This window comes from uncultured Aquitalea sp., from assembly GCF_945957525.1.
Taxonomy (GTDB): Bacteria; Pseudomonadota; Gammaproteobacteria; order Burkholderiales; family Chromobacteriaceae; genus Aquitalea.
Window position 1 is genome coordinate 1 of sequence record NZ_CAMFLA010000016.1, and the last position, 56,128, is coordinate 56,128.

The window sequence follows — 56,128 nt, forward strand, 5'->3', positions numbered from 1 at the left end:
ACCATTACCTTGCGCAGCTTGCCACATTCGGAATGAACACCAAACTTAGTCATGACCAACACTCCTTAGAACTTTTAGGGGGAGGTAGTGGGAGCGCCGTCTTGGGGCGCCCCTCGGAAGCGGTACAGATGAGTCTTACAGGGTCAGTTGGCCGGTGATCAGCTCGTAAGCCGCGATCACGCCCAACACTACGATGATGGCTGCCAGAGCGGCTTCAGCACCCTTGAACGGCTTCTCGCCCTTCTCTTTCTTGGCCCACAGGTAGAACAGCAGACCCGGGGCGTACAGCACCATCGACAGGAACAGATACTTCACACCAGCGGCGTAGATCAGCCAGACACCGTATACCGAGGCGATGGTGGCAACGCTCAGATCCTTGCCGGCCGATTCGCTCTGACCGTAACCTTCGCCGCGCTTGGCAACCAGGAAGGAGTACAGCGCGCACAGCAGGTACGGAATCAGGATCATCGAGGTGGCCAGCGACAGCAGTGCCAGGTAACCGGCGGAGCTAAACAGAGTGATGACCAGGAACAATTGGATCAGACCGTTGGTCAGCCACAGCGAGGCAGCCGGGGAACCGTTGGCGTTGGTAGTACCGAACACCTTGGGCATCACGCTGTCCTTGCCTGCCAGGTAAGGCGCTTCAGCAGCCAGCAGTGTCCAGGCCAGCAACGCACCACCTACAGAGATCACCAGACCGGCATTCATCAGGCTGGCGCCCCAGGGGCCAACAGCCTTTTCCAGCACATAAGCGGTGGACGGGTTCTTCAGCGCAGCCAGTTCAGCCTGACTCATCACACCCAGCGACAGCACGGACACGGCAACCAGCAGGGCAATAGTCAGCAGGAAGCCCACCACAGTAGCCTTGCCCACATCGCTCATCTTCTCGGCACGGCCAGAGAACATGGAAGCGCCCTCGATACCGATGAACACCCACACAGTCACCAGCATGGTGCTCTTCACCTGGTCAACAATGGAACCCAGCTTCGCAGTGCCCCAGAAGTCCAGATGGAAGGTATCCACCTTGAATGCGAACACGACCAGCAGGATGAACATCGCCAGCGGCACCAACTTCGCGATCGTGGTGATGGTGTTGATGAACGCCGCGCCATGCACACCGCGCAGCACCAGGAAATGCAGGCCCCACAACAGTACCGAAGCACAGATGATGGCAGCCGGCGTATTGCCGTCGCCAAAGATCGGGAACCAGAAACCCAGCGCCGAGAACATCACAACGAAATAGGATACGTTGCCGATCCAGGCCGAGATCCAGTAACCCCAGGCCGAGTTGAAGCCCATGTAGTCGCCGAAACCGGCGCGGGCATAACCGTAAACACCACCTTCCACCTCAGGCTTGCGCGTCGCCAGCATCTGGAATGCGAACGCCAGCGTGAGCATGCCGAGGAAAGTAATGACCCAACCGATGATGATGGCACCAGCCCCCGCGCCGGCAGCCATGTTCTGCGGCAGCGAGAAGATGCCGCCGCCAATCATCGAACCCACGACGAGAGCGGTCAGGGCGCCAAGCTTTAGCTTGGGGGCACCTCCGCCTTGTGTTTCAGTTTCCGTGGACATTTTCGTTCTCCGTATGATTTACGTTAATCTGAAAACTATATGTATATTATTAAATTCTTATTCGTTGAAGTAATGATAATACTGCGAGTGGCCATGTACCAGATGGCACAAACAGAAATTTGACTCAGATCAAAAGAAAAAACGAGAACAGAACTGGACGATGCCGACTACGGTCAGCACGTTATAGATGGTAGTTACGCGATGTAGAAATTGATATTTTAAATTCCAAAGCAATACTTTTTTGTTGATTTTTATTTAAATAAAATTTACATATCCACTTCGGGCAAAAAAAATGGATACGGCCCACCACCGTATCCACCAACACACACATCAAGAGGAAATCGTTACACCACGGCGAGTAGCCCTGGCGCGTTTATTCGTTCGGGCCGGCCTTCTTTACCTTGTTGTTCACAATGTATATGGCGCCGCACACCACCACGGTGGTCAGGCAAATCACAATCAGGCTCATTACGCCCACATCGTCCGAAAGAAGTTGTCCCAACAGTGCCATCATCCACTCCTTTGCCGCGGTCAGCGCCGCCTTGCTTGTTTAATTGATAGTCATAATAACCACACAACTGGCAGTGACTTTGACCTGAATCAAATTCCCAAGCGCATATGAAATTTCCTGCACAAACAGGACATTGCATTTGATCTAGCTCAGAAGAATCGGAACATCAGCCTCTTGGCTATCATGCGCGGCAATAAAAAAAGCCCTGCTCTGCAGGGCTTTTTCAGCAACTGGCGTCAGCTTATTTGCTGCCGCCCATATCCTTGGACAGGAAGAACGCATCTGAGAAGAACTCGTCCTCCGGCAGGGCGCGCTCCTTGGTGAAAGCGCCGTGAGCGGCTTCCACCATCACCGGCGCGCCGCAGGCGTACACCTGATAACCGGAGAGGTCGGCAAAGTCATCCATCACCGCCTGATGGACAAAGCCCGTACGGCCCGGCCAGTTGTCTTCCGGCAAACTGTCGGACAGTACCGGAATGAAAGTGATGTTGGGATGCGCGGCTTGCCAGCCGGCCGCCATTTCGGCCATGTACAGGTCAGCCTGAGTGCGAGCGCCCCAGTACAGCACCATCTCGCGCTGAATGCCCTGATGGATGGCATGCTCGATGATACCTTTCACAGGTGCGAAACCGGTGCCGCTGGCCACGAAGATGATGGGCTTGTCGGAATCTTCACGCAGGAAGAAGGAACCCAACGGGCCCTTGAAGCGCATGATCTCGCGCTCCTTCATCTGATTGAAGACGTACTCCGAGAAAGAACCGCCCGGCTGATGACGAATGTGCAGTTCGATGAAAGCGTCGTCGTGCGGGGCGTTGGCGATGGAGAAGCTGCGCTTCTTGCCGTCTTTCATCAGGATGTCGATGTACTGCCCAGCACGGAACTGCAAGCGCTCGGATACCGGCAACTTGAGCTTCAGCACCGCCACATCATGCACTTTACTGATGTTTTCCACCCGGCAAGGCAGGGTTTTTACCTGGATGTCGCCTGCGCCGGTCACTTCTCGCACTTCGATGGTCAGATCGCTTCGTGGACGAGCGCAACAGAACAGGGCTATGCCCTGGATGCGTTCGCTTTCAGGCAAGGCCTTTTCCTGAAAGCCATCCTGGCTGACATCGCCTTCGGTCACTTTGCCCTTGCACGCGCCGCAAGCGCCGTCGCGGCAGCCGTACGGCAGGCCGATATTCTGGCGCAAGGCCGCTTCCAGCACGGTTTCCTGCGCTTCAACACCAAACGTGTGCCCACTGGGGAGCACCTTCACCTGGAACGTCATGTCGTACCTTTTAATCCGAATCTAGCTAGAATGCCGTCATGCGAAACTTGCTTATCGTCGGCCTGGGCGATGTCGCCCGCCGAGCCCTGCCCTATCTTGTCCGCCACTGGCGCGTACTGGCCGTGACGCGCAGCCCCCAGGCAGCGCGCATCGCCAGAGCCGGCGGTGCCCTGCCCGTTTCGGCCAACCTTGACGACTGGAAAAGCCTGCAGAGAGTGGCCGGACTGGCCATCGACGACGTGTTGATCACCGCGCCGCCGCCGGAAAACGGCAGGACAGACCCGCGCATGCGCAAGTTGTTGTCCGCAATGACAAAAGCGGACAGCATACCACAGAGGCTCTGCTATATCAGCACCACTGGCGTCTATGGCGATGGCGGCGGCGAATGGCTGGATGAAACCTCCCCGTTGCGCCCGCAATCCGACCGCGCCCAACGACGCGCCGACGCCGAGGCCGCGTTGCGGGCCTTCTCGCGCCGTCATGGCGTGCAACTCACTATCCTGCGCACGCCGGGGATTTACGCGGCGGATCGCCTGCCCTTGCGCCGCTTGCTGGACGGCCTGCCGCTGATCCGGCCGGAAGAGGACAGCTTTTCCAATCACATCCACGCCGATGATCTGGCGCGCTTGTGCGTGGCGGGCCTCTTGCGCGTGAACGGTGGTTTGCGCTGCTACAACGCCTGCGACGACGAACCGCTCTCGGTTACCGATTGGTACAGCCAGTTGGCCGACTGTTTCTTGCTGCCGCTGCCGGAGATGCTGCCGCGCGAGGAAGTAAAACAACGGGTCAGCCCGGGCTTGTGGTCTTTCCTCGCCGAATCGCGTCGCGTGGACAACACCAGACTCCGGAGGGAATTAAAGGCTGTGCTGCGCTACCCGACCGTCCGCGTTTTACTTGAAGAGCTGTCTGCGGACGCCGGCCTGCGCGCCGAGATACTCGCTAAGGCGGGCAAGATTCGGTAACATGCCCGTCTTTCGCACTTTATCTGTTTGAATCACATGGAAAATCCGGCATTCCAGCGCACCATCCGCAGCTTTGTGCTGCGCCAGGGCCACCTCTCCGCAGGCCAGAAACGCGCCATGGACGAGGGCATGCCCAAGTGGGGCATCGAATTCCGTCCAGAACCCGTTGATCTGAACGCCGCCTTCGGTCGCGAAGCGCCGAAAATTCTGGAAATCGGTTTCGGCATGGGCGGGGCTACGGCGGAGATCGCCGCCGCCAATCCGGACAAGGACTACCTGGGCGTTGAAGTTCACTCTCCGGGCGTTGGCAATCTTTGCAAGTTGATCGAAGAACAGCAACTGAGTAATCTGCGCATCATCCGCCATGATGCGGTTGAAGTGCTGGATTTGATGCTGGCGGACGCCAGCCTGGACGGTGCGCATATTTTCTTCCCCGACCCCTGGCACAAGAAACGCCATCACAAGCGCCGGCTGATCCAGCTGCCCTTGGTGGAAAAGCTGGTGAAAAAACTGAAGCCGGGCGGCTACCTGCACGCCGCTACCGACTGGGAAGACTACGCGCTCCAGATCATGGAAGTTTTCAGCCAGCACGCAGGTCTTGAGAACACCGCCGACGGCTATGCGCCGCGCCCGGACTATCGCCCGCTGACCAAGTTTGAAGCCCGAGGCATCCGCCTTGGCCATGGCGTGTGGGACATCATCTTCCGCCGCAAGGCCTGATGGCTCCTGCCTCTTTCTCTCTTCGGCCAACCTTAGGGTTGGCCGAAGTCGTTTCTACCCTGTCGTACCCAGCAAACTGCGAATATCCCCAATCAGCTCATGCGGCTCCACCGCCGGCTCGTAGCGCTTCACCACCCGACCGCGCCGGTCAACCAAGAACTTGGTGAAATTCCACTTCACCGGATGTGGATGCGCGGAATCCGCCTGCGTCAGCCAGCGCCATAGCGGCGACGCCTCTTTGCCATTGACGGCCTGCTTGGCATAAAGCGGAAAATCCACACCAAAACGCGAGACGCAAAAATCCGCGACCTCCGCGTCACTGCCCGGCTCCTGCCCGCCAAACTGGTCGCACGGAAAAGCCAGCACAACAAGACCATCGTCGCGGAACATCGCCGCCAGCTCCTGCAGCCCGGCGTATTGCCGCGTGTAACCGCACTCGCTGGCAGTGTTCACCAGCAAAACCACCTTGCCTTGCCATAGCGACAGGGCTTCCTCATGGCCGTTATTGCGACGTGCGGTGAATTCGTAAAGCGTGGTCATGGTGGTCTCCGTTATAATCCGGCATTTCCGAGCTACACACTCAGGTATTGCCATGCTGTTCTCGCCAAGCCGTCAGGACGCCCGCGCCTTCTTTTTCGACACCTGGAAAAAGCATAGGGGCAACCAGCCGCTGACTGATCTGGAAAAAATCGTACTTTCCATTCTTATAGACCACCCGGAATACCATCCCATCCTTAATGATCCGGCCACCTACATGGAAAAAGAGTGGACGCCAGACATGGGGGAGACCAATCCCTTCCTGCATCTGGGCCTACATGTGGCCATCGAGGAGCAGCGCTCCATCGACCAGCCCTTCGGCATACGCTCGCTGTACGCGCAACTGGCCCTGCGCCATGGCAATGAGCACAAGGCGCAACACGACATGATGGAGTGTCTGGGGGAAATGATCTGGCATGCGCAGCGCTACGGCGGCGGGCCGGATGTCAATCGCTACATCAGCTGTGTGCGGGGCAAACTGGGTATGGGAGAAGAAGACGCGCCGCGCCTGAATCCCAATGAAATACCGGACTGAGGCCTGAACGGCAGACAAAAAAAGAGCCGTGGAAGACTAGCAACCACGGCGGATCAAGCGGGGCAGTCCGAACCTGAAAGGCTCGAACGAACCCATACTAACGCTTAAATCAAACGTTAACAACTCTTTAAAGCATGCTTTTCGCATAAAATGATATTAAAGCTGATGGTGATCAAAAATTTCATAAAATATTACAAATAAAAACACTATCCGCTTCAAAAGGCATGCATTTCAGATCACTTCAGCCCGTTTCACACCAAGCGATTCTGCTCGCCGCCCGCCACAAAAGCAGTGATATTACCGACCAATTGGGCCGCCAGGCGCTCCATGGCCTGCCGGCTGGCCCACCCCACATGCGGCGTGACAATCAGGTTCGGCAAACGGGCCTTCAACAGCGGGTTGCCGTCAACCGGCGGCTCTTGCGTCAATACGTCAAAACCGGCTCCGCCAAGCTGGCCATACTTCAGCGCGGCAATCAGCGCCTCTTCGTCCACCAGCCCGCCGCGCGCGGTATTGATCAGGATCGCCCCCGGCTTCATCGCCATCAATTCCGGCTGACTGATCATATGACGCGTCTGCTCATTCAACGGGCAATGCAAAGACAGCACATCTGACTCCGCCAGCAACTGGTCAAAAGCCACGTAACCCGGCCTTGCCGCTGTCACGCCCTTGCGCTCGCCCAGCAATACCCGCATGCCAAAGGCGCGCGCGCGTTGTGCCAGGGCGCTGCCTATGCCTCCGGCGCCCAGAATACCCAGCGTAGCGCCCTGCAGATCGCGAATGGGCGAGCCGAAATGGCAAAACTGATCAGACTGCTCCCAAACGCCCGCCGCCACATCGCGCTGATAGGCCGGCAGGTTTTTCATCAGCGCCATCATCAGCATGAAAGCGTGTTCGGCTACGGTTTCGTCGCCGTAATGCCGGATATTGGCCACGGCGATGCCGAGCTCGCGGCAGGCATCGGTATCTATATGGTTGTAACCCGTTGCCGCCACCGCCAGCATTTTCAGTCGGGGCAGCGCTTGCAAGGTTTGCCGATCGAAAGGCACTTTGTTGGTGATGACAATATCGGCTTCGCTCGCATGCGCAATGCGCTGCTCCACCGAGGTAGCGTTAAATTCGCGATAGTGATGGGGAAAGTCAAAAGCAGGCACCGGGACAGGCAGGCTGTCCCGGTCGAGAAATACGATGTGATGTGTCATCGGGCGGGCGTCAGGTCTCGTAGGTGATCATGGCGCGGTAGGCATGCCAGCTTGCCAGACCCACCACCGGCATGATCACGATCAACCCGATGAAATAGGTGGCGAAGCCCACCGCAGTCAACGCCACAATCATAGCGGCCCATACTGCCATCGTCAGCAAGTTCTTGTACACCGCCTGCACGCTAGTCACCATGGCGGTAACGGTGTCCACTTCCTTGTCCAGCATCATCGGAATGGACACGACGCTGATGGCGAATACCGCCAGCGCAAAGAAGAAGCCCACGCCAAAGTAAGCGATGAGGAATGAGAGATTCTCCGGTTTGAACGCATTCATGACGATGCCGTCCAGCGTGGGCAGCGTGGCCATGTCGAAGAACAAGGCGAACATCAATAGAGACACGCGGAACCAGGCGAACACCAGTACCGCCAGCAAGGCCGCGTAGAGGGTGAAGCCGGGCAGATTTACCCGCCACGCCGTCATGCTGTGCAGCAGGTTGACACGACTACCGCCCTGAAACATTTCTTTCTGTCGCGCCAGATCATACAGTCCGATGGCGAGAAACGGCCCCGCCAACAAGAACAAGGTCGCCAGCGTGATGACAAACTGCGGCGCCGCCTCGAAATAAGACACCAGCAAATACCCCATCAAGACGAAAACCGCGCCGTAAAACATCGCATCGGCGGGCGCTGCGCGCAGGTCTTGCACACCCTGTCGCAACCATTGCAGGGACTGAGAAGCGTCTACATGATGAACCACCGGGTGTTCCCGGGACGAACCGTGGGTAATGTCCATGACAAAATCTCCCTTTGTTTCAGGTGAGCGGGTGGGTGAACCTGATTGGGAATGATTAATGATTGTGTTATAAGCCACTGATCGGAAAACAAAAAGCGCATCTTGTGACGCACTGCGACAAGCCCTTGCCAGGCTGCTACAATCGCCCATCCACCACAGGCTGCAGATTCAAGGAGCACACATGAGCCAACTGATCATCGAAGACCTGCACGTCGGCGAAGGCGCTGAAGCCGTCGCCGGCCAGGAAGTCACCGTGCATTACACCGGCTGGCTGACCAACGGCAGCAAGTTCGACTCCAGCAAAGACCGGTTTCAACCGTTCAGCTTTCCGCTGGGCGCCGGGCATGTCATCAAAGGTTGGGATCAAGGCGTGGCCGGCATGAAAGTGGGCGGCAAGCGCAAGCTGACCATCCCGCCGGAGCTGGGCTACGGCGCGCGCGGCGCTGGCGGCGTGATCCCGCCCAATGCCACGCTGGTATTCGAAGTGGAATTGCTGCAAGTGGGCTGATCGCCCTTCGGCAAACACAAAAAAAGGCCGCATCCGCGGCCTTTTTTATCTGCGCAAACGCGCTCAGCGCTGGACGCCGTGATTGCGCCGGCGTCGCCACACCACCACGGTCAGCACCACGGCCAGCACGCCGATGACAGTGAGAATGCCAGCCTGGCCCCGATGCACGACGTGCATCAGCCATTCCCGCTGCGTAGCACCGTAATGACCCAGATAGACCCACACCGGCACGGAAATCAGTGCGGCAAAACCGTCCATCAAGAGAAAGCGCCAGTAAGGCACGCGCCGGGTCATGCCGGCGGTAATGAAGATAGGCGAGCGCAAGCCAGGTAAAAAACGGGCGACAAACAGCACCCAGGTGCCGTACTTCTCGAATTTTTCCTGCACCGCTTCAAAGCGTTCGGGGGTCAGTATCCGCGCGATAGGGCGAAACTGCTGCACCTTGTGGCCATAAAAACGGCCTGCAGCAAACATGATGCCGTCTCCGGCCAGCACGCCCGCCATGCCCACCGCAAACATCACATGCACATTGGCGTAGCCCAAGCCGGAAATGATCCCGCCGGCCACCAAGGTAATGTCCTCCGGAATCGGGACCCCGAATCCACACACCAGCAGCACCGTGAACACAGCCACATAGCCGTAACCGGTAAAGAAATCGAGAAGGATCTGCAGTATGTCCATAGTACTCCGCCGCTCGGAACAGTCTTGTCCTGAAGCAAGATAAGGCCGAGGGCTGGTTGTCCGGGTTCATGATCGGGGGCTTATAATACCACACCTACTCCCGACACTTTCTTGACATGACACGCCCCATCCGGGTGGAAATTCACCCCTCAGCCCTGTTACACAATTACCGCCGTTGCAAACAACTCAGCCGCTCAAACACCGCTCTGGCCGTCATCAAGGCCGACGCCTATGGCCATGGTTCACTGTTGACCGCTCGCGCGCTAGCGGATGAAGCCGACGGCTTCGCCCTGCTCAACATCGAAGACGCCATTCGCCTGCGCGCCGCCGGCATCCGCCAGCCCATCACTCTGCTTGAGGGGCCGTTTGACCGGCGGGAGGTGGAAGCCATGGCGGAATACGGCATCGCCGGCGCCATTCACTCCCCTCACCAGATGGCATGGTTGGCCGAAGGTTCCCTGCCACGCCCGGTTGAAGTCTGGCTCAAGGTGAACAGCGGCATGAACCGGCTTGGCTTTACCCCAAAGCAAGCGCCAAGCGCAATCGAACAACTGCGCGGACTGCCGCACGCCCGTCTCACCACTATCATGACCCACTTCGCCACCGCCGATGACGAGCGCGGCGTTGAGGCGCAGTGGCAGCGTTTTGCCCCGGTCGCCGAGGCAAGCGGGCTTGCCGTCAGCGCCGCCAACTCGGCCGCGGTATTTCGCCACCCGCAAACGCATGGCCAGACAAGCCGACCCGGCATCACGCTTTATGGTTGCTCGCCCTTTGACGATGCCACGGGGCAGGAACTGGGCTTGCTGCCCGCCATGACCTTGTCGGCCGACATCATCGCCACTCAGGAGCTGCGGCCCGGCGACGCGGTAGGCTATGGTTTGCGTTTTACCGCCGAGTCCCCGATGCGCATCGGCATCGTCGCTTGCGGCTACGCCGACGGCTACCCGCGCATCGCCGGCAACGGCACCCCTGTCGCGGTTGATGGCCAGCTGAGCGGTACCGTGGGTCGCGTCTCCATGGACATGATGGTGGTGGATCTTACCCACTTGCCGCAAGCAGGCGTGGGCAGCAGGGTGGAATTATGGGGACAAGAGATTCCCATTGAGAAGGTGGCCGCAGCCTCCGGCACCATCGGTTACGAGCTGATGTGCGCGGTAGCGCCGCGCGTACCGCGACTCGCTCGCTGAGCCCATGACGCCATGCCGTGGCCCTTCATCGCTTGCCGCGCGTGGCCGCTGTGCATAGGTCGCCTGTTGACGCCCCAATGAAAAAGGCCGCACACCGTGCGGCCTTTTTCATTACCCGTCAGTACGACAATCAGACGGCTGCCTGTTCGATGGCGGCGGCGATGGTTTTTGCCCATCTATCGGTCAGCGCGCGATCGCTGGCTTCCACCATCACCCGCACCACCGGCTCAGTGCCGGAAGGACGCAGCACCACGCGTCCCACGCCGGCCAACGCCTGCTCGGCTTCGGCTAACAGAGCGGCAGACGCGGACTTCCAGTCGCAACCGTTGTGGCGGACATTGATCATGGTCTGCGGGAACGGTGTCCAGTCGTTGCAGGCCTCTTCCAGACTGATGCCCATTTCCGCCAGTCCGGCCAGCACCTGCAGGCTGGAGATGATGCCGTCGCCGGTGGAGTGCTTGTCCAGGCACAGAATGTGGCCGGAGGCTTCGCCGCCCACTTGCCAGCCATTGGCATGCAGCATTTCCAGCACGTAACGGTCGCCCACCTTGGCCCGGCCAAACGCCACGCCCTGCTTTTGCAGCGCCAGCTCCATGGCCATATTGGTCATCACCGTACCTACCACGCCGCCGCGCAACTCGCCCTTCGCAGCGCGGGCCTTGGCCACCACGTAAATCAGTTGATCGCCGTCGTACACCTTGCCATGACGATCCACCATGATCAGCCGGTCGCCATCGCCATCGAGCGAAATGCCGTAGTCGGCGTGATGCTCCAACACGGCCACCTGCAGGGTCTTGGGATAGGTGGCACCCACCTTGTCGTTGATGTTGTAGCCATTGGGCTCGCCGCCGATGACCACGACCTCGGCGCCCAGTTCATGAAACACCTTGGGCGCGATGTGATAAGTAGCGCCATTGGCGCAATCGATCACCAGCTTGAGCTGTTTGAGGTTGCGCTCGCCAGGGAAAGTGCTCTTGCAGAATTCAATGTAACGCTCGGCGGCCCCTTCAATGCGACGCGCGCGCCCCAGTTCAGCCGATACATTGGTGTTCATCGGCTGCTCGAGCATGGCTTCGATTTCCAGCTCCAGCCCGTCATCCAGCTTCTTGCCGCCCTCGGCAAAAAATTTGATGCCGTTATCCTGATAAGGGTTGTGCGACGCGGAGATCATCACACCAGCCTCCAGCCGCAGGGCACGGGTAAGGTAGGCGATGCCCGGCGTAGGCAGGGGGCCGGTCAGCAGCACATTAACGCCCGCAGCGGTGAAGCCCGCTTGCAAGGCGGCTTCTAGCATGTAGCCGGAAATGCGCGTGTCCTTGCCGATCAGCACGGTAGGACGATGGCCTTTGTCATGATCCACCAGCACGCGGCCAGCAGCGTAACCCAGCTTCAACACAAACTCCGGCGTAATGGGAAACTGCCCTACTTCACCGCGCACGCCATCAGTACCAAAATATTTGCGACTCATCCCACATCATCCCAGTTGGGCCTCCGGCGGAGACCACCCGATTGTTCGATACAAAAGCGTATTGTGGCACTGTCCAGCCCTTCGCCGCCACAGTGTCAGATCAAGCGCGCAGCTGGCGCAGGGCCTGCCATACCTTCATCGCCTGCCAGTTGGCTTTCACGTCGTGCACGCGCACGATCACCGCGCCGCGATCCAGCGAGGCCATGGTGGTGGCAACGGTAGCGCCCAAGCGCTCCGCCGGAGCCTCTTCACCAGTAATTGCGCCCAGCATGGATTTGCGCGACAGGCCCACCAGTACCGGCACACCCGCCGTCGTTTCCAGCTCCGCCAGGCGATCCAATAGCATGAGGTTGTGCTGCAAGGTTTTGCCGAAGCCGAAACCGGGGTCTACCAGCAGACGGTTGGCGGCGATGCCGGCATCGCGACAAAGCGCCACGCGTCGGGACAGATAGCCCGCCACCTCGTCAACCACGCTGTCGTACCGAGGCGCCAGCTGCATGGTGTCCGGATTGCCCTGCTTGTGCATCAGGCACAGGGCAACGTTGGCCGAAGCCACCGTCTCCAGCGCCCCCTCGTCCTCCAAGGCGGAGACATCATTGATGAGATCCACCGCCCCGATGCGCAGCGCCTCGCGCATGACAACAGCGCGCCGGGTATCCAGCGACAATGGCGCCCCCAGCTGCTTGAGCTTTTCCAGTACCGGCAACACACGGTCCATTTCCTCTGTAGCGCTGACATCAGGCGCTCCCGGTCGGGTGGACTCCCCGCCGATGTCGAGGATGGCCGCGCCTTCGGCCAACATGGCGTCTGCGCGACGCAAGGCATCATCAAGAGTGCTGTAGCGGCCGCCGTCGGAGAAAGAATCAGGGGTGACATTCAGAATGCCCATGATGTGCGGGCTGGAGAGGTCGAGTTGGAAACGACCACATTGCAGATGGGACATGAGGCAATCCAGAACAAAAAGCCGGAACGAAAAACAGGGCGACAGCCTGGCTGTCACCCTGTGATGGCAAAACGCGGAATCAGGCGTCCTGAGCTGGTGCGGAACCCGCCGGCTCGGACGGTTCGCTGGCAGGCGCAGCCGGCTTGTCCTCGCTGCGCGGCGGGAAACCGCCACCCGGCTTGGGCGGGCGCGGCGGACGGTCTTCCATGATGTCGCGAATCTGCTCGCGATCGATGGTTTCCCATTCGATCAACGCGGCGGTCATGGCCTCGACCTTGTCGCGGTTCTCGTCCAGCAGCTTGACGGCCAGCGCATACTGCTCGTCAATGATGCGGCGAATTTCCTGATCCACCTGCTGCATGGTGGCCTCGGACAGGTTTTTGTGCGTGGTGACGGAGCGACCAAGGAATACCTCCCCCTCGTTCTCGCCATACACCATCGGCCCCAATTTGTCGGACATGCCGTAGCGCGTCACCATGTCGCGGGCGATGCTCGTGGCGCGTTCGAAGTCATTGGAAGCGCCGGTGGAAACCTGACCGGTGAACAGGTCTTCAGCTACGCGGCCACCAAACAGCATGGTGATCTGCGCCAGCATTTGGTCCTTGTACAGCGAGAAGCGATCCTGCTCCGGCAGTGACCAAGTTACCCCCAGGGCACGACCACGCGGAATAATGGTGACCTTGTGGACCGGATCGCACCCAGGCAGCAGCTCGCCAATGATGGCGTGACCGGACTCATGGTAAGCCGTTTTCTTCTTGTCATCCGGCTGGATGATCATCGACTTGCGTTCGGCGCCCATGAAGATCTTGTCCTTGGCGTCTTCAAAGTCCAGCATGTCCACCAGCCGCTTGTTGCGGCGGGCAGCGAACAGCGCCGCTTCGTTGACCAGGTTGGCCAAGTCCGCGCCCGACATGCCCGGCGTGCCGCGCGCGATGATGGAGGCTTCCACATCGGCGGCAATCGGCACCTTGCGCATGTGCACGGTGAGAATTTGCTCGCGACCGCGGATGTCCGGCAGCGGCACCACCACCTGACGGTCGAAACGGCCCGGGCGTTGCAGCGCCGGGTCGAGTACGTCGGGACGGTTGGTCGCGGCGATCACGATGACGGTCTGGTTGGTCTCGAAGCCGTCCATTTCCACCAGCAGCTGGTTCAGCGTCTGCTCGCGTTCATCGTTGCCGCCGCCCAAACCGGCGCCGCGCTGGCGACCTACCGCATCGATTTCATCGATGAAGATGATGCACGGCGCGTTTTTCTTGGCCTGTTCGAACATGTCGCGCACGCGGGACGCGCCCACGCCGACGAACATTTCCACAAAGTCGGAACCGGAGATGCTGAAGAACGGCACCTTGGCTTCGCCAGCGATGGCCTTGGCCAACAGCGTTTTACCGGTACCCGGAGAACCGCACAGCAAGATGCCGCGCGGAATGCGGCCGCCCAGGCTCTGGTAGCGGGACGGGTCGCGCAGGTAGTCGACGATTTCCTTCACCTCTTCCTTGGCTTCATCGCAACCGGCGACATCGGCAAAGGTAACGGTGTTGGTGTCCTGGTCCAGCATGCGCGCCTTGCTCTTGCCGAACGAGAACGCGCCGCCCTTGCCGCCGCCCTGCATCTGGCGCATGAAAAACACCCAGACGCCAATCAGCAACAGCATGGGGAACCAGCTGATGAAAATGCTCATCAGCATGGACGGTTCTTCTTCCGGTTTGGCGGAGAAGCGGACGTTGTTCTTGATCAGGTCGTCCACCAGCTGCGGGTCATAAGGCGCATAGGTGGAAAAGGAGGAGCCGTCAGTGCGCTTGCCCTTGAGCCACTGACCGCGCAGCGGGTGACCCTCGATGCTGAGAGTGCCCACCTTGCCGGACTCGACATCGCTGATGAACTGCGAGTATTCGATCTGGTTCTGGGTATCCTGGCGCTTGTTGAACTGATTGAAGACCGTCATCAGTACCAGACCGATGATGACCCAGATGGCGATGTTTTTGCCGATATTGTTCACGAGTTGAGGACTCCTCTGTGCCCTGACTTGGTGATTGCGTTATGCATGGGAGATTCTGATTGTAAACCCCGAGGGGATGGATGTCAGCGCCGCCCTTTGCCCAGCAGGTAAATTTCGTTGGAGCGGTCGCGCGATGCCTTGGGCTTGCGACTGAGCACTTCATCGAAGAGTTCGCGCATGGATTTCAGATAAGGCTGGAAATCACTGCCCTGGAACACTTTGACGAGAAAGCTGCCGCCAGGTTTCAAATGATCGCGCGCAAATTCCAACGCCAGTTCGCAGAGGTGAAAACTGCGGGCCTGATCCATGGCGCTCATTCCCGAGATATTGGGCGCCATGTCGGAAATTACAAGGTCAAGCTCGCGTCCGCCAAGCAAATCGATAAATTGCTGCAGCACTTCGTCTTCGCGGAAGTCGCCCTGAATGAATTCGACATCGGCAATGGGATTCATCGGCAAGATATCCAGAGCGAATACCCTGCCCTTATCGCCGACGATGCGCGCCGCCACCTGCGACCAGCTGCCAGGCGCGCTGCCCAGATCGGCCAGTACGGTGCCCGGACGGATCAGCTTGTCCTTATCGTTGATCTCCAGCAGCTTGTAAGCCGCGCGCGCGCGGTAGCCGTCCTTTTGCGCCATGTGGACGTACGGGTCTTTAACGTGCTCCCGGAGCCAGTTATTGCTGGATGTGCTTCTCGCCATGATGCTTTACCTGCCTGAAAACAGGCAGCCGTTACGGCTATCCTGTTGTTTTTCTGTCTGTTTATGGACAAGGTTTGGGCTACGGGCCAAAGTCGAGTAGAATCCCGTTTTGATTTGAAACCAAGCCTGTCCATGAAAATCGAACTGCAACCTTTCCAACGCCAGTACCTGAAGGGTCTGGCCCAACCGTTGAGCCCGGTGGTAATGATCGGCAACAACGGTCTGACTGAAGCCGTGGTGCGTGAAATCGCCATCAATCTCGACGCCCATGAACTGATCAAGGTGCGCGTGCTGGGCGACGATCGCGAAGCCCGCGTGGCCATGTTCGAGCAAGTCTGCGAAGAACTGGGCGCGGCCCCGGTACAGCACATCGGCAAACTGCTGGTGCTGTGGCGTCCCAGCGACAAGGCTCGCATCGAGCTGCCCAAGAGCAAGAAGGCGCTCAAGGCCCAGCCCTGATCCGACGCGAGGTTCGCACATGGCAAAAGCGGTGGATATCCACCGCTTTTGTCGTTTATAGACCCCGTCGGCGCGCCTGATCAATCCCGGCGCAGCACGTACACCAGACCCATCAGGCTCTGCACCAGATAAATCAGGCTGGAAATGGCGTGCCAAGTGGCGAAACCGCCGCCAAACATGCCCTCGGCCGCATGGTTCATTTGCTGCTTGAGGTCAACGATGATGGGGGCCACGGCAAACTGGTTGATGATGGTGCAGGCCAGCATGCCCACGACCAGCCAGAAAGCGGCTTCTTTCATGCCGCGCACGCCGTTGCGCCAGATTTCATCCACCAGCAGGATGACGCCGCACACCAAACCCACCCAGGCGATGGCGCTGAACAACTTGCCGGCCACCATGCCGGCGGTGACGCGGTCCAGCATGGAAAACAGCACCGGTGTCACCACAATCCCGATTATCCACAGGCCACCAATCCAGAATGTCTTCGCGACGGCGCGCAAGCTATCCATGCCCTCCCCCCCTTCCGCTTACAGCAAAAACGCACGGCTGGCGTGCGTTGAATCGAGATCCTGCGTGGTTCAGATGTACTGAACGTCGAGTACTTCGTATTCGCGGATGCCGCCCGGGGCCACCACTTCGGCCACGTCGCCGGCCTCCTTGCCGATCAGCGCGCGGGCAATCGGCGAATTCACCGACACCTTGGCTACCTTGATATCGGCTTCATCGTCGCCCACGATTTGGTAGGTGACGTTTTCTTCGGTTTCCAGATCCATCAGCGCGACGGTAGCGCCGAACACCACGCGCCCATCGGCATCCAGCTCGGCCGGATTGATGATCATGGCGTTGGAAATCTTGCCTTCCAGTTCAGCGATGCGGCCTTCAACGAAAGCCTGGCGCTCCTTGGCGGCGTCGTACTCGGCGTTTTCCGACAGGTCGCCATGGGAGCGTGCCTCGGCGATGGCTTCGATGACCGCCGGGCGTTCAACGCTTTTCAGGCGTTGCAGTTCTTCCTTGAGCATTTCGGCGCCGCGCACGGTCAACGGGACTTTGTTCATTCGGTTGTTCTCCAGAGGCGGAACCCCGCCCTCATCAAAAGCAGAAGCCGCCGTACGAGACGGCGGCTTGTGTTAGCGGGTTGAATAGGCAGATTGTAACGGCAAATCGGCTTGGATTCAAAGGTTGACCGAAGGGACAAGCGCAGCCGCCCCTCCGTACAAGCCGCTCATTCCGCTCAGTGTTTCACGGAAGCGTGCAATTCCTGGACACTGTAAACGCCAAACTCTTCCACGTGGGCCATGCCCACGCACACGGCCTTGGCACCTGCCAGAGTGGTGTACTGCGGGATGCGGGCCTGCAGCGCGCTGCGGCGGATGGAGTGGCTGTCCTGGATAGCCTGGCGCTTCTCGTCCACGGTATTGACCAGCACGTCGATTTCGCCGTTCTTGATCATGTCGACGATGTGCGGACGGCCTTCGTTCACCTTGTTCACCACTTGCACGATGATGCCGGCTTCCGCCAGGGTCTTGGCGGTGCCGCGGGTGGCGCAGACGCCGAAACCCAGTCTCTGCAGTTCGCGCGCCACGTCAACCGCACCGTTCTTGTCGGACTGGCGCACGGAGAGGAATACCTTGCCGGTGCGCGGCAGCTTGTCGCCGGCGGCCAGCTGGCTCTTGACGAAGGCTTCGGCAAACGTCTTGCCCACGCCCATCACTTCGCCGGTGGACTTCATTTCCGGCCCAAGGATGGTATCCACGCCAGGGAACTTGATGAAGGGGAATACCGCTTCCTTCACCGCGTAGTACGGCGGGATCACTTCCTTGGTGAAGCCTTGCTCGACCAAGCTGATGCCGGCCATGGCGCGAGCGGCGATCTTGGCCAGCGAGGCGCTGGTGACCTTGGAAACGAAAGGCACGGTACGGCTGGCGCGCGGGTTGACTTCCAGCACGTAGATGGTGTCGCCCTGGATGGCGAACTGTACGTTCATCAGGCCCACTACGTTCAGCGCACGCGCCATGGCGATGGTCTGACGGCGGATTTCGTCCTGCACGGCCGGGAACAGGCTGTAAGGCGGCAGCGAGCAGGCGGAGTCGCCAGAGTGGACGCCGGCTTGTTCGATGTGCTGCATGATGCCGCCGATCACCACATCGGTGCCGTCGGACACACAGTCCACGTCCACTTCGATGGCGTCGTTGAGGAAGCGGTCCAGCAGCACCGGGCTGTCATTGGACACCTTCACCGCTTCGCGCATGTAGCGCTCGAGGTCCGCCGGTTCGTGCACGATTTCCATTGCGCGGCCGCCCAGTACATAGGACGGACGCACCACCAGCGGATAGCCGATCTCTTCGGCCAACTTCATGGCGTCGGCCGGCGTGCGCGCGGTGCGGTTGGGCGGCTGCTTCAGGCCCAGCTCGTTCAGCAGCTTCTGGAAACGTTCGCGGTCTTCGGCGGCATCGATCATGTCCGGCGTGGTGCCGATAATGGGCACGCCATTGGCTTCCAGCGCGCGCGCCAGTTTCAGCGGGGTCTGGCCGCCGTACTGCACGATCACGCCGAACGGCTTCTCGATGCGACAGATTTCCAGTACGTCTTCCAGCGTCAGCGGCTCGAAATACAGACGGTCGGAGGTATCGTAATCGGTGGAAACAGTTTCCGGATTGCAGTTGACCATGATGGTCTCGAAACCGGATTCACGCAGTGCCAGCGCGGCATGCACGCAGCAGTAGTCGAACTCGATGCCCTGGCCGATACGGTTCGGGCCGCCACCCAACACCATGACCTTTTTGCGGTCGGAAGGATGCGATTCGCACTCTTCTTCGTAGCTGGAATACATGTAGGCCGTGGAGGTGGAGAACTCGGCAGCGCAGGTGTCCACGCGCTTGTACACCGGGTGCAGCCCCAGCGCCCAGCGCTTGGCGCGCACGGCGGCCTGATCGGTGCCCAGCAGTTCGCCCAGACGGCGGTCGGAGAAGCCCTTGCGCTTCAGGCGACGCAGCTCGTCAAAGGTCAGCTCTTCCACCTTGCGGCCGGCCAGCGCCTGCTCTTCGCCGACGATGTCTTCCACTTGCGCCAGGAACCATGGATCGATCTTGCTGACGTCGAAGACGTCTTCGCGACTCATGCCGATGCGGAAGGCGTCGGCCACGTAGAGGATGCGTTCCGGCCCCGGCGTGCTCAGCTCGTGACGGATGGCTTCTTCATTGCTGGTGACCGGATTGAAGCCAGACAGACCGGTTTCCAGCCCGCGCAAGGCTTTCTGCATGGATTCCTGCAGCGTGCGCCCCATGGCCATCACCTCGCCCACCGATTTCATCTGGGTGGTGAGACGATTGTCGGCCTGCGGGAATTTCTCGAAGGCGAAACGCGGAATCTTGGTGACGACGTAGTCGATGGACGGCTCGAAGGAGGCCGGGGTGGCGCCGCCGGTGATGTCGTTCTTGAGTTCGTCCAGGGTGTAGCCCACGGCCAGCTTGGCGGCCACCTTGGCGATCGGGAAACCGGTGGCCTTGGACGCCAGCGCGGAGGATCGCGACACGCGCGGGTTCATTTCAATGACGATCATGTCGCCATTGTCCGGATTCACGGCGAACTGCACGTTGGAACCGCCGGTATCCACGCCGATCTCGCGCAGCACCGCCAGCGAGGCGTTGCGCATGATCTGGTATTCCTTGTCGGTCAGCGTTTGCGCCGGCGCCACGGTGATGGAGTCGCCGGTGTGCACGCCCATCGGGTCGAAGTTCTCGATGGAACAGATGATGATGCAGTTGTCGTTGCGGTCGCGCACGACTTCCATCTCATATTCTTTCCAGCCCAGCACGGACTGCTCGATCAGCAGTTCATGCGTCGGGGAGGCCTCGAAACCGCGTTCGCAGATGGCGAGGAATTCTTCCTTGTTGTAGGCGATGCCGCCACCGGAGCCGCCCATGGTGAAGGACGGACGGATCAGCGTCGGGAAACCAACCTTGGCCTGCGCATCCAGCGATTCTTCCATGGAGTGGCAGACGAAGGACAGCGGGCAGGACAAGCCGATCTTGGCCATGGCTTCCTTGAAGCGGCCGCGGTCTTCCGCCTTGTCGATGGCGTCTTCGGTCGCGCCGATCAACTCCACCTTGTACTTGTCCAGCACGCCGTTGCGCGCCAGATCCAGCGCACAGTTCAGTGCGGTCTGACCGCCCATGGTGGGCAGAATGGCGTCCGGGCGCTCTTTGGCGATGATCTTTTCCAGCACCGGCCACGTGATGGGCTCGATGTAGGTGACATCAGCCATGTTGGGGTCGGTCATGATGGTGGCCGGATTGGAGTTCACCAGAATGACTTTGTAACCCTCTTCGCGCAGGGCCTTGCAAGCTTGCGCGCCGGAGTAGTCGAACTCGCACGCCTGGCCAATCACAATGGGGCCGGCGCCGATGATGAGAATGCTCTTGATGTCGGTACGTTTCGGCATGTTATCGCTCAATCAATTCAATGGTTCAGTTCAGGCTGGTCGCAGCCAGTTTGGCCCCGAAGCCCAGAAACAGCGCGCCCACTCCGCCAGACATGACGGAGGACAGTTTGCGGCGGCGGCGGAAGGCTTCGGCCAACCTTGCGCCGGACACGATGACGGCGGCCAGATAAATGGCGCTGCACGTCTGCAGGATCGCGCCCAACGCGACAAAGGTCAGTCCCGGGTGCGGGTAGGCCGGGTCGACGAATTGCACGAAGAAGGAAACGAAGAACAGGATGGCCTTGGGATTCATCAGGCTGATGGTGAGGGCGCGCGCAAAGGGGCGGCTATCGTCCACCTGTCGCTGTGGCGCGGCCTCCAGACGGCCGGTTTCCCGCCAGGAGCGCCACGCGCCGCGCAGCATTTGCAGGCCCAGCCAGCCCAGATAAGCGCCGCCGGAGTACTTCACCACCGCAAACACCGCCGGGTAAGCCTTGAGCACGCTGGCCGCGCCCGCGGCGGTCAGCGTCATCAGAATGGCGTCGCCCAGGAAGATGCCGCAGGCGCCCACGAAACCGCGACGCACGCCGCGTTGCGCCGCCACGGACAGCACATACATCGAGTTGGGGCCTGGCAGCAGCACGATGATGATGGTGCCAATCAGGTAGGTACTCAGGTCGGTAATGCCCAGCATGCCGGTTCTCCGTCGTTTCCGTTTACTTCGCTTCGCGCATCGCCTTGATGAAGCGGTCGAACAGGTAGGCCACATCTTCCGGGCCCGGGCTCGCTTCCGGATGACCCTGGAAGGAGAAAGCCGGGCGATCCGTCAGCGCGATGCCTTGCACGGTTTGATCGAACAGGCTGCGATGGGTCACGCGCACATTGGCGGGCAAGGTGGATTCATCCACCTGGAAGCCGTGGTTCTGGCTGGTGATCATTACGCGGCCGGTGTCGAGATCCTGCACCGGATGGTTGGCGCCATGGTGGCCGAACTTCATCTTGCTGGTGCGCGCGCCGGTGGCGAGACCGAGCAGCTGATGCCCCAGGCAAATGCCGAACACCGGCTTGCGGGTTTCCAGGATGGCGCGGATGGCGTCGATGGCGTAATCGCACGGCTCCGGATCGCCAGGGCCATTGGAGAGGAACACGCCGTCCGGGTTGAGCGCCAGCACATCGGCCGCCGGGGTTTGAGCCGGCACCACGGTCAGCTTGCAGCCGCGTTCGGCCAACATGCGCAGGATGTTGTGCTTGACGCCGAAATCGTAGGCCACCACATGGAAGTCGTGCTGAGCTTGCTGGGTATAACCCTTGCCCAAGCGCCACTCGCGGGTGTTCCACTGATAGGACTCATCACAGCTCACTACCTTGGCCAGATCCTGGCCGGCCATGGAGCCGAAGCCGCGGGCCAGTTCCAGCGCGCGCGCTTCATCGATGTCGCCGGCCATGATGCAGCCGGCCTGAGCGCCCTTCTCGCGCAGAATGCGGGTGAGGCGGCGGGTGTCGATGTCGGCGATGGCCACCACATTGTGGCGCTGCAGATAGCCGGACAGCGACTCTTCCGCGCGGAAGTTGCTGTGCAGCAGCGGCAGATCGCGAATGATCAGACCCGATGCAAAAACGGCGCGGGATTCGGTATCTTCCGAATTCGCGCCGACGTTACCGATATGGGGGTATGTCAGGGTGACAATTTGTTTGGTGTAGGAAGGATCCGTGAGGATTTCCTGATAACCGGTCATAGCGGTATTGAATACCACCTCACCGACCGTGTGGCCGGTAGCTCCAATGGCAACCCCTTTGAAGAGGGTGCCGTCAGCCAAGACGAGGATCGCTGGTACGGTAGACACTGACTGGCTCCTGTTGCGTTTGCTTGCGTGTTTTTGCGGTTTTTATGTGAATAACGGGACAGGATGCGCCCGCACCCGTCCCGTTTGGTTAAACCTTTCTATAATAACCTTTTGCGGCGCAGCAGGCAATAGGTAATGGCTTGTTTTTCTTGCAAAACCGACAGGGATTTATCTTCAACGACAGCAAGCAAAAAGGGCGTCGCACGCGCGACGCCCTTTCTTCGCTCTGCTTTTACATCATTCAGAACCAGGCTTCGTCCAACTCCATCACGCTGTCAGCGCCGCTGACAATGGCGGCGGCCAGGCCGGAGGCTTGCGGCAGCAAATGCTCGCCAAAGAAGCGTGCGGTGGCCATTTTGGCCTTGAGGAAATCCTCGTCGGCGCCGTCTTCGCCCAAGCGCTCGCGGGCGATCAAGGCACCGCGCCCCAGCTGCCAGCCACCCAGCACGATGCCCATCAGCTTGAGGAAAGGCACCGAGCCGGCCGCCGCCAACTGCGGTTGCTCGCCAAAGGTGGAGAGGATGAAGGCAACGCAGCGCTCAGCCTCCGCCGCCGCCGATTTGAGGTTGGCCGCAAAGCTGTCAAAGCCGGCGGCAGCCAGCTTGTCGGCGGTAGCCAGCGCTTCGGCCAACAACGAGCGGGCGGTCGCGCCCCCTTCGCTGAAGGTCTTGCGTCCAATCAGATCCAGCGCCTGAATGCCGGTGGTACCTTCATAGATGGCGGTGATGCGGGCGTCACGATAGTACTGGGCCACGCCGGTTTCCTCGATGAAGCCCATGCCGCCGTGCACTTGCACCGCCAGGCTGGTCAACTCGTTGGCCTGCTCGGTATTCCAGCCCTTGACGATGGGAATCAGGAAATTCACCAGTGCCTGGTTGCGCGCCGCCTCGGACGTCACCGGATGACGAGCGGCGCGATCCAGCGATGCCGCCGTGAAATAAGCCAGCGCGCGCTGGGCCTCCACCTGTGCGCGAATAGTCAGCAGCATGCGACGGATGTCCGGGTGACGGATGATGGGCACGCCAGCCGGATCGGGCGAACCCACCGCACGGCTCTGCACGCGGTCACGCGCGTACTCCACAGCCTTCTGGTAAGCGCGCTCGGAAACCGACATCCCCTCCACACCCACGCCCAGACGCGCGTGGTTCATCATGGTGAACATGTAGTTCAGGCCTTTGTTGGCCTCGCCCACCAGATAACCCACAGCTCCGCCATTGTCCCCAAAGCTCATGACGGCGGTAGGGCTGCCATGGATGCCCAGCTTGTGTTCAAGCGACACGCAACGCACGTCATTGCGCGCCCCCAGGCTGCCATCCGCATTCACCAGGAACTTTGGCACGATGAACAGGGAAATTCCCTTCACACCAGCCGGAGCGTCGGGCAGACGGGCCAGCACCAGATGGACGATATTCTCGGCCATGTCGTGCTCACCCCAGGTGATAAAGATTTTCTGACCGGTTACCAGGTAGCTGCCGTCAGCCTGAGGCACGGCGCGGGAACGCACCTGCGCCAGATCGGAGCCCGCCTGCGGTTCGGTCAGGTTCATGGTGCCGGTCCAGGCGCCGCTGGACATGGGCGGCAAATAGACCGCCTTCAGCGCGTCCGAAGCGTGATGATGAATCGCCTCTACCGCACCCAGCGTCAGCAAAGGGGCCAGCGAAAACGCCAGGTTGGCCGAACACCACATTTCTTCGGCGGCGATCGCCACCAGCGCAGGCATGCCCTGGCCGCCGAATTCCGCCGGCGCGCGCAAGCCCACCCAGCCGGATTCCACATACTGCTGCCAGGCTTCTTTGAAACCCGGAGCTGCGGTCACTTCGCCATCCTGCCATTTCGCGCCCTTGTCGCCCTGCTTGTTGATCGGCGCCAGCACGCCTTCGGCAAACTTGGCGGCCTCCTCCAGAATGGCGTCCACCAGTTCGACGGAGCAATCTTCATAGCCCGGCAGGCTGCACACCGAGGTCAACTCGGCCAGTTCGTTCAGCGCGAAGCGGATTTCTTTAACCGGAGCGTTGTAGATCATCGTTTTCTCCTCAGTCGTCTTGTCGACATGAATCGTCGTTGCAGATATGAAAAAACCGGCATGCCGTCCACCCAATGCATGAGCAGGCATCCCGCGCTGGCGGGATGCCGTGCTCCTCCATGAAGCAGACCGGTCATTGCCGGTTTTGTTGTTATGGCCTGCGGCTATGCTGCCGCATGGCGGGGAGAGTCAGCCTCTCCCCTGATGATGCGTATTACTTGGACAGCTCGGCGATCAGTTCGGGCACCACCGTGAAGAGGTCGCCCACGATACCGTAATCGGCCACCTGGAAAATCGGCGCTTCTTCATCCTTGTTGATGGCGACGATGATCTTGGAGTCCTTCATACCAGCCAGGTGCTGGATTGCCCCGGAAATGCCCACTGCTACGTACAGTTGCGGCGCCACTACCTTGCCGGTCTGGCCGACCTGGTAGTCATTCGGCGCGTAGCCTGCGTCAACGGCAGCGCGGGAAGCGCCCACAGCTGCGCCGAGCTTGTCGGCCAGCGGGTCGATAACCGCCTTGAACTGCTCTTCCGAGCCCAGCGCGCGGCCACCGGAGACGATTACCTTGGCGGAGCCCAGTTCCGGACGATCGGACTTAGTCAGCTCTTGACCGACAAAGCTGGAGAGCTGCGGATCAGCCACAACCGCCACGCTTTCAACCGCGGCAGCGCCACCCTGACCAGCCGCATCGAAAGCGGTGGTGCGCACGGTGAGCACCTTGATCGGATCGATGGATTGCACGGTGGCCATCACGTTGCCGGCATAAACCGGGCGCACGAAAGTGTCGGCGGACTCAACGGCGGTGATCTCGGAGATCATCGCCACATCCAGCAAGGCGGCCACGCGCGGCAACAGGTTTTTACCGAAGGAAGAAGCCGGGGCCAGCACATGGCTGTAACCCTTGGCCACATCCACTACCAGCGCCGAGAGGCTTTCAGCCAATCCGTGCGCGTAGTGAGCGGCGTCGGCGGTCAACACCTTGGCCACGCCGGCCACGGACTTCGCGGCGTCGGCGGCGGCCGCGGCGTTATGGCCGGCCACCAGCACATGCACTTCGCCCAGCTTGGCGGCGGCGGTGATGGTATTCAGGGTGCCTGCTTTCAGGCTCTGGTTGTCGTGTTCAGCGATAACGAGAATGGCCATGGCTTACAGCACCTTTGCTTCGTTCTTGAGTTTGGCGACCAGCTCGGCGGCATTGGCCACCTTGATGCCGGCGGAGCGCTTGGCGGGCTCGGCAACCTTGAGGGTCTTGAGACGCGGCGTCACATCCACGCCCAGATCAGCCGGCGTGGTCTTATCCAGCGGTTTCTTCTTGGCGGCCATGATGTTGGGCAGCTTGATGAAACGCGGTTCGTTCAGACGCAGGTCGGCGGTAACCAGTGCCGGCAGACGCAGCTTGACGGTTTCCAGACCGCCATCGATTTCACGAGTGATATCGGCGGTTTCGGCGGCAAGATCCACCTTGGAAGCGAAGGTACCTTGCGGCCAGCCCAGCAGGGCGGCGGTCATCTGGCCGGTCTGATTGGCATCATCGTCGATGGCTTGCTTACCCACGATCACCAGCTGCGGCTGTTCTTTTTCGGCAACGGCCTTCAGCAGCTTGGCCACGGCCAAAGGCTGCAGCTCGGCGTCGGTTTCCACCAGCAGAGCGCGATCCGCACCCATGGCCAGCGCAGTGCGCAGGGTTTCTTCACATTGCTTCACACCCATGGAAACCACCACGATTTCGCTCGCCTTGCCGGCTTCCTTCAGACGAACCGCCTCTTCCACGGCGATTTCATCAAACGGGTTCATGGACATCTTCACGTTGGCGACGTCGACGTCGGTGCCGTCGGCCTTCACCCGGACTTTCACGTTGTAATCCACAACGCGCTTAACAGCGACTAGAACTTTCATATTCCTCCAGCGAATATCTCTCTGGGTTAATCGAACTCGGAAGGCACCTGAATCGTGGTGTTGCCTTGATTATGCCCCAATACGCTTTCAAACGAGCGTTTGGTTGATTTGCAATGTACAGCACGTAGCAAAAAAACAACTTTGTGCAGATACTACGTCATTTCCGCTTAATTTGCATTTCCCCCGCCGCGTGTCACAATGCACCGCAGCAATTTCACCGTCATAACCGGAGATCCTCGCATGACCGTCTACTTTGAAGACATCAAAATCGGCGATTCCGCCGAGTACGCCAAGACCATCACCGAAGCCGACATCCTGATGTTCGCGGCCGTCTCCGGCGACGACAATCCGGTTCACATCAATCAGGAATACGCCGAAACCACCCCCTTCGGCGGCCGCATCGCGCACGGCATGCTCACTGCCAGCCTGATTTCCACCGTGGTAGGTACCCGCCTGCCCGGCAACGGCACCATCTATCTGTCGCAATCCACCCGCTTCAAGGCCCCGGTGAAAATCGGCCAGACCATCACGGCCCGCGCCACGGTCATCGAGCTGTTCCCGGAAAAAAAACGCGTCAAACTGAGCACCGAATGCATCGTTCAGGGCAAGGTGATTCTGGAAGGCGAATCGCTGGTCATCGCCCCCAGTCGCGAGGCCTGAGCGCATGGCGCAAATCAGCATTCAACGTCTGACCGACGCTGCCGGGCTGGTGCAGGATCATGCGCTGCTAGCCCGTTGCGCCGCGCTGCACCGCCAACTGCGGCCGATGTTGCCCGAAGACGGCGAGCGCTATGCGGCGAAAATGCAACGTGTCTGCCAGTACGGCGCGGCCATCGCTGTAGCGGTGGAGGAGACGGGTCAGCCCCTGGGATTGGCGCTGTACCGGGTGTATGAAAACACCTACGAAAACCTGCGGCTGTATATTGATGACTTGGTCACCGACGAAGCGCATCGTTCCGCCGGTATTGGCAAGCGCCTGCTTGACTGGTGTGCGGAGGAAGGCAGATCACGCGGTTGCGAGTTTCTGGTGCTGGACTCCGGCACCTGGCGCACGGCCGCGCACAAGCTGTATTTCCGCGAGGGATTCAGCATCAGTTCCTTCCACTTCACTCGCCCGCTGGTCTGATCGTTCAGCAGCCGCTCAAGCCTGCGTCGCTCCATGGCGGCGCAGCGCCCACCACACACATTCGCGCACCATCTCGGACTCACTGTCCTGCCGCGCCCTGAGCGCAGCCAGCACCGCCTCCGAGCGGGGCGCATTGCCCAGCCCTACCGCCAGATTGGACAACCACTTGTCGTAACCGATGCGGTAAATCGGGCTGCCCGCCATCTTTTGCTGGAATTCCGCTTCCGACCAGGCAAACAGCGCCACCAGGCTCACATCGTCCAGCCCATGTCGCACGGCGAAATCCGCCTCTGCCGTCGGTACGGCAAAGCGGTTCCACGGGCAACACAGCTGGCAGTCGTCGCAACCATAAACCCGGTTGCCGATCAATGGCCGCAAGGGCTCTGGTATGGCGCCTTTAAGTTCGATCGTGAGATAGGAAATACATCGCCGCGCATCCACTTTATAAGGCGCAACAATGGCTTGCGTGGGGCACACGTCGATACAGCGAGTGCAGCTGCCGCAGTGCTGCTGTTCCGCCTGGTCAACCGGCAAGGGCAGATCGGTAAACAATTCGCCCAGAAAATACAGCGACCCTTGGCCTTTATTGATCAGCAATGTGTGCTTGCCGCGCCAGCCCACCCCCGCCCGGGCCGCCAGCGCCACCTCCGCCACTGGCGCGCTGTCGGTAAACACCCGATACCCAAACGGGCCCACCGCCTGCGCAATGCGATCTGCCAGCCTTTGCAGCCGCTGGCGCAACACTTTGTGGTAATCCCGCCCCAAGGCGTAACGCGATACGTAGGCCATGCTGCTGTCCGCCAGCACCGCATCAGCGGCTCTCGCCTCCTCCGGCCAATAGTTCATGCGCACACTGACAATACTAAGCGTGCCAGGCACCAGCTCCGCCGGACGCACACGCAAAGCGCCATGCCGCGCCATGTAGTCCATCTCGCCGTGATTGCCTTCGGCCAACCATGTCATCAGCGCCGCCTCGTGCTCCTGAGGCAGCTCCGCGCGACCGATGCGCGCATCGGCAAAGCCGGCTTCTTGAGCCCAGACTTTGATTTGCCGCGCCAATTCGGGATAATCCGGCTTTTGACAGGATGTTTCGTTCATGGCCATGGATGATACCAGTGTTTACAGCGGCTCCCTGCCCGACGAAATGGCGACGCAGGCGCTAGCCATCCGTCTCGCCGCCGTCCTGCAATCAGGACTGGTTATCTATCTGCAGGGTGACCTGGGCGCGGGCAAAACCACGTTCACCCGCTTTCTGCTCGGCGCGCTGGGTTATGCCGGCAAAGTAAAGAGCCCGACCTATACCCTGGTGGAAAGCTACCCCTTGGACGGTTTCACCGTTTATCATTTCGACCTGTACCGTTTCGCCGACCCGGAAGAATGGGACGACGCGGGCTTCCGCGACCTGTTCGGCCAGGACAGTGTTTGTCTGGTGGAATGGCCGGACAAGGCCGATGCTTTACTGCCGCGCGCCGACCTGACGCTGGAACTTGCAGCGGACGCCAACGGTCGCAGCTATCGTTTAATTGCCAGTACAGATTCCGGACAGTCATGCCTGACTCGATTTTCGACCCAAACCGCCGCAAGCTGATCGGCGCAGCCGCCGCCACTTTCCTGCTGAGCGTCAGCCGAATCGGTTTTGCCGCCGCCAGCCAGGTGGTGGCCATTCGCATCTGGCCGGCCGCCAGCTATACGCGCATCACGCTGGAAGCCAGCGACGCCATCAAGTTCAAGCAATTCACCATTGCCAATCCTGACCGGCTGGTCATAGATCTGGAAGGCGTGCAACTCAACAGCGTACTGAAAGACATCGGCAACCAGATTGCCGACGCTGACCCGTACATCAAAACGGCCCGCGCCGGCCAGTTCACACCGGACACCGTCCGCATCGTGCTGGATCTGAAAACGGACATCAAACCTCAAGCGTTCACGCTGACGCCGGTAGCTGAATACAAGCACCGACTGGTAGTCGATCTCTACCCCGCCAGCGGCGCGCAGGATGACCCGCTGCTGGCGCTGCTGGAAGACTACAACAAGGGCAAGCTGCAAGAGCCCGCTCCCCAAATCAAGCCCAAGAAGCAGGACAGCAATCGCCCCATCGTGGTGATGCTGGACCCCGGCCACGGGGGCGAGGACCCGGGTGCCATCGGCATGAACGGCACCCGCGAGAAAGACATCGTGCTCAAGATCGGCAAGCAGCTCAAGCGCATGATCGACGCCGAGCGCAATATGAAAGCCTTCATGACGCGCGAGGAAGATATCTTTATTCCACTGGGCGTGCGGGTAGCCAAGGCGCGCAAACTGAATGCAGACCTGTTCATCTCCATTCATGCCGACGCCGCGCCCAATCGCAGTGCCCGCGGCTCGTCTGTCTTTGCCTTGTCGGAAAAGGGCGCGTCCAGCGCCTTCGCCAAGACGCTGGCGCAAACGCAAAACGACGCCGACCTTATCGGCGGGGTGAAGATCGGCAGCAAAGACAAGTTCCTGGCCCATACACTGCTGGACCTGACCCAAACCGCCACCATCAACGACAGCCTGAAACTGGGCAAAATGATGCTGGGCAAAGTGGGCGACCTCAACAAACTGCACAGCCGCCAAGTGGAGCAGGCTGGCTTTGCCGTACTGAAAGCGCCGGACATTCCCTCCATCCTGGTAGAGACTGCCTTCATCAGCAATCCGGATGAGGAACAGCGCCTCCTCGACGGAGACTTTCAGCAGCAAATGGCTGGAGCTCTGCTCAGCGGCATAAAGAGTTACTTCGCTCAAGGGGCGGCCCTGGCCGCCCGCGCCTGATCAACGCTTCGGCAAACATCCATGAAAAAGCCCGCTGCTCGCGGGCTTTTTCATTTTGGCCAACCTTATGTCAGGCCTGCCGGGACGGATCCATCTCGGAATCCGGGCTCTCCTCTACAGCCGCTACGCGATAGCTCTCGGCAGCCCACTCGCCCAGATCGATCATTTTGCAACGCTCGCTGCAGAATGGCCGAAAACGGCTCGCAGCCTCCCAACGAACAGGAGCGCGACAAACAGGACAGGCAACAGTGCGAACAGAAGGTGTTTTGGTCATCAGAACTTGCAATTGGTCAGACTGAAATCAACATCCTGCTCAGTCTGGCGCGGGCGAGTCTCGCCGGTTACCGCGCTGACAAAACGGATATTGAGAGCGTATTTATTGGCGGAGAGCTCAGGCAGCACATTCAACGCCGGATCATAGGCGACGCGGATCAACTGCACAATCTTGCCTCCGGACATTTGCTGGAATGCCCCGGCGCGGGCCACATAATGGTGCGTTTTCCCACCGTCGCGCAGAAGTTTAAGCAGAATGCGCGCAGCCTCTGCGGTTGGCATCAAAGGCCCCGCCCAGCGCTTCAGGTCTTGACGACGCTCCTCCGCCGGCTTTTGTTGCCAGAGGAAATAGGACGGCAGATCGAACTGGCACGTACCGCCGGGGATGCCGGCGCGCTGCTTGATGGCCATCAGCCACTCGTTCTCGCGCAAATGCTGGCCGAACTTGCCGGTAATGCCCAGCAACTGGGCCGAAGCCTGCTCGATATCCTCCAGCACGCGCTCCAGCGTATCTTCCGCCACATTGGGGTTTTCACGCAGCGGCTCGAGAATCTGCTTCTGCCGCTCCAGTTCTTGCAACAAATCGGCTTTCAGATCTGCACGCGACGCAGTCTCCATCAGCTCGAACAACACCAGCAACCCGGCGTGGTGATCCAGCGGATGATCCTTGCCGAAGAAATAGGCCAGCCGCCCGTACAAATGCTCAAGCCTGAGCAAGGTACGAGTACGCTCGGTGACGGGAAACTCAAAACTGATCACAGCACTTTTGCCCTTCTCGGTGGCTTGAAAAATGCCTTGTCACTGGCCGTTGGCAAGGTTTGCAAGATAATACTGGTGTTTCTGCTCAACTTGAAGCGCCAAGGCCTCCAAGCCTGCATTATTTTCGATGACATCGTCCGCCAGCGCCAACCTCCGCAGACGAGGCATTTGTGACGCAATGATCGCCTTTATCTGCTCATCGGGCAAACCGTTGCGCTTGCGCACCCGCTCAAGCTGCACCGACTCCAGGCAATCCACCACCAACGTCCTGCCCAGCAAGGGCCGGTATTCCGGATGCTCAAACAGCAGCGGCACCACCAGCAGCGCATAAGGCGCTTCCGCCTCAGCCAGCAAGCGTACGCTCTCCACATGGATCAGGGGATGCAGGATGGATTCCAAACGGGATTTGGCAGCAGCGTCGGCAAACACCAGCTCGCGCATGCCCGCACGATTCATACTGCCGTCGGCATTGAGCATCGCATTGCCAAAGGCAGACATGATGGCTGGCATGGCCACGCCATGCGGGCCAGTCAGCGCATGAGCAATCACATCGGTATCCACGACTGCCACACCACGTTCGGCAAACAGATTGGCAACGCTGGTTTTGCCTGACCCTATGCCACCAGTCAGCCCTACTACCTTAGAAACCATGCAAATACCAAGCCACAATGCCCGGCCCCCACAGCAGCGCAATCCAGCCTGCCGCGGCCAGGTAAGGCCCGAACGGCAACGGCTGGCCGCGTCCGTGACGCGCCAGTAAAATCATCAGCACGCCGTAAACAGCACCCACCAAAGATGAAAGCAAGATGATCAGGGGCAGCATGGACCATCCAAGCCAGGCACCCAGAGCAGCCAACAGTTTGAAGTCGCCAAACCCCATCCCGTCCTTGCCGGTCGCCAGCTTGAAAATCCAGTAAACACTCCACAGGCTAAGATAGCCTGCCATCGCGCCAATCACGGCATCAGCCAGCGGTACGGCACCCGTGACAAGATTGAACAGCAAACCGGCCCACAGCAAGGGAAGCGTGAGGCTGTCCGGCAGCAACTGCGTATCAGCGTCAATGAAGGTGAGCGCCACCAACGCAGCCGTCAAAAAGAGATAACCTGGCAACGTCGCACTCCACCCTACTTTGCAAGCCACGACAGCAAAAAGAACCCCGGTCAGCAATTCCACCATGGGATAGCGAAAGCTGATACGGGCCTTGCAGGTGCCGCACTTGCCGCCCAAGGCCAAATAACTGAAAAGCGGAATGTTCTGCCAAGCCCGCACAGGAGCCTCGCACATCGGGCAGCGCGAGGGGGGGGTCATCAGGTTGAAGACAGGCAACGCCTCGCCGGAGCTTTGGCAGTCGCATAGATCAGCGCACTCTGCGCGCCACTGACGCTCCATCATGAGGGGAAGGCGATAGATCACCACATTCAGGAAACTGCCAATCAACAACCCCAGCACCAAAACACACACAGACAACAGTAGCGGGCTGAGCGCCAGCATTTCCACAACAGACGACATACTTAGCCCACCACCTGGCCCATTTTGAAAATCGGCATGTACATGGCAATCACCAGACCACCAATCAGTACCCCCAGAATCACCATGATCACCGGTTCTAGCAGGCTGGACAGTGATGCCACGGCGTTATCGACTTCTTCTTCATAAAAGTCGGCAATCTTTTCCAGCATTTGATCCAGCGAGCCAGACTCCTCGCCGATAGAGGTCATCTGCAGCACCATGTTCGGGAAGAGATTGGTGCGTTGCATGGAGTAATTCAGCGTAGAGCCGGCGCTCACATCGGATTGAATCTGCTTGGTAGCCTCGCTATACACTTGGTTGCCCGAAGCCCCGCCCACTGAGTCCAGCGCCTCAACCAAGGGCACGCCCGCCGCAAACAAAGTAGCCAGCGTGCGCGACCAGCGCGCGATGGTCGCCTTGCGGATGATATCGCCGATAACAGGCAGCTTCAGCAGAATTCGGTCCATCTGCTCCTGCATCTTCGGCACACGCTTGAAGGCATAGAAGAAACCAAAAATTGCACCAAAAATGGTGCCGAATATCAACCACCACCAATGCACAAAACCATCGGACAACCAGATGACGAACATGGTAGGCGCAGGCAAGTTGGCGCCGAAGCTGGAGAAAAGATCCTTGAACGCAGGAATCACGTAAATCATGATCACTGCGGTAATGATGAAAGCGGTCGCGATAATCGCGGAAGGGTAAATCAGGGCGGATTTGATCTTGCCCTTGATCGCCAGCACCTTTTCTTTGTAGGTGGCCAGTTTGTCCAGCAGCGAGTCCAGTACACCGCCCGTCTCACCAGCAGCGATCAAGTTGCAGAACAGCTTGTCGAAATACAGCGGTTTCTTGCGGAATGCCTCCGCCAGCGACAAACCAGTTTCCACATCCGCACGCACCTCAAGCAACATCTTGGTGACGGCCGGATTGCCATGCCCCTTGGCGGAAATATCGAAAGCCTGCAGCAAAGGTACGCCAGCGCGCATCATGGTGGACAGCTGCCGGGTGAACAGCGCAATATCCTTCTCGGTGATCTTGCGCCCAAAGCCTCCGCGACGGCGCTTCACCTTCAAGACATTGATGCCTTGCCGGCGCAGCTGGGTTTTCGCAACGTTTTCGCTTTCTGCGCGCAACTCCCCACGCACCACCTTACCTGCACGATCCTTGCCTTCCCATTCCCAGATAAAACCCGGGGTCGCCTTTTTAGCCACGGTAGCCATCTTTATTCTCTTTGCAGGTTATCCGGTCACTCGTTAGTCACAGCTTCAATTTCCGACAGCGATGTCACACCCTTCATGACCTTGAGCAGACCGGCTTGGCGCAGATCCACCATGCCCTCTTTACGGGCCAGGTCAGCAATATCAATCGCCGTGCCATTTTGCATGATCAGTCGGGTGATTGCATCAGAGATGGGCATTACTTCGTAAATGCCTGTTCGTCCTTTATAGCCTGAACCTCGGCATTCCTCGCATCCGGCAGGGCCGTAGGGCTTCCAAGAACCATCAAGTTGCTCTTTGGAGAAGCCTGCGCGCAGCAGTGCCTCTTCCGGGATATCAATCGGTTTCTTGCAATGATTGCACAGGCGTCGCGCAAGACGCTGAGCCATGATCAGCAAGACCGAGCTTGCCACGTTGAAAGGTGCGACGCCCATATTCAATAAACGCGTCAGCGTCGCGGGTGCATTGTTGGTGTGCAGCGTGGAAAATACCATGTGACCCGTCTGCGCAGCCTTGATGGAAATGTCCGCCGTCTCGAAGTCGCGAATTTCACCCACCATGATCACATCCGGATCTTGCCGCAAAAACGCCTTCAACGCGGATGCAAACGTCAGGCCGGCCTTTTCATTGACATTCACCTGATTGATGCCTGGCAAGTTGATTTCGACCGGGTCTTCCGCAGTGGAAATATTGATGTCCGGCTTGTTGAGGATATTCAGGCAGGTGTACAAGGAAACGGTCTTACCACTACCCGTAGGCCCTGTTACTAGTACCATGCCGTAAGGCCGAGCGATGGCATCCAGCAACAATTTTTTCTGCATGGGCTCAAAGCCGAGCTGCTCAATGTCCAGCGATGCCGCCGACGCATCGAGGATACGCATCACGATCTTCTCACCGTACAAGGTAGGCAAGGTACTGACACGAAAATCAATGGAGTGGGTCTTGGATATGACCAGCTTCAGACGACCGTCCTGAGGCACCCTCTTTTCTGAAATATCCAGCCGCGATATCACCTTGATGCGGGAGGCTATTTTTTCCTTCAACAGCAGGGGCGGCTGCGCGATTTCCTTGAGGATGCCATCCACGCGATAGCGAATACGGTAGAACTTTTCATAAGGCTCAAAATGGATATCAGATGCGCCACCGTTGATCGCATCCAGCAATACCTTGTGAATGAATTTTACGACAGGGGCATCATCAACATCGGGCTGAGTCGCATCAGAGGCCGCAGGCGCAGCATCCGGGTCGACAAACTCAAGATCGCCGAAATCTTCCTGAGCCAGTGAGTTGATGGCGGCATTGGCGTCCTCCGTATACTTGCCAATCACCTTTGACAGCTTGTCGTCCTCGACCACCACCACTTCCACCGTCATGCCGGTCTTGAAAGTGATAGCGTGAAAAGCTGAGGTTTGCGTGGGATCCGAAGTACCAATGTAAAGCTTGTTGCCACGCTTGAACAAAGGAACCAAGCGCCGGCTGCCGATTAGCTCATCATCCACCAGCCCCTTGGGTAACTGGGAAGGATCAATGGCCCCCATATCCAGCAGCGGGTATCCAAACACCTTGGAGGCGAATGAAGCCACCTCACCCGCGCCCATTTTCTTGCTGGCGATCAACTGCTCAACAAAACTAATGTTTGACGCTTGAGCCTGCTTCTGAATGGCCTCTGCATCCTGCAACAACAAGGCATTGTTTTGCACCAAAGCACGACCCAGACCGGAAATCCCTGCAGACGCATCCATCAAGCACCCTCACAAAACAGTTGCGCAGCGTAGTCGCCGCCAGTTGCAGCAATTATAAGCTCATGTCGCAACAATAGGGTCAACTCTAAGCAAGCGACGATCACAAGTTGAATAGACATGAAAAAAGGACTGCCGAAGCAGTCCTTTTCAAACTAACTAACTCTGAAATCAGAATTAGAAGTTGTGGATCAGGCCAACGCCCAGGGAGCTTTCGCTCGGGGTGTCACCCTTCCAGCTTACATGGCCGTAAGCGCCGTACACGCTGGTGCGCTTGGACAGATCGTAGTTCAGACCAGCAACCCACTGGCTATAGCCGGTGTTGTCGATAGTATTGCTATCCACGGAAATGTTTTTGCCCTTGGCATAGCTCAGGTACGGGGTCAGGGCACCAAAGGTATAACCAGCGGTCAGTGCGTACTCCTTAGTCTTAACCTTGGCATTACCTGCGGAGGCACCAGCAGCCAGATCAGCACTGTAGAACTGACCAGCCAAGTCGTAACCTTGGGTCTGCTGATAGCCAAAGGCTACGTACAGATTGTTAGCATTGTAACCGGCTTCCAGACGGTGCCAAGACTGAATGGTGCCCAGTTCCTGAGCAGAACCCCAGTGCTGGTAGTTGTACTTACCGAAGAAACCGGAGTTTTCGTAGCTCAGACCCAAGTTCCAAGTCTGGTTGTTGGTATTGGAACCGTTAACCAGCTTACGAGTTTCATCGGTACCGTACAGCAGGGAGCCGTTGAAACCAGCCAGATTCGGAGTGTCGTAGCGGACGGCGTTGTTAACGCGACCGTCCAGACGGGTGAAGTAGCCCAGACCTGCAACACTCTTGCCGGAATAATAACCCGGGTCAACTTGCTCCATGTCGGAGTTAGCATAGTTGGACAACTTACCCAGACGGAACTTACCGAAAGCACCTTCCAGGCCAACGAAAGTGTCGCGAGTGCCAAAACCGGTGTTGCTGGAACCGTCAACATTTACACGGTTCTCAACTTGCCAGATAGCCTTCAGGCCATTGCCCAGATCTTCATTGCCCTTGAAACCGATGCGGGAAGTCCAGTCGTTGATCTGAGTGTTGCTCTTCAGGTTGCCATTGGCATCGGTAACGCCAGCAGCGTAGGTTTTGTTGCTTTCGATACCACCACGGATGGAACCGTACAGGGTAACGTCAGCCATTGCGGCGGCCGGGATGGCTGCAATAGCCAGAGCGATCAGCTTCTTGTTCATCGCTAATTCCTTTCGAAGTCAGTTCAATGTAGTCCTGTTAGATTGCCGGCCATCAAGATTGACGACTGGCCTCCGGACATTTTCTCACCACCGGTTTCCCGGCAAGTTGCTGATCGAAATATAAAGCGCTCGTTGCAAAAATACAAAAGGGCTCGGCAGCACTCGGCCAGACACGCAGCACGACAATGGCAAAAAATTATAATAAGCAATTGAAAAATATACGTTTTTACAAAAATCAAAATCAAAAAACAGCAGAGACAAAAAAACAACACCACTGTAAAAGTGTTGCAAAAACACCCACAAATGCCAATCTTCACCCCATTAAACACTTGGAAAAGACCTGCAAATGACACAGCCCAGCGCTCTGTTCTGGTTTCGCCGTGACTTGCGCACCGAGGACAACCGCGGCCTGTACGAGGCCCTTGCAAAGCACAACCAGGTTTATTGCGCCTTCATTCTGGACAGCTCAATCCTGGACCCTCTGCCCCGTCAGGATCGGCGCGTGGACTTCATCATGGCAAGCCTGCAGTCCCTCCAGCTTGAACTGCGCCAACATGGTGGCGAGCTGCTGGTACGACATGGACTACCTATAGAAGAGATCCCTCGACTGGCTCGCGACCTTGGCGTCGATTGCGTTTACGCCAATAAAGATTACGAACCCGCGACCATCCTGCGAGACAGACGCGTCAGCGAGCTGCTGGAGGCCGAGGGCCGGCGTCTGTCCTTATATAAGGATCATGTGGTTTTTGAGGAGGATGAAATCCTGACAGCCGCAAGCCGGCCTTATACCGTGTTCACCCCCTATAAAAACAATTGGCAGAAGAAAGTGCGCCATCTGGATCTGGAGGTGGCAGACTCAGCCAGCATGCTTCACAAGCTGGCGCAGCATCCGGCTACCGATCTGCCCGCCTTGCAGGATTTCGGCTTTGAAAGCAGCGATCTGTCTTCGCTGCCGATCGCGCCGGGCAGTACCGGGGCAAGAGTGCTACTGGATGACTTCAGCGATCGGATAGAACACTACAAAACGCTGCGGGACTTTCCTTCGGTTAAAGGCGTTTCCTATCTGTCGGCTCACTTGCGCTTCGGTACGATCTCAATCCGACAGTTGGCCAGACTGGCATATGAAAGACAAAACGCCGGCGCAGACTGCTGGCTTGGGGAGCTGATTTGGCGCGATTTCTATCAGCAGTTTCTTTGGCATTTTCCGAACGTCGCCAAGCAGAGCTTCAAGCCCGAGTACCAAAACCTAGCCTACGAAAATAATGAGGAGTGGTTTGCCGCGTGGAAAGAAGGACGCACCGGCTACCCGATCGTTGACGCAGCCATGCGCCAGTTGCTGCATAGCGGTTATATGCACAACCGCCTTCGCATGATTGTGGCCAGTTTCCTGGTAAAAGATCTGCTGATTGACTGGCGATGGGGGGAGGCGTGGTTTGCTGAAAAGTTACTGGACTTCGACCTGGCGGCCAACAACGGCGGTTGGCAATGGTCGGCCTCCACGGGCTGCGACGCACAGCCCTATTTCCGTATTTTCAATCCGGTAAGTCAGTCAGAAAAGTTCGACCCGCAAGGCAAGCTCATCCGCCGCTATGTGCCAGAGCTGGCAGCCTTCGATGACAAAGCCATCCACGCCCCTTGGCAAGCAAAGACAACGCCCCCAGGTTTCCGATTGGGCTTGGACTACCCACACCCCATCGTCGATCATGCGGTGCAGAGAGAAAAGGCGCTGGCCCTCTTCGGCAAACCTGCATAAACGCACAATGCAAAAAGCCCGGCCAAAGCCGGGCTTCTGTTTCTTTATTGCACCTTGTTCAAGGCTTCTTGGCCACGGACTTAGAGGCGTCCTTCTTGGCCGGTTTTGCCGGCGCTGCCGGCTTAGCCGTCGCGGCGGGAGCGGCTGCCGGTTTGTTGGCCGCCGCAGGTGCGCCACTCTTGGCCGCTGCTGCGGGCGCAGTCGTAGCGCCGCTCACTGCGATATCCTTGCGCAGCTTCTCCAGGGTTTTATCGCCAATGCCGGAGACGTTTTTCAAATCATCTACACTCTTGAAAGCACCGTTCTTAGCGCGGTAATCAATGATGGCCTTAGCCTTCACCGGGCCGATGCCATTCAGGGACTCAAGTTGCTCCTGAGTAGCCGTATTGATATTGACGGCGGCGAAAGCAGATGCGCAAACAAACAGGAAACCCAACAAGGCGGCAAGCAGTTTCTTCATGAACGACTCCTTCGTTTCGACAAGATTTAAGCAGCTCGCCACAGGGTTTGACTCCTGAGGCTAGCTTCGATGCAACACAAGCTCCAGCACCATCTTGCTACCAATGTATGCCAGCAGCAAGGCAGCGAAGCCAGCCAAGGTCCAGCGGATTGCCAGCTTACCGCGCCACCCCTTGAGCTTGCGCCCGACAAGCAAAGCACCGAACAGCCCCCAGGACAACACACCAAAGACTGTCTTATGAGTCAGCGCCGCAGGTTTGCCGAAGACTTCCTCCGAAAACACCACGCCGGTCAGAAGTGATACCGAAAGAAGCAGAAATCCCACCCCGATGACCTGAAACATCATTTTTTCGAGCGAAAGCAAAGGTGGCAGCTGCCGCACCAACGCCAGCCCCCGCTTCTGATGCAGTGCTTTCTCCATGAACAGCATCAGCACAGCCAGTAGTGCGCCAATGGCAAACAGGCTGTAAGCCACAATGGACACCAACACGTGCAAGGCAAAGGCGGGATTGCGCAGATCATGCATGACATGCTCACCGGGAAAAGCCAGTGCGAACGCCAGTGTCGCCATCGCCAGTGGCATCATGAACAACTGCAGCCCCTCCACCCGGTAAAAGAAGCCGCAAGTCCAGTAAATGACTAGCATGATCCACACCACAATGGAGAGCGCCCGGCCTACGCCGAGTGAAACAATGGGGCCTTGCAGTACCGGCGACATTACGGCAAAAGCATGCGCCAACAGCAAGGCGCCAAGCAGCGTGTGCTCCAGCCTCGGGTTGCGCGGCAAGCTTGCTGCGCCTTTCCAGTTGCCAATGAAATGCCAGGAAAGGCCGCCGTAGGCGAGGATGAGCAACAGGCTCAGAATGAACAGGAATCCGGTCATGAAAAATTACGCCATCAAATCCGGGCGTTACCCGGCAGGCTCGTGGTAAAATCGACAGTTTGAAAGTCTACACCAACCTGTCCCCCGTTGGCACAGTAAGGACGCAGCATGCTAGACAACCTGACCAGCCGCCTGTCCGGCGTGATCAAGAACCTGCGCGGCAACGCCCGCCTGACCGAATCCAACATCCAGGACGCCCTGCGCGAAGTGCGCATGGCCTTGCTGGAAGCCGACGTCGCCCTGCCCGTCGTCAAAACCTTCATCGCTCAGATCAAGGAACGCGCATTGGGCCAGGAGGTGATGGGTAGCCTCACGCCAGGCCAGGCTCTGGTGGGCGTGGTGAACGAAGAGCTCGTCAAGCTGATGGGCGAGAAAAACGACGCCCTTAATCTGGCGGCCGTACCCCCGGCCATCGTGCTGATGGCCGGTCTGCAAGGTGCGGGCAAGACCACCACCGTCGGCAAGCTGGCCAAGCTACTGAAGGAAACACAGAAGAAGAAAGTGCTGGTGGTGTCGGCCGACGTCTACCGCCCCGCCGCCATTGAGCAACTGAAACTCTTGGCCGAGCAAGTGGGCGTAGAGTGGTTCCCCTCGGATGGCGCGCAAAAACCGGTGGACATCGCCCGCGCCGCCGTGGAACACGCCAAGCGCCATTTCTTTGACGTACTGATGGTGGACACCGCAGGTCGCCTGGCCATTGACGACGCCATGATGGCGGAAATCAAGGCGCTGCACGCTGCCATCAATCCAGTGGAAACCCTGTTCGTGGTGGATGCCATGCAGGGTCAGGACGCTGTCAACACCGCACAAGCTTTTAATGAAACTCTGCCGCTCACCGGCGTCATCCTCACCAAGATGGACGGCGACTCGCGCGGCGGCGCCGCCCTGTCCGTGCGCCATGTCACCGGCAAGCCGATCAAGTTTATCGGTGTCGGCGAGAAGGTAAGCGGCCTAGAGCCCTTCTACCCCGACCGTATCGCCAGTCGCATTCTCGGCATGGGCGACGTGCTGTCCCTGATCGAAGAAGTGCAAAAAGGCATCGATCAGGATGAAGCCGTGGCCATGGCCAAGAAGCTCAAGTCCGGCAAAGGTTTCGACCTTGAGGATTTCAAGGCCCAGATGCAGCAGATGAAGAAGATGGGCGGCATGGCCAATCTGCTGGACAAGATGCCTGGGCAACTCGGCCAGATGGCCAAGGGCATTCAGGGGGCCGAAGCGGAAAAATCCATGCGTCGCATCGAAGGCATCATCAACTCCATGACACTGGAGGAGCGACGCAAGCCGGAACTGCTCAAAGCCAGTCGCAAGCGGCGAATCGCCGCCGGCTCGGGAGTGACCGTGCAAGAGGTTAACCGTCTGCTGAATCAGTTTGAGCAAACGCAAAAAATGATGAAGCAGTTCTCCGCCAAGGGCGGACTGATGAAAATGATGCGCGGTATGAAGGGCATGATGCCCGGGATGTAATCGAAAACGGGTGCGAGTCACCCGTTTTTCTTGAGATGAAGACAACGATGCATTTTGATGTAGTCGTACTGACAGACCGCCGCCTGCTTGAGCTGGAGCACGGCGACTGGTACAGCCAACAGGTCCACAAGGAAGACGGGCTAGTGCTGAATGCACTTGCCGCCCGCGGCCTCAAGGTTTGCCGAAAGGCCTGGGACGATAGCGAATTTGACTGGCGACAGGCCGGCGCGCTGCTGTTTCGCACCACTTGGGATTATTTCGAACGCTATCCGGAGTTTGCCCCTTGGTTGTCGGCTGCCAGCCAGGCCACCCGCCTGTTCAACAGCGCAGGGCTCATTCGCTGGAACATCGACAAGCATTATCTGGGTGAGTTGGCGCAAAAAGGCATCAACACCGTCACCACCCACTACATTGAAAAGCATGACCCGCGCACTTTGCGCCAAGTACTGGAACAAAACGGCATTGAAGACGCCATTCTGAAGCCTGCGATTTCCGGCTCGGCAAGACATACTTACCGCGTCTCGCCAAACAATGCCGCCGAGCTGGAGTGCATATTCGCCAAGCTGGTGCAACAAGAGGCCATGATGGTGCAACCCTTCCAGCACCAGGTTCTCGTACAGGGCGAGATTTCCCTGATGGTGCTGGATGGCAAAGTCAGCCATGCCATCCGCAAGACACCAAAGCATGGCGACTTCCGCGTGCAGGATGATCACGGCGGCAGCGTGCATGAACATCGCGCTAGCGATGAAGAAACAAGGTTTGCCGAAGCGGCCGTCGCCGCAGTGCCGCACGATGTACTGTATGCGCGCGTGGACATGGTACGCGACAACCATGCGCAGCTGGCCATTATGGAACTGGAAATGATAGAACCGGAGCTGTTTTTCCGCTTCCACCCGGAAGCCGCCGAGCAATTGGCTGACGGCATCTGCCGCCGGCTGGGCCGCTAAACTGCTCCCTACCCGTTTTTGTACTGAAACCGCCGGTTCGCCGGCAAAGCCTGGAAATACCGAGTCATGAATCTGAACCCTCTGACCGCCCTGAGCCCGCTGGATGGCCGCTACGCCGCCCAGGTTGAAGGCTTGCGCAATCTGTTCTCCGAATACGGCCTGATGAAGTTCCGTATCAAGGTGGAACTGGAATGGCTGAAAATGCTGGCTGCCGAACCCGGCATTGAAGAAGTCAAGCCGTTTTCAGAAGCCACCGTGCGCGAAATCGATGATGTAATCGCCGGTTTCTCGGTAGAGCATGGCGAGGAAGTGAAAGCCATCGAGGCCCGCACCAACCACGATGTTAAAGCCATCGAATACTGGTTGAAAGAACGCCTATCCGGCAATCCGGAAGTCATGGCCGCCAGCGAATTCATCCATTTCGCCTGCACCTCCGAAGACATCAATAACCTGTCCCACGCGTTGATGCTGAAAACTGCGCGCAATACCGTGATTCTGCCCGCTCTGGAGGAAGTCATCGGGAAGCTGCAGTTGCTGGCGCATGAGCTGGCTGATCTGCCCATGATGTGCCGCACTCATGGTCAGCCGGCCACGCCGTCCACCATGGGCAAGGAGCTGGCCAACACCGTGTATCGCCTGAAGCGTCAGCGCGAACAGCTGGTGAACCAGGAGATCCTCGGTAAGATCAATGGCGCCGTCGGCAACTACAACGCACATCTGGTGGCCTACCCGCAAATCGACTGGGAAAGCCTGTGCGGCCGCTTCGTTTCCGGCCTGGGCCTGACCTTCAACCCCTACACCATACAGATCGAGCCGCATGACTATATGGCCGAGCTGTATCAGGTGACAGGGCGCGTGAATACCATCCTGATCGACCTCAATCGCGATATCTGGGGCTATATCTCGCTGGGCTACTTCAAACAGAAGGTGAAGAAGGACGAAGTAGGCAGTTCCACCATGCCGCACAAGGTCAACCCGATCGACTTCGAAAACTCCGAAGGCAATCTGGGCATGGCCAATGCCATCCTCGGCCACCTGGCGGAAAAACTGCCGGTATCCCGCTGGCAGCGCGACCTGACCGACTCCACCGTGCTGCGCAATATGGGCGTGGGCTTCGGCTACACCATGCTCGGCTTCAAGGCCTGCCTGAAGGGTCTGAACAAGCTGGAAATCAACCCAGCGGCCATTACCGACGAATTGGGCCGCAGCTGGGAATTGCTGGCAGAACCGATCCAGACCGTCATGCGTCGTTACGGTGTGCCCAACCCGTACGAGCAGCTCAAGGAGCTGACGCGCGGCAAGGACGGCATCACGCGCGAAACCCTGTCCGCCTTTATCAAGGGTCTGGAAATTCCGGACGCGGAGAAGGCTCGCCTGCTGGAATTGACACCGGCAACGTATGTCGGCAAGGCCGGAGAATTGGCCAAGCGCATCTGAGGCACAGGCTAGCCATGCAGCCGCCAAGGCCGCCACCAGGCGGCCTTTTTGTATTCCCGAATCACTCGGGGCTCAAAAGCAAGATTCGCGAGGACAAAAAGAAACGAGCCCTGCCCATCCGGGCAAGGCTCCAATTATATGACTCGAGGGAATACGTTCCTGAACAGCTGAACGTATGGTGTTGCGCCTAAGCACACACAAGAAGACCGCCTTGCAAGGCGGTCTTCTTGTGAGAACTTGGTTGCGGGGGCAGGATTCGAACCTACGACCTTCGGGTTATGAGCCCGACGAGCTACCAGACTGCTCCACCCCGCGGCAGAGAATTGAATAATACCTTCGTATTTTTACGTAGTCAAGCCTTTTCTACGCTGCGGCAAAAAAACAGGGTGGCTGAGGCCACCCTAGTTTTATCAAAAAGAAACTCGTTACTTGATATTGCTCTCGGCCTTGGCCTTGGCGATCAACTCGTTCATCACCTGGATCAGTCTCGCCGGCTCTGCGGGAAGCAATTGATACTTGCCGTTGACGATGATGGTAGGCGTACCTTCGATATTGTAGGTGCGAGTGATTTGAGCCGCGCGCGCTACCTGGCTGTTAATGCCGAAGGAGTTGTAGGTCTGCATGAACTTGTTGAAATCGACGCCAGGCTGCTTCTTCAACCAGCCTTTCAGGATAGCCGGATCAGACAGGTTGACCTTTTGCTCCATCACCGCCTTGAAAGCCTGAGAATGCAGCTTGGCCGCAGTACCCGTCGTATTCATGGTGGCAAAGAAACGGGCAAAGCCCTCCATCGGCTTTTGCCAAACAATCTGTTCTTTGCGCATGTCGACGTAAGCAGGCTTGCTCTTCTCCCATGCCGACATCAGCGGATCAAGATGAAAACAATGAATGCAGGTGTAAGAGAAGAATTCAATCACTTCTACTTTCTTGGGATTGGCCACCGGTTGCGGCTTGTCCATCACCACATAATCCTTGCCAAGCTCAATAGCGGCATTGGCAAAACCGCTTACTGCCACCAGGGCAATCAACAGCCACTTCTTCATTGCGAATCCTCTTGTTTGGGTTGGTCTTGTCACTCTGCGCGCACCAAGGTGGCGTTGATGCCATCCTGCTTCAATTGCGCTTTGACACGATCGATATCATCCTGACGGCTGAGCGGGCCAACGCGGACGCGGTGCACCAAGCCCTTGTCCGGCACGTTGACCGACTGGATCTTGGCTTCGACACCTAACAAGGCCAGCTTGGCCTTCAGATTGTCGGCCTCGTTTTCATTCTGGAAAGCACCCAGCTGCAAGTAGACCTTTTTGGCAGAGTTAGCCGAAGAAGGTTCCTTGCCAGCCTGCTTGGCATCGCCGGGTACGGCATCCGCCTGTCCTGGCAAAATTTTGTAGAAGTCGAAGCGCTGCTCATCTTTGCCCGCCTGCTGTCCAGCATTGCTCTGCGCAGGAGGGGACTTGGCTGGCTTGGCCGGCGTAGCTTCGGGAGGCATGGGCGGAGGCACCGGAGGCAGCTCGTCAAGCTTGGCCGAGCCAGTTGTGGCACTAGCCGCTGGCGCGGCCGGTGCAGAAGCCGTCACATCGGCTATTTTAGTTCCGGGCTCAAGCAACTCGGTTGAGGGGGCGGAGGCTTGCCCGTTCTTGCGATCAAGCTTCTCCAGATTGGAGAACGGCGTCGCCGAGCGGTTCAGATACATGGCAAGACCCACTGCCACCGCTACGCCGACAATCAGGCCGATAAGGATGCCGGCCACCAGACCGCCGCCTCCGCTCTTGCCGGACGAGCCGCGGCTGCGGGAGGAAGTCCTGGAAGAATTCTTTACATCACGATTTGCCATGTACAGCTACCACTCCGGTTCAGTCCAACACCTTATTATCTATTAATTCCCGGTGAAAATATATTTCAGCTAGGTTCCGGGAAAACTCGCGCGCCGCAATTGAATGGCTTGCAGGACATGGCTTCGGCCAACCTTGGCCACTCTTTCAAGATCGGCAATGGTGCGCGCAACGCGCAGTATCCGATGATAGCCGCGAGCAGACAAGGCAAGCTGGTCGAGCGCGCTGCGCAAAAACGCCGTGGTATCGTCATCGCAGCGGGCATGGCTGTCGAGCTCCGCGCTGGTCAATGCCGCATTGGTCTTGCCTTGTCGCGACAACTGCGACTCTCGCGCCGCGATGACGCGGCCCCGGACCGCCTCACTGCACTCTGCCTGATGGGCGCCAGTCAGCTCTTCCGAGGTCAACGACGGCACTTGCAAATGCAGGTCGATACGATCCAGCAGCGGGCCAGAGAGCTTGCCGCGATAGCGCGCCACCTGCTCGGGCGTACAGCGGCATCGTCCTGCCGGATGCCCCAGAAAACCACAGGGGCAGGGATTCATTGCCGCAATCAGTTGGAAGCGGGCCGGAAAAACAGCCTGCCGGGTTGCCCGGGAAATATGGATCTCTCCGTTTTCCAAAGGTTCGCGCAACACTTCCAGCACCCGCCGATCAAACTCCGGCAACTCGTCCAGAAACAAGACCCCATGATGCGCCAGACTGATTTCACCAGGCCTCGGATCCGCTCCGCCCCCCACCAGCGCGGCAGCCGACGCAGAGTGATGGGGAGAGCGGAAGGGGCGCGTTTTCCAGCTATCAATCCGAAAACCCTGCGAACCCAAAGATTGCAAGGCTGCCGACTCCAAGGCTTCGGCATCGCTCATCGGCGGCAATATACCGGGTAGCCTGCTGGCCAGCATGGATTTCCCTGTCCCCGGCGGCCCCATCAATAACAGGCTGTGTCCGCCTGCGGCGGCGATTTCCAATGCATGGCGCGCAGCCTGCTGTCCACGCACCTCAGACAAATCAGGATAGTGACGCACTACAACCTGAAGCTCGCTCTCAAGCACGGCGATCTCCGTCAGGCCATTGAGATGCGCGGCCGCCTCCAACAAACTGGCTACTGGGAGAATTTGCGCCGAGCCCACCAACGCCGCTTCGTGCGCACAACCTGCCGGCAGCATGAAGCGGCGCTCAGCTCGCGCTGCATGGCATGCCATTGCAAGCGCGCCTCTTACAGGCCGCACTTCCCCGCCCAACGCCAGTTCGCCGACAAAGTCGTATTGATCAAGACTGCTGCAAGATATCTGGCCGGAGGCGGCAAGAATGCCAATGGCGATGGGCAGGTCGAACCGGCCTGAGTCTTTAGGCAAATCGGCCGGTGCCAGATTGACGGTGATTTTGCGGGCAGGAAATTCGAAACCGGAAGTCTGGATCGCCGCGCGCACCCGATCGCGGCTTTCCTTGACCTCCGTATCCGGCAGACCCACCAGGGTAAATTGCGGCAGGCCGTTGGCCAGATGCACCTCGACAGCCACTTCAGGCGCATTCAGACCGCACAGGGCCCGACTATGAATGACGGCTAGGGACATGGGCCTTTCAGGAGTGGCCCGGCTCAGCCTCCTCCACCTGTTTGGCTGTGCTCGCCTCAGGTAATGCCAGAGCTTCAAGACGAGCCAGTCTTTCTTCCAGCGCACTCAGTTTTTCACGAGTGCGCACCAGTACTTCCTGTTGCACGTCGAATTCTTCTCGCGTAACCAGATCCATCTTGGAAAATGTGGCTGCCATCATGGCTTTGACATTTTTTTCGATGTCCCTCGCTGGGCTTGCGGCGATGGTTTCACTGATCTTGGCACTGATTTCATCAAACAATTTCTGGCTGAGCATGCTGCGCCTCCTGCAAAAAGGGAATGTCGGAATCAGTGTAGCAAAAAAGGACATTCCCGGCAGAAGCGCGCCGCGCACCACATCGGTGCAGTAGCCGGATTTAACGTGCGCCGACATGGTGCCAGTTGTCATTTTCCGCCGGCAAGCTGCTCATTCGGACAGGAAAATGCCGAATCCAACGCTCAATGCAGGCTGGCACGCTTTATGCAGTAGTGCACTCAGCAGCTCAAACCACACCTCACCCATCGCAAAGGAGTGAACATGAAACTGGTCACCGCCGTTATCAAGCCGTTCAAGCTTGATGAAGTCAGAGAGGCGCTGTCCGCCATCGGCGTACAGGGCATCACCGTCACTGAAGTGAAGGGCTTCGGCCGTCAGAAGGGGCATACCGAGCTCTATCGCGGCGCGGAATACGTGGTGGATTTTCTGCCGAAGGTCAAGCTGGAGATCGCCATTGATGACAGCCTGTTGGACCAGGTAGTGGAAGCCATCGAAAAATCCGCCCGCACCGGCAAGATCGGCGACGGCAAGATTTTTGTGTTCGACCTTGAACAGATCGTACGGATCCGGACCGGAGAAACCGGCACCGACGCTGTCTGACACGACATCAAGCCAACTGGGGATAAAGACAATGAAGAAGAAACTTGCTGCATTGGGAACCGGCCTCGCCGCTCTGGCACTACCGGTACTGGCTGACGCGCCGGCAGGTCCGGCCATGGCCGACTTCAAAGTGATCAACTCGGGGGATACCGCCTGGATGCTGGTTTCCACGGCGCTGGTGCTGTTCATGACCATTCCCGGCCTTGCCCTCTTTTACGGCGGCATGGTGCGTAAGAAAAACGTACTGGCCACGCTGATGCAGAGCTTCGCCATTACTGCGCTGGTGACGGTACTGTGGGCGGTAATCGGTTACAGCCTGGCCTTTACCGTGGGCACGCCTTACCTGGGTGATCTGGGCCGCTTCCTGCTTAACGGCATGGATTACATCGCCGATACCAAGAAACTGGCCGTGCACCCGTCTGCCGGCACGATTCCGGAATCGGTGTTCATGATGTTCCAAATGACTTTCGCCATCATCACTCCTGCCCTGATTACCGGCGCCTTCGCGGAACGCATGAAGTTCTCCGCGCTGCTGATCTTTACCGCGCTGTGGTCCTTGCTGGTCTATGTACCGGTGGCCCACTGGGTGTGGGCGCCGGGCGGCTGGATGGCCAACAAGGGCGTACTGGACTTTGCCGGTGGCACCGTGGTGCACATCAACGCCGGTATCGCCGGCCTGGTTGCCGCACTGGTGATGGGCAAGCGCGTGGGCTTCGGCAAGGAAGCCATGCCCCCGCACAACCTGATTCTGACCCTGATCGGTGCCTCCATGCTGTGGGTGGGTTGGTTCGGCTTCAACGCCGGGTCGGCAGTCGCAGCCGACGGCCGCGCCGGCATGGCCATGGTGACGACGCAGGTTGCCACCGGCATTGCCGCCCTGGCATGGACCTTCGCTGAATGGATCCACAAGAAAAAGCCGTCCGTACTGGGTATCGCTTCCGGTGCGGTCGCGGGTCTGGTGGCCATCACCCCGGCTGCAGGTTTCGTGGATGTGAAGGGCGCGCTGATCATCGGCGCGGTGGCTGGCGTCGTATGTTTCTGGGGCGCGACCGGCCTGAAGCACATGCTGGGCTACGACGACTCTCTGGATGCGTTTGGCGTGCATGGCGTAGGCGGCATTGTCGGCGCGTTGCTCACCGGCGTATTCGCGGTCAAGAGCATCGGCGGCTCGGAAGGCAGCCTCGCCACCCAGGCGCTGGGCGTCGGCGTGACGGTGGTTTACTGCGGCATCATCACCTTCATCCTGCTGAAGATCATTGATGCGGTTCTGGGTCTGCGTGTGGCAGAAGACGAAGAACGCGAAGGTCTGGACGTGGTGCTGCACGGCGAACGCGTCGAGTAAGCAAAGACGCCGGACAAAAAGGTTTTCTTGTTGTGGTAAGGGACTTTGGGGCACTTCGGTGCCCCATTTTTTTGCGCTCGGCATGCCCCCTGGCGCAACTGCCCGCGCACACCAAACTGCGTCTCCTGCCCTGCAAGCCTGGCCGAAGCCTACCCCCATTCCGCTCCCGCGCACCCGAGCCCAAAACATGTCACCGCAGTGATCGCAAACCAGACCAGCCACAAGGACAAAGTCAACGCCATGTCTGCCGGCAAAGAAAAAGCCCCGCTTTGGCGGGGCTTTGGCATGCTATGGCTGGACGAGTATCAGAGGCCGGCGTCTGCGCGCAGGGCAGCCACCTTGTCGGTGCGCTCCCAGGTGAACTCGGGCTCTTCGCGACCAAAGTGGCCATAGGCGGCGGTCTTGCCGTAGATTGGGCGCAGCAGGTCCAGCATTTGCACGATGCCTTTCGGACGCAGATCGAAATGCTTTTTCACCAACTCGACAATCTTTTCGTTGGGAATGGCGTTAGTGCCGAAGGTATCCACTGCAATGGAGGTGGGCTCAGCCACACCGATGGCGTAAGACACCTGAATCTGGCACTGCCGGGCCAGACCAGCCGCCACGATATTCTTGGCCACATAGCGGCCCGCATAGGCGGCGGAACGGTCTACCTTGGTCGGATCCTTGCCGGAGAAGGCACCACCGCCATGCGGGGCTGCGCCGCCGTAGGTGTCGACGATGATCTTACGGCCGGTCAGACCGCAATCGCCCATTGGGCCGCCGATGACGAAGCGGCCGGTCGGGTTGACCAGATATTTGGTTTCTGGTGTCAGCATTTCTGGCGGCAGCACCGGCTTGATGATGTCTTCGATGACGGCGTCGGTCAGCGTTTTGTGATCGATCTCCGGCGCGTGCTGGGTGGAGAGCACCACAGTATCGATGCGCTTCGGCAAACCGGTTTTACTGTCGTAGACGCAGGTGATCTGGCTCTTGGCGTCCGGGCGCAGCCACGGCAAGCGGCCATCCTTGCGCAGTTCAGCCTGGCGCTGCACCAAGCGGTGAGCGTAGTAAATCGGGAACGGCATCAGCGTCGGGGTTTCGTCGCAAGCGTAGCCGAACATCAAGCCCTGGTCGCCGGCGCCTTGGTCAAGATCAAGGCCTTCGCCTTCGTTGACGCCTTGGGCGATGTCGGGAGACTGCTTGTCGTAGCAGGCCATCACCGCGCAACCGTGGTAATCGAAGCCCAGTTCGGAATTGTCGTAGCCAATGCGCTTGATGGTGTCGCGCGCTACCTTGATGTAGTCCACATTGGCCGTGGTGGTGATTTCACCCGCCAGCACCACCAGTCCGGTGTTCACCAGCGTTTCAGCCGCGACACGGGCGTATTTGTCCTCACGCAGGATGGCATCGAGGATGGCATCGGAGATCTGGTCGGCGACCTTGTCCGGATGGCCTTCCGAAACCGACTCCGAAGTAAACAGATATTCGCTCATTGTTGTTGATTCCCGAATCAAAGCAAAACAGTGTGATGATAAAATAGCCCGCTTGACCGATCACCACAGATAATTCATGTCCAAGCTGGTTCAACTCCTGCTGTCCGCGCTGGCCCGCCTGCCGCTACCCTGGCTTCAACGCCTGGGGGCTTTGCTGGGCCGCCTGACCTACTTCGCCTCGCCGCGTTACGCTGAGCGGCTGCAGGCAAATCTTGGAGCGAGTAAAATCTGTGGAAATTATCAGGTTTTGCACGACCTCGTCAAACAATCCGCCGAGGAAACCGGCAAAGGCGCACTGGAGTTGTCAATAGCCTGGTGCAGGGAGCCGGAAGACATCGCCGCCATGGTGAAAGCCTGTCATGGCTGGGAACATGTCGAAGCGGCGCTGGCGCGCGGCGACGGCATTGTGTTTGTCACCCCCCACTTGGGCAGCTACGACATCGCCGGCCGCTACATCAGCTCTCGCCTGCCTTTCCCGCTGACCGCGATGTATCGCCCGCCCAAGCTCGCCTGGCTGGAGCCGGTAATGCAATCCGGACGCGCGCGCGGCAAGGGTCGAACCGCGCCGGCAACCGCCGCTGGCGTGCGGGTATTGATGAAGGCGCTGAAAAGCGGGGAAGCCACCATCATTCTGCCCGATCAGGTGCCGGCCAATGGAGAAGGCGTCTGGGCCCCTTTCTTTGGCCAGGCCGCCTACACCATGACACTGGTGCCGCGCCTGGCGCAGGTGCGCGGTGTGGAGGTGCTGTTTTTCGTCGGCGAACGTTTGCCGAAGGGCCAGGGCTTTGCCGTGCACATCGAGAAAATGGATGAGCCCTTCTCCGGCGACAAGGAGGGCGATGTCGCCCTGCTCAATCGCACCGTGGAAAACCTGATCCGCCGCTTCCCCAGCCAATACCTGTGGAGCTACAACCGCTACAAGTGCCCGCCCGACGTGGAACGCCCGGCGGCTACCGAAGGAAACGCATGAGATTCGCATTCGCCCTACTTTGGCTGCTACGACTGCTGCCGATGTCGGTCATCGGCCTGCTGGCCACTTTGCTGGGCCGGCTTGCCTATCTGTTGGCCGGTGAACGCCGCCGCGTCGGCATGATCAACCTCGGCTTGTGCTTCCCGGAGATGTCCGATACCGAGAAGCGCCGCTTGCTGAAGGCCCACTTCGCCTACATGATCCGCATGGTGCTGGAGTACGGCGTGTGCTGGTGGAGCGACGCCAGGCGCATCGACAACTTGGTCACCATCAAGAACCTGCACATTGTTGAAGAACTGCGCGCCAAGGGCGAGGACATCATCTTGTTCTACCCGCACTTTGTCGGCTTTGAAATGTGCGTCTTTGCCCTGAACCAGCATTTGCCGCTGGTTAGCGTGTATTCACAGCAGAAGAATGACACGCTGGACGAACAGATCTACAAAGGCCGGCAGCGTTACAACAATGCGTTCATTGTGCCGCGCAAAGACGGCTTGCGCCCTATCGTCAAAGCGATGCGCAAGGACCACACGCCCTTTCTTTATCTGCCGGATCAGGATTTCGGCGCCCGCGACTCGGTCTTCGTCAAATTCTTCAATACCGAGGCCGCCACCATTACCGGCTTGTCCCGCATCAGCCAGTTGGCCAAGGCCCGCGTCGTGCCCACCATCGCCCGCCGGGTGGGCAACCGGTTCGAGCTGGAATTCTATCCCGCTTGGGAAAACTTCCCTTCGGCCGACGTTGTTGCCGACACGCGCAGAATGAACGCCTTTCTTGAGGATCGCATCCGGGAAATCCCCGAACAGTATTTCTGGCTGCACAAGCGCTTCAAAACCCGCCCGGAAGGCGAGCCCCGCGTCTACTGAGCATCCTCCCACGCGCTTCCGCGTGCCTTGCCCCGGTCCAACAGCCCGCTATGCGGGCTTTTTGATTTTGCCAGAGCAAAACGTCTCGCCATGCCTTGCAAGCGCAGAGCATGATTCCTTCCGGCATTTCGCTGTCAACAGACAGACTGATGCTACCGCGCCCCCGCAGCGGCAGTGAATCGCCAACACGGAATGATTCACGATGACACCCCCTCATCAGAGTCGCAGCAAGCACTGCCTGTCTATGCCTGCCGACCATATCGTTGTCCGGCAACAGAATGCCCGACGAACGTGCCTCAATCCTTATCAAGGGCATTGCCAGCCTTGTAGAGAAGACGGTGTGACGAGCATGTAGGTGCCAGATCCCGGAATGCAAAAAAGCGCTGCCGAGGCAGCGCTTTCACAGACGATTCACAAGTTGGCGTCAGTGGGCCGGTTTACGCCAGAAGTATCGATAAACGAAACCGGGAAAACCGAAAACCAGAAACAAGGCCACCGTAGTGACATAGAACTGCCAGTTCTGACTTTGCACCGGCATCTCGCGCCCTTCCAGAAAGCGTGCGAACAGACCAACCAGCAAAAACAGCGCCGCCAGCTCCAGCAGCTGCCAACCGAAATGCTTGCGCGCCAGCTTCACCACCCCGGCAAATCGAGTAGTGATGAAAGGCAGGTTGGCGGCCAGAAAAGCGACCAGAAGCAGAGTGACGACACTGGCTTGCATGTGAATTTCCTTGTCAGATGGCGCTAAGCGAATGTTTCATCGCTTCGACGCACAACACAACCAGACGTTCCGGCATCACACCCAGCACCAGCAAAGCCAGCCCATTGACGGACAACACCAGCTTCATGTCGGCGCGCATCACGATTGCGGAGCTATCCTGCGCATCGTCAAAGTAAATGTTCTTCACTACACGCAGGTAGTAGAAGGCACCAATCAGCGACATCATCACCGCCACGATAGCCAACCAGTACAGATGGATATCCACAATGGCCTTGATTACCGACAGCTTGGCATAGAAACCTGCCAGCGGCGGAATGCCTGCCATGGAGAACATGGTGAGCAGCATCAGGAAGGCGTACCAGCTGTTGCGACCGTTCAGACCCTTCAGATCATCCAGGGTTTCGCATTCGAAGCCTGCGCGGGACAGACCCAGCAGAATGCCGAAGCTCACCATGGACATCAGGACATAAACAATGGCGTAGAACAGCGCGGACGCATAGCCGTCGGCAGTGCCTGCAATCAGACCCAGCAGCAGGAAGCCCATGTGGGAGATGGTGGAGTAAGCCAGCATGCGCTTGAGGTTGGTCTGCGCGATAGCCGTGACGTTGCCGATGGCCATCGACAGTACCGCCACCAGCGCCAGCATGCCCTGCCACTGATCAACCATGGCATCCAGGCCTTGCACCAGAATACGCAGTACAAAGACGAAAGCAGCCAGCTTGGGCGCAGCGCCCACCATCAGCGTGACGGCAGTCGGCGAGCCTTGGTAAACGTCAGGCACCCACATGTGGAACGGCACCGTACCCAGCTTGAAGCACAGACCCGCCACGATGAACACCAGACCGAACACCAGCAGCATGCCGTTGGCATTGTGCGACTTGATAGCCTTGGCCACGCCAGCCAGCTCCATGGTGCCGGTAGCGCCATAGATCATCGAAATGCCGTAGAGCAGCAGACCGGATGCCAGCGCGCCCAGTACGAAGTACTTCATGGCAGCTTCGGTCGCCTTCACCGAGTCGCGCTGCAGCGCGATCAGCGAATACAGCGACAGGGACAGCAGCTCAAGACCCATGTACAGGGAGACGAAGTGCGAAGCCGACACCATCATGTTCATGCCGAGCAGCGCGAACAGGGACATGGTGAAGAATTCGCCGCGGAACAGGCCGCGTGTCTCGTTGTACTGGCGGGTATAAACCAGCACGACGGCGGTAGCGCCGTACATGCACAGTTTGATCAGCGCGGACAACGCGTCATTGACGAACATGCCGGAGAAAGTGTGCTCCGGCACCGGCGCGTAAGTGTAAACCTGCAGACCGGCACAAATGGCGATGGTCAGCAAAGTCAGCCCGTAGGTGATACACCGCTTGGCGTCCGAAATGAAGAGATCGAGCATGAGGATGACCAGCACCGCCGCGATCATGAAGATCTCCGGCAAGGCAGGCATCAGGTTCAGATCAGCCCAGTTCATTGATATTTCCTTATCGCCTTAGAGCTTGGTCTGCGCAACATGCGCAATCAGGTCATTGACAGCCAAGTGCATCTTGGCAACGAAAGCCTGCGGGTAGAGACCCATGCCCAGCACAGCCAGGGCCAGCACAGCCAGCACTAGGAATTCGCGCTTATTGACGTCGGACATTTCCTCAACATGCGAGTTGGCAACTTCGCCGAAGATCACGCGCTTGTACATCCACAGGGTGTAGGCGGCGCCGAAGATCAGCGTGGTGGCGGCCAATGCCGCGTACCAGAAGTTCACTTGCACGGCGCCCATGATCACCATGAACTCGCCGGCAAAGCCGGACGTGGCCGGCAGACCGGAGTTGGCCATGGCGAACAGCATCATGAAGGCGGCAAAGATGGGCATCTTGTTGGCCACGCCGCCGTAGTCGGCGATGTTGCGGCTGTGCACACGGTCGTACATCACACCAATGCAGAAGAACATGCCGGCGGAAACAAAGCCGTGCGACACCATTTGCACCAGCGCGCCTTCTACCGCCCACTGGTTCAGATGCGAACCCGTGAACATGAACAGACCCAGCGTGACGAAACCCATGTGAGAAATGGAGGAGTAAGCCACCAGTTTCTTCATGTCGCTTTGCACCAGCGCCACCAGACCAATGTACACCACGGCCACCAGCGACAGCACCACCATGATGGTGGACAGCTCGCGGGCCGCGTCCGGCAGGATGGGCAGCGCGAATCGCAGGAAACCGTAGGCGCCGATCTTCAGCGTGATGGCGGCCAGCACCATGGAACCACCGGTCGGCGCTTCCACGTGAGCGTCAGGCAACCAGGTGTGTACCGGCCACATCGGCACCTTCACCGCGAAGGACAGGAAGAAGGCGATGAACAGCAGGATCTGCACGTGCAGCGGGATCTTGGCGATCGCCTGGAACGCCTGGATGTCAAAGGTCTTGCCTGCCTGGAAATACAGGTAGATCAGCGCAACCAGCATCAACAACGAGCCCAGCAGGGTGTACAGGAAGAACTTGATCGAAGCGTAAACGCGGCGCGGCCCCCCCCAGACACCGATGATCAGGTACATCGGGATCAGCATGCCTTCGAAGAAGACATAGAACAGGATGGCGTCCAGCGCGGCAAACGCACCGTTGATCAGCCCCGACATGATCAGGA

General features: G+C 58.8%; 55 protein-coding genes and 1 tRNA gene (1 of these 56 cut by a window edge). 18 read left to right on the plus strand and 38 right to left on the minus strand.

The genetic code is table 11. The features are described from left to right. Positions 1-135: 135 nt before the first annotated feature. From arcD to Q0P52_RS14785, 3 genes are all read right to left on the minus strand, one after another. On the minus strand, positions 136-1,575 hold the full coding sequence (gene arcD / locus Q0P52_RS14775) for an arginine-ornithine antiporter (RefSeq protein ID WP_293766509.1): 1,440 nt from the start codon (positions 1,573-1,575) through the stop codon (positions 136-138). Between the two features lie 373 nt (positions 1,576-1,948). Further along, the gene (locus Q0P52_RS14780; protein ID WP_293813767.1) at positions 1,949-2,089 is read right to left on the minus strand and encodes a DUF3149 domain-containing protein; all 141 of its coding nucleotides are present in this window, start codon (positions 2,087-2,089) and stop codon (positions 1,949-1,951) included. 238 nt (positions 2,090-2,327) lie between these two features. Continuing rightward, complete coding sequence (locus Q0P52_RS14785; RefSeq protein ID WP_293766504.1) at positions 2,328-3,356, minus strand: CDP-6-deoxy-delta-3,4-glucoseen reductase; 1,029 nt, start codon at positions 3,354-3,356, stop codon at positions 2,328-2,330. A gap of 38 nt (positions 3,357-3,394) precedes the next feature. On the opposite strand from Q0P52_RS14785, the gene Q0P52_RS14790 reads away from it, so the two are divergent. Then, a complete protein-coding gene (locus Q0P52_RS14790) occupies positions 3,395-4,318 on the plus strand; it encodes an SDR family oxidoreductase (protein ID WP_293766502.1) in 924 nt (307 codons plus the stop codon). 36 nt (positions 4,319-4,354) lie between these two features. After that, positions 4,355-5,038, plus strand: coding sequence for a tRNA (guanosine(46)-N7)-methyltransferase TrmB (gene trmB, locus Q0P52_RS14795; protein WP_293766500.1), 684 nt, complete (start codon positions 4,355-4,357; stop codon positions 5,036-5,038). Positions 5,039-5,092: 54 nt separating this feature from the next. On the opposite strand, the gene Q0P52_RS14800 is transcribed toward trmB, so the two are convergent. Further along, the gene (locus tag Q0P52_RS14800) at positions 5,093-5,578 is read right to left on the minus strand and encodes a glutathione peroxidase (RefSeq protein ID WP_293766498.1); all 486 of its coding nucleotides are present in this window, start codon (positions 5,576-5,578) and stop codon (positions 5,093-5,095) included. A gap of 52 nt (positions 5,579-5,630) precedes the next feature. Here Q0P52_RS14800 and Q0P52_RS14805 point away from each other — a divergent pair, with 52 nt between their 5' ends. Next, on the plus strand, positions 5,631-6,110 hold the full coding sequence (locus Q0P52_RS14805) for a DUF1841 family protein (RefSeq protein WP_293766496.1): 480 nt from the start codon (positions 5,631-5,633) through the stop codon (positions 6,108-6,110). A 251-nt stretch (positions 6,111-6,361) separates the two neighbouring features. Here the strand turns inward: Q0P52_RS14805 and Q0P52_RS14810 are convergent, their stop codons facing one another. Next, the gene (locus Q0P52_RS14810) at positions 6,362-7,312 is read right to left on the minus strand and encodes a D-2-hydroxyacid dehydrogenase (protein WP_293766494.1); all 951 of its coding nucleotides are present in this window, start codon (positions 7,310-7,312) and stop codon (positions 6,362-6,364) included. Between the two features lie 10 nt (positions 7,313-7,322). After that, positions 7,323-8,105, minus strand: coding sequence for a DUF2189 domain-containing protein (locus Q0P52_RS14815; RefSeq protein WP_293766492.1), 783 nt, complete (start codon positions 8,103-8,105; stop codon positions 7,323-7,325). A gap of 181 nt (positions 8,106-8,286) precedes the next feature. On the opposite strand from Q0P52_RS14815, the gene Q0P52_RS14820 reads away from it, so the two are divergent. Beyond that, positions 8,287-8,613, plus strand: a complete 327-nt coding sequence (locus tag Q0P52_RS14820) for an FKBP-type peptidyl-prolyl cis-trans isomerase (RefSeq protein WP_293766490.1) — start codon at positions 8,287-8,289, stop codon at positions 8,611-8,613. A gap of 63 nt (positions 8,614-8,676) precedes the next feature. Here the strand turns inward: Q0P52_RS14820 and Q0P52_RS14825 are convergent, their stop codons facing one another. Continuing rightward, complete coding sequence (locus Q0P52_RS14825; protein ID WP_293766488.1) at positions 8,677-9,294, minus strand: DedA family protein; 618 nt, start codon at positions 9,292-9,294, stop codon at positions 8,677-8,679. Positions 9,295-9,410: 116 nt separating this feature from the next. On the opposite strand from Q0P52_RS14825, the gene alr reads away from it, so the two are divergent. Further along, positions 9,411-10,481, plus strand: coding sequence for an alanine racemase (alr, locus tag Q0P52_RS14830; RefSeq protein WP_293766486.1), 1,071 nt, complete (start codon positions 9,411-9,413; stop codon positions 10,479-10,481). 130 nt (positions 10,482-10,611) lie between these two features. Here the strand turns inward: alr and glmM are convergent, their stop codons facing one another. The 4 genes from glmM to rlmE form a co-directional block, all read right to left on the minus strand. Beyond that, positions 10,612-11,949: a phosphoglucosamine mutase gene (gene glmM / locus Q0P52_RS14835; protein WP_293766484.1), complete on the minus strand. Its 1,338-nt coding sequence runs from the start codon at positions 11,947-11,949 to the stop codon at positions 10,612-10,614. Between the two features lie 100 nt (positions 11,950-12,049). Next, on the minus strand, positions 12,050-12,892 hold the full coding sequence (gene folP / locus Q0P52_RS14840; RefSeq protein WP_293766482.1) for a dihydropteroate synthase: 843 nt from the start codon (positions 12,890-12,892) through the stop codon (positions 12,050-12,052). Between the two features lie 79 nt (positions 12,893-12,971). Further along, positions 12,972-14,891, minus strand: a complete 1,920-nt coding sequence (gene ftsH / locus Q0P52_RS14845) for an ATP-dependent zinc metalloprotease FtsH (RefSeq protein WP_293766480.1) — start codon at positions 14,889-14,891, stop codon at positions 12,972-12,974. A gap of 83 nt (positions 14,892-14,974) precedes the next feature. After that, positions 14,975-15,595 (minus strand): 23S rRNA (uridine(2552)-2'-O)-methyltransferase RlmE, encoded by a 621-nt coding sequence (gene rlmE, locus Q0P52_RS14850; RefSeq protein WP_293766511.1) that lies wholly within the window; start codon positions 15,593-15,595, stop codon positions 14,975-14,977. Between the two features lie 129 nt (positions 15,596-15,724). Between rlmE and yhbY the strand changes: the two genes are divergently transcribed. Next, a complete protein-coding gene (yhbY, locus tag Q0P52_RS14855) occupies positions 15,725-16,051 on the plus strand; it encodes a ribosome assembly RNA-binding protein YhbY (RefSeq protein ID WP_293766478.1) in 327 nt (108 codons plus the stop codon). An 80-nt stretch (positions 16,052-16,131) separates the two neighbouring features. On the opposite strand, the gene Q0P52_RS14860 is transcribed toward yhbY, so the two are convergent. From Q0P52_RS14860 to Q0P52_RS14895, 8 genes are all read right to left on the minus strand, one after another. After that, positions 16,132-16,560, minus strand: a complete 429-nt coding sequence (locus Q0P52_RS14860) for a DUF4149 domain-containing protein (RefSeq protein WP_293766476.1) — start codon at positions 16,558-16,560, stop codon at positions 16,132-16,134. Between the two features lie 69 nt (positions 16,561-16,629). After that, positions 16,630-17,106, minus strand: coding sequence for a transcription elongation factor GreA (greA, locus tag Q0P52_RS14865; protein ID WP_293766474.1), 477 nt, complete (start codon positions 17,104-17,106; stop codon positions 16,630-16,632). A gap of 176 nt (positions 17,107-17,282) precedes the next feature. Next, positions 17,283-20,492 carry a carbamoyl-phosphate synthase large subunit gene (gene carB / locus Q0P52_RS14870; RefSeq protein ID WP_293766472.1) on the minus strand — a complete coding sequence of 1,070 codons (3,210 nt, stop codon included), beginning with the start codon at positions 20,490-20,492 and terminating at the stop codon, positions 17,283-17,285. Between the two features lie 25 nt (positions 20,493-20,517). Then, the gene (gene leuE / locus Q0P52_RS14875; RefSeq protein WP_293766470.1) at positions 20,518-21,165 is read right to left on the minus strand and encodes a leucine efflux protein LeuE; all 648 of its coding nucleotides are present in this window, start codon (positions 21,163-21,165) and stop codon (positions 20,518-20,520) included. A 22-nt stretch (positions 21,166-21,187) separates the two neighbouring features. Further along, positions 21,188-22,315 carry a glutamine-hydrolyzing carbamoyl-phosphate synthase small subunit gene (gene carA, locus Q0P52_RS14880; RefSeq protein WP_293766468.1) on the minus strand — a complete coding sequence of 376 codons (1,128 nt, stop codon included), beginning with the start codon at positions 22,313-22,315 and terminating at the stop codon, positions 21,188-21,190. A 241-nt stretch (positions 22,316-22,556) separates the two neighbouring features. Beyond that, positions 22,557-24,338, minus strand: a complete 1,782-nt coding sequence (locus Q0P52_RS14885) for an acyl-CoA dehydrogenase (RefSeq protein WP_293766466.1) — start codon at positions 24,336-24,338, stop codon at positions 22,557-22,559. 214 nt (positions 24,339-24,552) lie between these two features. After that, positions 24,553-25,485, minus strand: coding sequence for an FAD-binding protein (locus Q0P52_RS14890; RefSeq protein ID WP_293766464.1), 933 nt, complete (start codon positions 25,483-25,485; stop codon positions 24,553-24,555). A gap of 3 nt (positions 25,486-25,488) precedes the next feature. After that, on the minus strand, positions 25,489-26,238 hold the full coding sequence (locus tag Q0P52_RS14895; protein WP_293765602.1) for an electron transfer flavoprotein subunit beta/FixA family protein: 750 nt from the start codon (positions 26,236-26,238) through the stop codon (positions 25,489-25,491). Between the two features lie 240 nt (positions 26,239-26,478). Here Q0P52_RS14895 and Q0P52_RS14900 point away from each other — a divergent pair, with 240 nt between their 5' ends. Both Q0P52_RS14900 and Q0P52_RS14905 read left to right on the plus strand, forming a co-directional pair. Then, entirely contained in the window at positions 26,479-26,898 is a 420-nt protein-coding gene (locus Q0P52_RS14900; protein WP_293765601.1) for a MaoC family dehydratase, read from the plus strand. Between the two features lie 4 nt (positions 26,899-26,902). Further along, complete coding sequence (locus tag Q0P52_RS14905; protein WP_293765600.1) at positions 26,903-27,364, plus strand: GNAT family N-acetyltransferase; 462 nt, start codon at positions 26,903-26,905, stop codon at positions 27,362-27,364. 15 nt (positions 27,365-27,379) lie between these two features. Here the strand turns inward: Q0P52_RS14905 and queG are convergent, their stop codons facing one another. Further along, on the minus strand, positions 27,380-28,468 hold the full coding sequence (gene queG / locus Q0P52_RS14910) for a tRNA epoxyqueuosine(34) reductase QueG (RefSeq protein WP_293813768.1): 1,089 nt from the start codon (positions 28,466-28,468) through the stop codon (positions 27,380-27,382). Here queG and tsaE point away from each other — a divergent pair. Both tsaE and Q0P52_RS14920 read left to right on the plus strand, forming a co-directional pair. Continuing rightward, positions 28,461-28,952 (plus strand): tRNA (adenosine(37)-N6)-threonylcarbamoyltransferase complex ATPase subunit type 1 TsaE, encoded by a 492-nt coding sequence (tsaE, locus tag Q0P52_RS14915; protein WP_293765598.1) that lies wholly within the window; start codon positions 28,461-28,463, stop codon positions 28,950-28,952. The genes queG and tsaE overlap by 8 nt on opposite strands. Then, positions 28,913-30,154 carry an N-acetylmuramoyl-L-alanine amidase gene (locus tag Q0P52_RS14920; protein WP_293765597.1) on the plus strand — a complete coding sequence of 414 codons (1,242 nt, stop codon included), beginning with the start codon at positions 28,913-28,915 and terminating at the stop codon, positions 30,152-30,154. Before tsaE ends, Q0P52_RS14920 begins: the two co-directional genes overlap by 40 nt. 70 nt (positions 30,155-30,224) lie before the next feature. Here the strand turns inward: Q0P52_RS14920 and Q0P52_RS14925 are convergent, their stop codons facing one another. The 7 genes from Q0P52_RS14925 to Q0P52_RS14955 form a co-directional block, all read right to left on the minus strand. After that, positions 30,225-30,428, minus strand: a complete 204-nt coding sequence (locus tag Q0P52_RS14925; protein WP_293765596.1) for a DNA gyrase inhibitor YacG — start codon at positions 30,426-30,428, stop codon at positions 30,225-30,227. Further along, positions 30,428-31,186, minus strand: a complete 759-nt coding sequence (zapD, locus tag Q0P52_RS14930; protein ID WP_293765595.1) for a cell division protein ZapD — start codon at positions 31,184-31,186, stop codon at positions 30,428-30,430. The genes Q0P52_RS14925 and zapD overlap by 1 nt, the downstream gene beginning before the upstream one ends. Before the next feature lie 39 nt (positions 31,187-31,225). Continuing rightward, positions 31,226-31,837, minus strand: coding sequence for a dephospho-CoA kinase (gene coaE / locus Q0P52_RS14935; protein WP_293765594.1), 612 nt, complete (start codon positions 31,835-31,837; stop codon positions 31,226-31,228). Further along, a complete protein-coding gene (locus Q0P52_RS14940; RefSeq protein WP_293765593.1) occupies positions 31,827-32,696 on the minus strand; it encodes an A24 family peptidase in 870 nt (289 codons plus the stop codon). Before Q0P52_RS14940 ends, coaE begins: the two co-directional genes overlap by 11 nt. 2 nt (positions 32,697-32,698) lie before the next feature. After that, on the minus strand, positions 32,699-33,919 hold the full coding sequence (locus Q0P52_RS14945) for a type II secretion system F family protein (RefSeq protein WP_293765592.1): 1,221 nt from the start codon (positions 33,917-33,919) through the stop codon (positions 32,699-32,701). 26 nt (positions 33,920-33,945) lie between these two features. Then, positions 33,946-35,640 carry a type IV-A pilus assembly ATPase PilB gene (pilB, locus tag Q0P52_RS14950; RefSeq protein ID WP_293765608.1) on the minus strand — a complete coding sequence of 565 codons (1,695 nt, stop codon included), beginning with the start codon at positions 35,638-35,640 and terminating at the stop codon, positions 33,946-33,948. 192 nt (positions 35,641-35,832) lie between these two features. Continuing rightward, complete coding sequence (locus tag Q0P52_RS14955) at positions 35,833-36,882, minus strand: porin (protein WP_293765591.1); 1,050 nt, start codon at positions 36,880-36,882, stop codon at positions 35,833-35,835. Positions 36,883-37,228: 346 nt separating this feature from the next. Here Q0P52_RS14955 and Q0P52_RS14960 point away from each other — a divergent pair, with 346 nt between their 5' ends. After that, positions 37,229-38,635 carry a deoxyribodipyrimidine photo-lyase gene (locus tag Q0P52_RS14960; RefSeq protein ID WP_293765590.1) on the plus strand — a complete coding sequence of 469 codons (1,407 nt, stop codon included), beginning with the start codon at positions 37,229-37,231 and terminating at the stop codon, positions 38,633-38,635. A gap of 58 nt (positions 38,636-38,693) precedes the next feature. On the opposite strand, the gene Q0P52_RS14965 is transcribed toward Q0P52_RS14960, so the two are convergent. Together Q0P52_RS14965 and ccsA are read right to left on the minus strand one after the other, a co-directional pair. After that, positions 38,694-39,095 (minus strand): helix-hairpin-helix domain-containing protein, encoded by a 402-nt coding sequence (locus Q0P52_RS14965; protein WP_293765589.1) that lies wholly within the window; start codon positions 39,093-39,095, stop codon positions 38,694-38,696. Between the two features lie 60 nt (positions 39,096-39,155). Then, positions 39,156-39,977 carry a cytochrome c biogenesis protein CcsA gene (gene ccsA / locus Q0P52_RS14970; protein WP_293765588.1) on the minus strand — a complete coding sequence of 274 codons (822 nt, stop codon included), beginning with the start codon at positions 39,975-39,977 and terminating at the stop codon, positions 39,156-39,158. Between the two features lie 108 nt (positions 39,978-40,085). On the opposite strand from ccsA, the gene ffh reads away from it, so the two are divergent. The 3 genes from ffh (at position 40,086) to purB (ending at position 43,825) form a co-directional block, all read left to right on the plus strand. Next, positions 40,086-41,441, plus strand: coding sequence for a signal recognition particle protein (ffh, locus tag Q0P52_RS14975; protein ID WP_293765587.1), 1,356 nt, complete (start codon positions 40,086-40,088; stop codon positions 41,439-41,441). 47 nt (positions 41,442-41,488) lie between these two features. After that, complete coding sequence (locus tag Q0P52_RS14980) at positions 41,489-42,388, plus strand: hypothetical protein (protein ID WP_293765586.1); 900 nt, start codon at positions 41,489-41,491, stop codon at positions 42,386-42,388. A gap of 66 nt (positions 42,389-42,454) precedes the next feature. Further along, on the plus strand, positions 42,455-43,825 hold the full coding sequence (purB, locus tag Q0P52_RS14985; RefSeq protein ID WP_293765585.1) for an adenylosuccinate lyase: 1,371 nt from the start codon (positions 42,455-42,457) through the stop codon (positions 43,823-43,825). Between the two features lie 238 nt (positions 43,826-44,063). On the opposite strand, the gene Q0P52_RS14990 is transcribed toward purB, so the two are convergent. The 5 genes from Q0P52_RS14990 to Q0P52_RS15010 form a co-directional block, all read right to left on the minus strand. Then, positions 44,064-44,140: transfer RNA gene (locus tag Q0P52_RS14990), tRNA-Met, on the minus strand. A gap of 110 nt (positions 44,141-44,250) precedes the next feature. Further along, entirely contained in the window at positions 44,251-44,868 is a 618-nt protein-coding gene (locus Q0P52_RS14995; RefSeq protein ID WP_293765584.1) for a thiol:disulfide interchange protein DsbA/DsbL, read from the minus strand. Between the two features lie 29 nt (positions 44,869-44,897). Then, on the minus strand, positions 44,898-45,575 hold the full coding sequence (locus Q0P52_RS15000; RefSeq protein WP_293765583.1) for an SPOR domain-containing protein: 678 nt from the start codon (positions 45,573-45,575) through the stop codon (positions 44,898-44,900). A gap of 153 nt (positions 45,576-45,728) precedes the next feature. Then, positions 45,729-47,231, minus strand: a complete 1,503-nt coding sequence (locus Q0P52_RS15005; protein ID WP_293765607.1) for a YifB family Mg chelatase-like AAA ATPase — start codon at positions 47,229-47,231, stop codon at positions 45,729-45,731. 7 nt (positions 47,232-47,238) lie between these two features. After that, positions 47,239-47,526 carry an accessory factor UbiK family protein gene (locus Q0P52_RS15010; RefSeq protein WP_293765606.1) on the minus strand — a complete coding sequence of 96 codons (288 nt, stop codon included), beginning with the start codon at positions 47,524-47,526 and terminating at the stop codon, positions 47,239-47,241. A gap of 261 nt (positions 47,527-47,787) precedes the next feature. Here Q0P52_RS15010 and glnK point away from each other — a divergent pair, with 261 nt between their 5' ends. Together glnK and Q0P52_RS15020 are read left to right on the plus strand one after the other, a co-directional pair. Further along, positions 47,788-48,126 (plus strand): P-II family nitrogen regulator, encoded by a 339-nt coding sequence (gene glnK, locus Q0P52_RS15015; RefSeq protein ID WP_045845429.1) that lies wholly within the window; start codon positions 47,788-47,790, stop codon positions 48,124-48,126. Positions 48,127-48,157: 31 nt separating this feature from the next. Beyond that, positions 48,158-49,468: an ammonium transporter gene (locus Q0P52_RS15020; RefSeq protein WP_293765582.1), complete on the plus strand. Its 1,311-nt coding sequence runs from the start codon at positions 48,158-48,160 to the stop codon at positions 49,466-49,468. 305 nt (positions 49,469-49,773) lie between these two features. Here Q0P52_RS15020 and metK read toward each other — a convergent pair whose 3' ends face one another. Beyond that, complete coding sequence (gene metK, locus Q0P52_RS15025) at positions 49,774-50,943, minus strand: methionine adenosyltransferase (RefSeq protein ID WP_293765581.1); 1,170 nt, start codon at positions 50,941-50,943, stop codon at positions 49,774-49,776. A 76-nt stretch (positions 50,944-51,019) separates the two neighbouring features. Here metK and Q0P52_RS15030 point away from each other — a divergent pair, with 76 nt between their 5' ends. Both Q0P52_RS15030 and Q0P52_RS15035 read left to right on the plus strand, forming a co-directional pair. After that, positions 51,020-51,913 (plus strand): lysophospholipid acyltransferase family protein, encoded by an 894-nt coding sequence (locus tag Q0P52_RS15030; protein WP_293765580.1) that lies wholly within the window; start codon positions 51,020-51,022, stop codon positions 51,911-51,913. Further along, positions 51,910-52,776 (plus strand): lipid A biosynthesis lauroyl acyltransferase, encoded by an 867-nt coding sequence (locus Q0P52_RS15035; RefSeq protein WP_293765579.1) that lies wholly within the window; start codon positions 51,910-51,912, stop codon positions 52,774-52,776. Before Q0P52_RS15030 ends, Q0P52_RS15035 begins: the two co-directional genes overlap by 4 nt. 424 nt (positions 52,777-53,200) lie before the next feature. Here the strand turns inward: Q0P52_RS15035 and Q0P52_RS15040 are convergent, their stop codons facing one another. The 3 genes in view from Q0P52_RS15040 to Q0P52_RS15050 are tightly spaced (at most 18 nt apart) and all read right to left on the minus strand, a layout consistent with a single transcriptional unit that may run on beyond the window. Next, entirely contained in the window at positions 53,201-53,497 is a 297-nt protein-coding gene (locus tag Q0P52_RS15040; RefSeq protein ID WP_293765578.1) for a DUF2818 family protein, read from the minus strand. Positions 53,498-53,510: 13 nt separating this feature from the next. Then, the gene (gene nuoN, locus Q0P52_RS15045) at positions 53,511-54,965 is read right to left on the minus strand and encodes an NADH-quinone oxidoreductase subunit NuoN (protein ID WP_293765577.1); all 1,455 of its coding nucleotides are present in this window, start codon (positions 54,963-54,965) and stop codon (positions 53,511-53,513) included. An 18-nt stretch (positions 54,966-54,983) separates the two neighbouring features. After that, positions 54,984-56,128, minus strand: partial view of an NADH-quinone oxidoreductase subunit M gene (locus Q0P52_RS15050; protein WP_293765576.1) — the 3' portion only. The gene runs 352 nt beyond the window's last position; the window shows 1,145 of its 1,497 coding nt (coding positions 353-1,497); the start codon falls outside the window, past its right edge — the gene reads right to left on this strand; the stop codon is at positions 54,984-54,986.

What these genes read in the sequence shown, in the direction of transcription:
- arcD (WP_293766509.1), bottom strand. Translation starts at nt 1,575, where the DNA reads ATGTCCACGGAAACTGAAACACAAGGCGGAGGTGCCCCCAAGCTAAAG.
- Q0P52_RS14780 (WP_293813767.1), bottom strand. Translation starts at nt 2,089, where the DNA reads ATGATGGCACTGTTGGGACAACTTCTTTCGGACGATGTGGGCGTAATG.
- Q0P52_RS14785 (WP_293766504.1), bottom strand. Translation starts at nt 3,356, where the DNA reads ATGACGTTCCAGGTGAAGGTGCTCCCCAGTGGGCACACGTTTGGTGTT.
- Q0P52_RS14790 (WP_293766502.1), top strand. Translation starts at nt 3,395, where the DNA reads ATGCGAAACTTGCTTATCGTCGGCCTGGGCGATGTCGCCCGCCGAGCC.
- trmB (WP_293766500.1), top strand. Translation starts at nt 4,355, where the DNA reads ATGGAAAATCCGGCATTCCAGCGCACCATCCGCAGCTTTGTGCTGCGC.
- Q0P52_RS14800 (WP_293766498.1), bottom strand. Translation starts at nt 5,578, where the DNA reads ATGACCACGCTTTACGAATTCACCGCACGTCGCAATAACGGCCATGAG.
- Q0P52_RS14805 (WP_293766496.1), top strand. Translation starts at nt 5,631, where the DNA reads ATGCTGTTCTCGCCAAGCCGTCAGGACGCCCGCGCCTTCTTTTTCGAC.
- Q0P52_RS14810 (WP_293766494.1), bottom strand. Translation starts at nt 7,312, where the DNA reads ATGACACATCACATCGTATTTCTCGACCGGGACAGCCTGCCTGTCCCG.
- Q0P52_RS14815 (WP_293766492.1), bottom strand. Translation starts at nt 8,105, where the DNA reads ATGGACATTACCCACGGTTCGTCCCGGGAACACCCGGTGGTTCATCAT.
- Q0P52_RS14820 (WP_293766490.1), top strand. Translation starts at nt 8,287, where the DNA reads ATGAGCCAACTGATCATCGAAGACCTGCACGTCGGCGAAGGCGCTGAA.
- Q0P52_RS14825 (WP_293766488.1), bottom strand. Translation starts at nt 9,294, where the DNA reads ATGGACATACTGCAGATCCTTCTCGATTTCTTTACCGGTTACGGCTAT.
- alr (WP_293766486.1), top strand. Translation starts at nt 9,411, where the DNA reads ATGACACGCCCCATCCGGGTGGAAATTCACCCCTCAGCCCTGTTACAC.
- glmM (WP_293766484.1), bottom strand. Translation starts at nt 11,949, where the DNA reads ATGAGTCGCAAATATTTTGGTACTGATGGCGTGCGCGGTGAAGTAGGG.
- folP (WP_293766482.1), bottom strand. Translation starts at nt 12,892, where the DNA reads ATGTCCCATCTGCAATGTGGTCGTTTCCAACTCGACCTCTCCAGCCCG.
- yhbY (WP_293766478.1), top strand. Translation starts at nt 15,725, where the DNA reads ATGAAAATCGAACTGCAACCTTTCCAACGCCAGTACCTGAAGGGTCTG.
- Q0P52_RS14860 (WP_293766476.1), bottom strand. Translation starts at nt 16,560, where the DNA reads ATGGATAGCTTGCGCGCCGTCGCGAAGACATTCTGGATTGGTGGCCTG.
- greA (WP_293766474.1), bottom strand. Translation starts at nt 17,106, where the DNA reads ATGAACAAAGTCCCGTTGACCGTGCGCGGCGCCGAAATGCTCAAGGAA.
- carB (WP_293766472.1), bottom strand. Translation starts at nt 20,492, where the DNA reads ATGCCGAAACGTACCGACATCAAGAGCATTCTCATCATCGGCGCCGGC.
- leuE (WP_293766470.1), bottom strand. Translation starts at nt 21,165, where the DNA reads ATGCTGGGCATTACCGACCTGAGTACCTACCTGATTGGCACCATCATC.
- Q0P52_RS14885 (WP_293766466.1), bottom strand. Translation starts at nt 24,338, where the DNA reads ATGATCTACAACGCTCCGGTTAAAGAAATCCGCTTCGCGCTGAACGAA.
- Q0P52_RS14890 (WP_293766464.1), bottom strand. Translation starts at nt 25,485, where the DNA reads ATGGCCATTCTCGTTATCGCTGAACACGACAACCAGAGCCTGAAAGCA.
- Q0P52_RS14895 (WP_293765602.1), bottom strand. Translation starts at nt 26,238, where the DNA reads ATGAAAGTTCTAGTCGCTGTTAAGCGCGTTGTGGATTACAACGTGAAA.
- Q0P52_RS14900 (WP_293765601.1), top strand. Translation starts at nt 26,479, where the DNA reads ATGACCGTCTACTTTGAAGACATCAAAATCGGCGATTCCGCCGAGTAC.
- Q0P52_RS14905 (WP_293765600.1), top strand. Translation starts at nt 26,903, where the DNA reads ATGGCGCAAATCAGCATTCAACGTCTGACCGACGCTGCCGGGCTGGTG.
- tsaE (WP_293765598.1), top strand. Translation starts at nt 28,461, where the DNA reads ATGGCCATGGATGATACCAGTGTTTACAGCGGCTCCCTGCCCGACGAA.
- queG (WP_293813768.1), bottom strand. Translation starts at nt 28,468, where the DNA reads ATGGCCATGAACGAAACATCCTGTCAAAAGCCGGATTATCCCGAATTG.
- Q0P52_RS14920 (WP_293765597.1), top strand. Translation starts at nt 28,913, where the DNA reads ATGCCTGACTCGATTTTCGACCCAAACCGCCGCAAGCTGATCGGCGCA.
- Q0P52_RS14925 (WP_293765596.1), bottom strand. Translation starts at nt 30,428, where the DNA reads ATGACCAAAACACCTTCTGTTCGCACTGTTGCCTGTCCTGTTTGTCGC.
- coaE (WP_293765594.1), bottom strand. Translation starts at nt 31,837, where the DNA reads ATGGTTTCTAAGGTAGTAGGGCTGACTGGTGGCATAGGGTCAGGCAAA.
- Q0P52_RS14940 (WP_293765593.1), bottom strand. Translation starts at nt 32,696, where the DNA reads ATGTCGTCTGTTGTGGAAATGCTGGCGCTCAGCCCGCTACTGTTGTCT.
- Q0P52_RS14945 (WP_293765592.1), bottom strand. Translation starts at nt 33,919, where the DNA reads ATGGCTACCGTGGCTAAAAAGGCGACCCCGGGTTTTATCTGGGAATGG.
- Q0P52_RS14955 (WP_293765591.1), bottom strand. Translation starts at nt 36,882, where the DNA reads ATGAACAAGAAGCTGATCGCTCTGGCTATTGCAGCCATCCCGGCCGCC.
- Q0P52_RS14960 (WP_293765590.1), top strand. Translation starts at nt 37,229, where the DNA reads ATGACACAGCCCAGCGCTCTGTTCTGGTTTCGCCGTGACTTGCGCACC.
- Q0P52_RS14965 (WP_293765589.1), bottom strand. Translation starts at nt 39,095, where the DNA reads ATGAAGAAACTGCTTGCCGCCTTGTTGGGTTTCCTGTTTGTTTGCGCA.
- ccsA (WP_293765588.1), bottom strand. Translation starts at nt 39,977, where the DNA reads ATGACCGGATTCCTGTTCATTCTGAGCCTGTTGCTCATCCTCGCCTAC.
- ffh (WP_293765587.1), top strand. Translation starts at nt 40,086, where the DNA reads ATGCTAGACAACCTGACCAGCCGCCTGTCCGGCGTGATCAAGAACCTG.
- Q0P52_RS14980 (WP_293765586.1), top strand. Translation starts at nt 41,489, where the DNA reads ATGCATTTTGATGTAGTCGTACTGACAGACCGCCGCCTGCTTGAGCTG.
- purB (WP_293765585.1), top strand. Translation starts at nt 42,455, where the DNA reads ATGAATCTGAACCCTCTGACCGCCCTGAGCCCGCTGGATGGCCGCTAC.
- Q0P52_RS14995 (WP_293765584.1), bottom strand. Translation starts at nt 44,868, where the DNA reads ATGAAGAAGTGGCTGTTGATTGCCCTGGTGGCAGTAAGCGGTTTTGCC.
- Q0P52_RS15005 (WP_293765607.1), bottom strand. Translation starts at nt 47,231, where the DNA reads ATGTCCCTAGCCGTCATTCATAGTCGGGCCCTGTGCGGTCTGAATGCG.
- Q0P52_RS15010 (WP_293765606.1), bottom strand. Translation starts at nt 47,526, where the DNA reads ATGCTCAGCCAGAAATTGTTTGATGAAATCAGTGCCAAGATCAGTGAA.
- glnK (WP_045845429.1), top strand. Translation starts at nt 47,788, where the DNA reads ATGAAACTGGTCACCGCCGTTATCAAGCCGTTCAAGCTTGATGAAGTC.
- Q0P52_RS15020 (WP_293765582.1), top strand. Translation starts at nt 48,158, where the DNA reads ATGAAGAAGAAACTTGCTGCATTGGGAACCGGCCTCGCCGCTCTGGCA.
- metK (WP_293765581.1), bottom strand. Translation starts at nt 50,943, where the DNA reads ATGAGCGAATATCTGTTTACTTCGGAGTCGGTTTCGGAAGGCCATCCG.
- Q0P52_RS15030 (WP_293765580.1), top strand. Translation starts at nt 51,020, where the DNA reads ATGTCCAAGCTGGTTCAACTCCTGCTGTCCGCGCTGGCCCGCCTGCCG.
- Q0P52_RS15035 (WP_293765579.1), top strand. Translation starts at nt 51,910, where the DNA reads ATGAGATTCGCATTCGCCCTACTTTGGCTGCTACGACTGCTGCCGATG.
- Q0P52_RS15040 (WP_293765578.1), bottom strand. Translation starts at nt 53,497, where the DNA reads ATGCAAGCCAGTGTCGTCACTCTGCTTCTGGTCGCTTTTCTGGCCGCC.
- nuoN (WP_293765577.1), bottom strand. Translation starts at nt 54,965, where the DNA reads ATGAACTGGGCTGATCTGAACCTGATGCCTGCCTTGCCGGAGATCTTC.